General features: G+C 61.0%; 40 protein-coding genes and 1 pseudogene. 25 read left to right on the top strand and 16 right to left on the bottom strand.

Annotated features, from left to right (window positions below; all coding sequences use genetic code 11):
- Nucleotides 1-118: 118 nt before the first annotated feature.
- On the bottom strand, nt 119-316 hold the full coding sequence (locus tag XpopCFBP1817_RS04795; RefSeq protein ID WP_128416218.1) for a hypothetical protein: 198 nt from the start codon (nt 314-316) through the stop codon (nt 119-121).
- Between the two features lie 559 nt (nt 317-875).
- On the opposite strand from XpopCFBP1817_RS04795, the gene XpopCFBP1817_RS04790 reads away from it, so the two are divergent.
- Nucleotides 876-2,948, top strand: a complete 2,073-nt coding sequence (locus XpopCFBP1817_RS04790) for a hypothetical protein (RefSeq protein ID WP_208619540.1) — start codon at nt 876-878, stop codon at nt 2,946-2,948.
- Nucleotides 2,949-3,102: 154 nt separating this feature from the next.
- Nucleotides 3,103-3,695: pseudogene (locus XpopCFBP1817_RS04785) on the top strand (alpha/beta hydrolase); the annotation flags it as partial.
- 111 nt (nt 3,696-3,806) lie between these two features.
- Here the strand turns inward: XpopCFBP1817_RS04785 and XpopCFBP1817_RS04780 are convergent.
- Both XpopCFBP1817_RS04780 and XpopCFBP1817_RS04775 read right to left on the bottom strand, forming a co-directional pair.
- Nucleotides 3,807-4,199 (bottom strand): TfoX/Sxy family protein, encoded by a 393-nt coding sequence (locus tag XpopCFBP1817_RS04780; RefSeq protein WP_128416217.1) that lies wholly within the window; start codon nt 4,197-4,199, stop codon nt 3,807-3,809.
- Complete coding sequence (locus XpopCFBP1817_RS04775) at nt 4,196-4,678, bottom strand: GAF domain-containing protein (RefSeq protein WP_128416216.1); 483 nt, start codon at nt 4,676-4,678, stop codon at nt 4,196-4,198. Before XpopCFBP1817_RS04775 ends, XpopCFBP1817_RS04780 begins: the two co-directional genes overlap by 4 nt.
- A 118-nt stretch (nt 4,679-4,796) precedes the next feature.
- Here XpopCFBP1817_RS04775 and bioD point away from each other — a divergent pair, with 118 nt between their 5' ends.
- The gene (bioD, locus tag XpopCFBP1817_RS04770; RefSeq protein WP_128416215.1) at nt 4,797-5,471 is read left to right on the top strand and encodes a dethiobiotin synthase; all 675 of its coding nucleotides are present in this window, start codon (nt 4,797-4,799) and stop codon (nt 5,469-5,471) included.
- A 155-nt stretch (nt 5,472-5,626) separates the two neighbouring features.
- On the opposite strand, the gene XpopCFBP1817_RS04765 is transcribed toward bioD, so the two are convergent.
- From XpopCFBP1817_RS04765 to XpopCFBP1817_RS04755, 3 genes are all read right to left on the bottom strand, one after another.
- Entirely contained in the window at nt 5,627-5,989 is a 363-nt protein-coding gene (locus XpopCFBP1817_RS04765; RefSeq protein WP_128416223.1) for a phasin family protein, read from the bottom strand.
- A gap of 190 nt (nt 5,990-6,179) precedes the next feature.
- Nucleotides 6,180-6,533, bottom strand: coding sequence for a 6-carboxytetrahydropterin synthase QueD (queD, locus tag XpopCFBP1817_RS04760; protein ID WP_128416214.1), 354 nt, complete (start codon nt 6,531-6,533; stop codon nt 6,180-6,182).
- A gap of 490 nt (nt 6,534-7,023) precedes the next feature.
- On the bottom strand, nt 7,024-8,412 hold the full coding sequence (locus tag XpopCFBP1817_RS04755) for a DEAD/DEAH box helicase (RefSeq protein WP_128416213.1): 1,389 nt from the start codon (nt 8,410-8,412) through the stop codon (nt 7,024-7,026).
- A 308-nt stretch (nt 8,413-8,720) separates the two neighbouring features.
- Here XpopCFBP1817_RS04755 and XpopCFBP1817_RS04745 point away from each other — a divergent pair, with 308 nt between their 5' ends.
- Together XpopCFBP1817_RS04745 and maiA are read left to right on the top strand one after the other, a co-directional pair.
- Nucleotides 8,721-9,779: a fumarylacetoacetate hydrolase family protein gene (locus XpopCFBP1817_RS04745; protein WP_208619541.1), complete on the top strand. Its 1,059-nt coding sequence runs from the start codon at nt 8,721-8,723 to the stop codon at nt 9,777-9,779.
- Between the two features lie 55 nt (nt 9,780-9,834).
- The gene (maiA, locus tag XpopCFBP1817_RS04740) at nt 9,835-10,500 is read left to right on the top strand and encodes a maleylacetoacetate isomerase (protein ID WP_128416211.1); all 666 of its coding nucleotides are present in this window, start codon (nt 9,835-9,837) and stop codon (nt 10,498-10,500) included.
- Nucleotides 10,501-10,816: 316 nt separating this feature from the next.
- Here the strand turns inward: maiA and XpopCFBP1817_RS04735 are convergent, their stop codons facing one another.
- Nucleotides 10,817-11,950, bottom strand: a complete 1,134-nt coding sequence (locus XpopCFBP1817_RS04735) for a PilT/PilU family type 4a pilus ATPase (protein WP_167393830.1) — start codon at nt 11,948-11,950, stop codon at nt 10,817-10,819.
- A gap of 98 nt (nt 11,951-12,048) precedes the next feature.
- Between XpopCFBP1817_RS04735 and XpopCFBP1817_RS04730 the strand changes: the two genes are divergently transcribed.
- The 14 genes from XpopCFBP1817_RS04730 to XpopCFBP1817_RS04665 all read left to right on the top strand — a co-directional run bounded on the left by XpopCFBP1817_RS04730 (nt 12,049) and on the right by XpopCFBP1817_RS04665 (nt 28,290).
- Entirely contained in the window at nt 12,049-12,432 is a 384-nt protein-coding gene (locus tag XpopCFBP1817_RS04730; RefSeq protein WP_128416209.1) for a DUF4398 domain-containing protein, read from the top strand.
- A complete protein-coding gene (locus XpopCFBP1817_RS04725; RefSeq protein ID WP_128416208.1) occupies nt 12,429-13,319 on the top strand; it encodes an OmpA family protein in 891 nt (296 codons plus the stop codon). The genes XpopCFBP1817_RS04730 and XpopCFBP1817_RS04725 overlap by 4 nt, the downstream gene beginning before the upstream one ends.
- A 335-nt stretch (nt 13,320-13,654) precedes the next feature.
- Nucleotides 13,655-13,873 carry an HP1242/YdcH family protein gene (locus XpopCFBP1817_RS04720; RefSeq protein ID WP_128416207.1) on the top strand — a complete coding sequence of 73 codons (219 nt, stop codon included), beginning with the start codon at nt 13,655-13,657 and terminating at the stop codon, nt 13,871-13,873.
- Between the two features lie 220 nt (nt 13,874-14,093).
- The gene (locus tag XpopCFBP1817_RS04715) at nt 14,094-15,464 is read left to right on the top strand and encodes a pyridoxal-phosphate dependent enzyme (protein ID WP_128416206.1); all 1,371 of its coding nucleotides are present in this window, start codon (nt 14,094-14,096) and stop codon (nt 15,462-15,464) included.
- 89 nt (nt 15,465-15,553) lie between these two features.
- Nucleotides 15,554-16,753 carry a cystathionine gamma-synthase gene (locus XpopCFBP1817_RS04710; RefSeq protein ID WP_128416205.1) on the top strand — a complete coding sequence of 400 codons (1,200 nt, stop codon included), beginning with the start codon at nt 15,554-15,556 and terminating at the stop codon, nt 16,751-16,753.
- Nucleotides 16,750-18,132, top strand: a complete 1,383-nt coding sequence (locus XpopCFBP1817_RS04705) for a glycosyltransferase family 4 protein (RefSeq protein WP_128416204.1) — start codon at nt 16,750-16,752, stop codon at nt 18,130-18,132. Before XpopCFBP1817_RS04710 ends, XpopCFBP1817_RS04705 begins: the two co-directional genes overlap by 4 nt.
- A gap of 99 nt (nt 18,133-18,231) precedes the next feature.
- Entirely contained in the window at nt 18,232-19,017 is a 786-nt protein-coding gene (locus tag XpopCFBP1817_RS04700; RefSeq protein WP_167393829.1) for an ABC transporter permease, read from the top strand.
- Nucleotides 19,014-20,300, top strand: coding sequence for an ABC transporter ATP-binding protein (locus XpopCFBP1817_RS04695; RefSeq protein WP_128416202.1), 1,287 nt, complete (start codon nt 19,014-19,016; stop codon nt 20,298-20,300). The genes XpopCFBP1817_RS04700 and XpopCFBP1817_RS04695 overlap by 4 nt, the downstream gene beginning before the upstream one ends.
- 40 nt (nt 20,301-20,340) lie before the next feature.
- Nucleotides 20,341-22,734, top strand: a complete 2,394-nt coding sequence (locus XpopCFBP1817_RS04690; RefSeq protein ID WP_128416201.1) for a methyltransferase domain-containing protein — start codon at nt 20,341-20,343, stop codon at nt 22,732-22,734.
- Between the two features lie 51 nt (nt 22,735-22,785).
- A complete protein-coding gene (locus XpopCFBP1817_RS04685) occupies nt 22,786-23,847 on the top strand; it encodes a glycosyltransferase family 4 protein (protein ID WP_128416200.1) in 1,062 nt (353 codons plus the stop codon).
- Nucleotides 23,844-25,619: a glycosyltransferase gene (locus tag XpopCFBP1817_RS04680; RefSeq protein ID WP_244171057.1), complete on the top strand. Its 1,776-nt coding sequence runs from the start codon at nt 23,844-23,846 to the stop codon at nt 25,617-25,619. Before XpopCFBP1817_RS04685 ends, XpopCFBP1817_RS04680 begins: the two co-directional genes overlap by 4 nt.
- Before the next feature lie 33 nt (nt 25,620-25,652).
- Entirely contained in the window at nt 25,653-26,255 is a 603-nt protein-coding gene (locus XpopCFBP1817_RS04675; protein ID WP_244171056.1) for a glycosyltransferase, read from the top strand.
- A 75-nt stretch (nt 26,256-26,330) separates the two neighbouring features.
- Nucleotides 26,331-27,365, top strand: coding sequence for a GDP-mannose 4,6-dehydratase (gene gmd, locus XpopCFBP1817_RS04670; RefSeq protein WP_128416199.1), 1,035 nt, complete (start codon nt 26,331-26,333; stop codon nt 27,363-27,365).
- The gene (locus tag XpopCFBP1817_RS04665; RefSeq protein ID WP_167393828.1) at nt 27,349-28,290 is read left to right on the top strand and encodes a GDP-mannose 4,6-dehydratase; all 942 of its coding nucleotides are present in this window, start codon (nt 27,349-27,351) and stop codon (nt 28,288-28,290) included. The genes gmd and XpopCFBP1817_RS04665 overlap by 17 nt, the downstream gene beginning before the upstream one ends.
- A gap of 313 nt (nt 28,291-28,603) precedes the next feature.
- On the opposite strand, the gene XpopCFBP1817_RS04660 is transcribed toward XpopCFBP1817_RS04665, so the two are convergent.
- The 7 genes from XpopCFBP1817_RS04660 to XpopCFBP1817_RS04630 form a co-directional block, all read right to left on the bottom strand.
- Nucleotides 28,604-29,050, bottom strand: coding sequence for a hypothetical protein (locus XpopCFBP1817_RS04660; protein ID WP_128416198.1), 447 nt, complete (start codon nt 29,048-29,050; stop codon nt 28,604-28,606).
- Nucleotides 29,051-29,207: 157 nt separating this feature from the next.
- The gene (locus XpopCFBP1817_RS04655) at nt 29,208-31,391 is read right to left on the bottom strand and encodes a hypothetical protein (protein ID WP_128416197.1); all 2,184 of its coding nucleotides are present in this window, start codon (nt 31,389-31,391) and stop codon (nt 29,208-29,210) included.
- A gap of 40 nt (nt 31,392-31,431) precedes the next feature.
- A complete protein-coding gene (locus XpopCFBP1817_RS04650) occupies nt 31,432-31,848 on the bottom strand; it encodes a GtrA family protein (protein WP_023902509.1) in 417 nt (138 codons plus the stop codon).
- On the bottom strand, nt 31,845-32,795 hold the full coding sequence (locus tag XpopCFBP1817_RS04645; protein WP_128416195.1) for a glycosyltransferase family 2 protein: 951 nt from the start codon (nt 32,793-32,795) through the stop codon (nt 31,845-31,847). Before XpopCFBP1817_RS04645 ends, XpopCFBP1817_RS04650 begins: the two co-directional genes overlap by 4 nt.
- On the bottom strand, nt 32,785-33,483 hold the full coding sequence (locus XpopCFBP1817_RS04640) for an NAD-dependent epimerase/dehydratase family protein (RefSeq protein ID WP_128416194.1): 699 nt from the start codon (nt 33,481-33,483) through the stop codon (nt 32,785-32,787). The genes XpopCFBP1817_RS04645 and XpopCFBP1817_RS04640 overlap by 11 nt, the downstream gene beginning before the upstream one ends.
- Before the next feature lie 210 nt (nt 33,484-33,693).
- Nucleotides 33,694-34,638: an electron transfer flavoprotein subunit alpha/FixB family protein gene (locus tag XpopCFBP1817_RS04635; RefSeq protein ID WP_128416193.1), complete on the bottom strand. Its 945-nt coding sequence runs from the start codon at nt 34,636-34,638 to the stop codon at nt 33,694-33,696.
- 84 nt (nt 34,639-34,722) lie between these two features.
- On the bottom strand, nt 34,723-35,469 hold the full coding sequence (locus XpopCFBP1817_RS04630; RefSeq protein WP_128416192.1) for an electron transfer flavoprotein subunit beta/FixA family protein: 747 nt from the start codon (nt 35,467-35,469) through the stop codon (nt 34,723-34,725).
- Nucleotides 35,470-35,698: 229 nt separating this feature from the next.
- Here XpopCFBP1817_RS04630 and rfbB point away from each other — a divergent pair, with 229 nt between their 5' ends.
- Genes rfbB through rfbD form a run of 4 tightly spaced genes read left to right on the top strand, consistent with a single transcriptional unit; the run spans nt 35,699 to nt 39,155 of the window.
- Entirely contained in the window at nt 35,699-36,754 is a 1,056-nt protein-coding gene (rfbB, locus tag XpopCFBP1817_RS04625) for a dTDP-glucose 4,6-dehydratase (RefSeq protein ID WP_128416191.1), read from the top strand.
- A gap of 54 nt (nt 36,755-36,808) precedes the next feature.
- A complete protein-coding gene (rfbA, locus tag XpopCFBP1817_RS04620) occupies nt 36,809-37,696 on the top strand; it encodes a glucose-1-phosphate thymidylyltransferase RfbA (protein WP_128416190.1) in 888 nt (295 codons plus the stop codon).
- A complete protein-coding gene (rfbC, locus tag XpopCFBP1817_RS04615) occupies nt 37,693-38,250 on the top strand; it encodes a dTDP-4-dehydrorhamnose 3,5-epimerase (RefSeq protein ID WP_128416219.1) in 558 nt (185 codons plus the stop codon). The genes rfbA and rfbC overlap by 4 nt, the downstream gene beginning before the upstream one ends.
- Nucleotides 38,247-39,155, top strand: a complete 909-nt coding sequence (gene rfbD / locus XpopCFBP1817_RS04610; protein ID WP_128416189.1) for a dTDP-4-dehydrorhamnose reductase — start codon at nt 38,247-38,249, stop codon at nt 39,153-39,155. The genes rfbC and rfbD overlap by 4 nt, the downstream gene beginning before the upstream one ends.
- Nucleotides 39,156-39,274: 119 nt before the next feature.
- On the opposite strand, the gene XpopCFBP1817_RS04605 is transcribed toward rfbD, so the two are convergent.
- Complete coding sequence (locus XpopCFBP1817_RS04605; RefSeq protein WP_128416188.1) at nt 39,275-40,678, bottom strand: mannose-1-phosphate guanylyltransferase/mannose-6-phosphate isomerase; 1,404 nt, start codon at nt 40,676-40,678, stop codon at nt 39,275-39,277.
- Between the two features lie 43 nt (nt 40,679-40,721).
- Nucleotides 40,722-42,068, bottom strand: coding sequence for a phosphohexomutase domain-containing protein (locus tag XpopCFBP1817_RS04600; protein WP_128416187.1), 1,347 nt, complete (start codon nt 42,066-42,068; stop codon nt 40,722-40,724).
- 134 nt (nt 42,069-42,202) lie between these two features.
- Here XpopCFBP1817_RS04600 and XpopCFBP1817_RS04595 point away from each other — a divergent pair, with 134 nt between their 5' ends.
- On the top strand, nt 42,203-42,934 hold the full coding sequence (locus XpopCFBP1817_RS04595) for a CoA transferase subunit A (RefSeq protein WP_128416186.1): 732 nt from the start codon (nt 42,203-42,205) through the stop codon (nt 42,932-42,934).
- Nucleotides 42,934-43,572 carry a CoA transferase subunit B gene (locus tag XpopCFBP1817_RS04590; protein WP_128416185.1) on the top strand — a complete coding sequence of 213 codons (639 nt, stop codon included), beginning with the start codon at nt 42,934-42,936 and terminating at the stop codon, nt 43,570-43,572. Before XpopCFBP1817_RS04595 ends, XpopCFBP1817_RS04590 begins: the two co-directional genes overlap by 1 nt.
- Nucleotides 43,573-43,683: the final 111 nt, after the last annotated feature.

Raw genomic sequence — 43,683 nt, 5'->3', positions numbered from 1 at the left:
TTGTATCTCTCGACGGATCGCCTCAGTCGTGGTGGCGCTCCCCTGCAGAACCTGGCCCATCGTGCTTGCTTCCATTCGAGTGAAAAGAGTGCACCATCAAAGCCTGGGATCAAACATCTTAGGGATTTGCGTGCTTCGGCGTGCTGATGTTGATCGTCGGCACAGCGCCGCTATTTGCACAGCCGGATTTGACCCGTCGCTCGGCAGCACCGTCGCCGATCGTCCCAGCGCCTCGTATGTCTTCATCACTGTCATTAAAGAATTTCGTACAGATTCCCTGGCAACCTTCAAGAGGCTCAACGCCCAGCAGTTCCAATACGTGCCTGCGGAGGTCTGGCAACCGAAACCTGTCGTGAGCGATGCGTTCCGTATACGGGTCCAGCAAGGCTTGGATGCATTGGCTAAGACTTCAAAGCCGGCTTGCCGCGATCGGGGCAGGGCAGCAAGACCAATATTCACGAAAGGAATTTCCTGGAAGCGAAACGTTATTGGAATCGCTCCTCAAGTGAGCTGTAGCCTCAACGTAAAGGCGTCCAGATGCTGCCGTATATAGGCATAAACCAACAGAGAGATCATAGTACGAGGACATCGCTATGCCGAACAACGTACGGGCCACGAACTCCCCCCACACGATCACACCGACCGTCCGCGCACCCGAAGAGACCGGCGGCCTACCGTCGGTCTCCCGCAGCGCCCCGGACACGCCGGTCGGGTATAGCGGGCAGATGCTGCCTCTTTCTCGCAGCCCAGTGCGGCGCTCGCGCTCTGATGGAGGCACTCACGGCGTGGCGCCTCGCCAGCCTTTGCCTACACGCGCGAATTCCTACCTCGGGTTAGAGCGTGGTGCGGCGCCTTTGGCGTTGGAAGTACAGAGCGTGTCTGGCATATCCAGATCCGAGCAAACCAGCAGTGCTGAAGGTACGACGGCCGCCGCCAGGCGCGAGTTGCTGCTAACCGACTACCAAGCCGCGATCGCCCGACCGCTCGACCTTGATCGCGCGCTCGCAGCCGTGAAGTTACGCGCGGCTGCCGAGATTTATTGCGAGAAGAACAACTTGGCACGTTTCGCTCCACGGCCACCACGCACGAGCGCGGGAGATCAATGCCTCAAGGCTCTGGTCAATCGGCCCGTCGATGAATTGATCGCCGAAGTGCAGGCCACCCCACGCAAATTCAGCCGAACGCAGCTTACCGACGTAGCACAGCGGCACCTGCTTGCCGCATTGAATATCGACATAGCGCTTTACAAAAAGGGCGTACACAAGGCCGGCCTATACGAAGGGCTGCATTCGGTGGCGGGGCGCGCTTTCAGCGTAGCGGCTGCAGCAGTCAGTGCTGGGGTTTCCCAGGTCCAAGGCGTGAGCAAGGCCGTCACCAAGACCGTCAAAGTTCTTTCTCACCAACTGCCGGCCAGCATGGTCAATCCAGCCCTGACGGGCGGCCTTCGCTCCGTCACAGACGTCAAAGAATCGTTTAAGCGCGTAGGTGGACTCCCTGTCCTGGCGCCGCAGATCGACAAGAGCCTCGATATGGGCAAGATCGCGAAGGCCGCGAGGGAAATGCGCAGGCAACTCGACGAGGCTGTCGAAAATTTTGCGCATGCCCCTGAGAACGACTCCCCGGCGCTGGGACGATTGGTGGAGGCCTTTCTCGCGCTGCATGGCGTGGCCGACCGACAGTACCGGCGCCGCATTGGCCTGAATCGCACGCAAACCTACAGTAAAGGTTGGGGCATGGCTGTCAATGGCGTGGCCGCCGTAGGCACGGTTGTGAGCACTACAGTACCGTTGGTGGGTCAAGTCGCCGGTCCCGCTATTCTGGCCAGCACGATCCCGTTGCAATGGGGGGCGGGCTACCTGGACGAACGGCGCAACAAGCACCGCTACACCCTGCGCGCCAACACCAAGTGGGGGGACTTTCTGAAGGACGATGCTGCGAAGATCCATTTCAAGAACCTGACTACCGAGCATGTTTCCGAGTCCAAGCTGCGCCAGTCGTTCCTGACCCAGCCACAGGTGCAGATCGCCGCGATTCGCGAGGTCTACGAGGACGCGATTGGCCAGCTGATGCGGCGGCGTGCAGAACTGCAGAAGCATATCGACGTCCAATGCGAGGCGGGCACTCCGATGCGCGCCCTTGCGCTGCAGCAGCAGGAACTGGATACCGAGATCGACGTGGCCAAGATGCACGCCGACCAATTCGAGTCTTTCGACATGGACCGATGGCGCGCCATTCCTGAGGACAGCGTAATCGGGCGCTGCCTAGACGACCTCGACAATCTCGAGAAGGCCAATCGTCGCGCGCGTCTGCGCAAGCCAGGCGAAGGTGCACAGATCGTGCAGCGCTACGTGCAGGCATTCCACGGCGGCGTGTCGATGGGGACGGCGCTACCGGTGGTCGATGCCATCGCATCTACCGACAGCTTCTATGCGAATGACTCGCACGGGAACGACGATGGCTTACAGCCCGCGCCGCTCGGCGTGGCGGCGGGCACGGGTATGGCGGGTGGTGCCGTCTTCACCGGCGCAACAGGCGAGGTACGGATGAGTAAAGCTGACAATAAGAAGACCATGGCGCAACTGCGCGTTGACCCCGAGGTATACGCAGCCGATGCTGAGGACTGGCGATTCCGCGCCGGAGATCGCGATGTCGACCTGCGTACGTCCGCCGGATACCGGCAACACGCACAGACGCGCTGGGACGAGCTTATGCGGGTTGCACAGGCGCTCAAGCATGGGCTCACGAGCGGCCCGGTGGGACTGAAGAACTTAGCGGCCGCGAAGATGGAATTGCGCCAGGCACGGGCCAGCCTACAGTCGGCGCTCGATGCACTGGCCGCGTCAGGTCTGCAGCGCCAGACGCCCGATCCCGCCCGTGCTCCAACGATCTCGTCGATGAAGGACCGGCTCTATGACTATCAAGCAGTGCGACTGCACCTGATGGCTTAACACCATCGTCCATAAGGCCGCGCTCGCACTGGCCTGATCTAATGCTCGTGGGCACATCGATAGGGAGTGTCTGCAAGGAACCCGTGAGACTTATTTACTGACAGCGAGTCAGCTCAATTTTGGCTTTTTTTTGCACGAATCCCTGCCGACCCCCAGCCTGGTTTACACGCCTGCGCGCTACGGCGACGGTCGGGTGGAAACCGATCCGCTGAATCCGAAGCGCAGAACCGGCGGTGCGGCGGCGTTCGCGCAGCTGGGCGCAACACGCATTCGCCCACAGGTGGACGCGCGCGTGGCGGTGGATCGTCAGCGGCCGACGCTATGGGGCCTTTCGTATGGCGGGCTGTTCGTGCTGCAGGTGTTGTTGACGCAGCCGCAGCTTTTTCAGCACTACGTCGCGGTCGACCCGTCGCCGGGGTGGTGCGATGGGTTTCTCGTTCAGCAAGCGCGTCGCTTGGTGGATCATGAACAAGCAGGTTCTGCAGACCCGCAGCCATCAAAGCGTCGTCTGACGTTGATGGCAGGCGAGGGCGCACCAGTGGCACGCGATGCAACGCCGGATCGCCCCGGCCGGCCGCGTGCAGATCCACACGCTGCACAAAGCCTTGTAACGCTGTTGTCTTCTCTACCCGTACCCGTACCGTACCCGGCCTCACCGCCGAGTACCACCTGCTACCTGGCCTCAGCCATGGTCAAACGCTGGGCGCATCACTCGCGCCAACGTTACGGGACGCAGCGACGCGTTGAAGACGCTAGATCAAGCAAGCGATCGAAGATACATCGCTCTAGAAATCCACAATCACGCTGTTGCCGGTCGCAGCGTGCGCGCATGCAGCGGCGGCAACTCGGCGCAGGCGCTCAATCGTCGCGCGTCTCGCTCAGGTCCGCAGCGTCGTCGGCCGCCTCAATCATGTCGCCATGCGATTCGTCGTTATCGGCACGCGCATAGTGCACGGTCTCCACCGGTCCACTGACCGCGCGGCCACGCACCGGTAGCAGCGCGCTGGCCGCTTCGTATTCGGCCAGCAACGCATGCCGACGTGCTTCTGGTACCTCCTGCCAATGGCAGTCGACCAGCGCGCCTTCCAGCGAATACAGCAGATTGAGGCTGGGCTTGAAGCCGGCGCGGCGCACTTTGACGAACGCGCCCACCGCCCCCACTGCCTGCAGATCCTCCTGCGTGCGCAAGCCGACCTGACGTAGCCACGCTGCACTTTTCGGGCCGATATTGCGCAGCCGTTCGGTGGTCACGTCAGCGCGCCGACAAAGACCTGCGCGATGGCTTCCAGGCCGCGCTGATCGTCGGCGTCGAAGCGATCCAGCTCCGGGCTGTCCAGATCCAGCACGCCGATCAGCGCATCGGCCTTGACCAGCGCAATCACCAGCTCCGAGCGCGATGCCGAATCGCAAGCGATATGCCCGGGGTATGCCTCCACATCGGCGATACGCTGGCTCTGCCGGGTGCTGGCGGCCGCGCCGCACACGCCCTTGTCCAGCGGAATGCGCACGCAGGCCGGCAAGCCCTGAAACGGCCCCACCACCAGCTCGTGGCCATCGTAGAAATAGAAGCCGGCCCAATTGAGCGACGGCAACGAATGGAAGATCAGCGCGGCCAGGTTGGCGGCATTGGCGATCCGATCCGGCTCGCCATGCACCAGTGCCTGGGCCTGGGCGGTGAGCTGGGCGTATTGTTCCGGCTTGCTGCCGGTCAGCGAAGAGGTTGCGAGCATGGCCGAAGTCTAGCAGCGGCCATCCGCAGGGTCGTTGCGACTCAGCGTTCCGTTCGGATCCGCACGCTATGCTGCGCGCCCTCACTGCAAGCGCGGCGTGGCCGCAGGAACCAAACCCATGCCGTTTCCCGCGTTGTACGTCACCGGCACCGACACCGGTATCGGCAAGACCACGGCCAGCACCGCGTTGCTGCATGCGCTTCGCGCACGCGGGCATACCGCGGTGGGCATGAAGCCGGTCGCCAGTGGCTGCGAGGTAACCGCGCACGGCTGGCGCAACGAGGACGCACTGGCGCTGCAGGCCGCCAGCGACCCGCAACCCGACTACGCCACCCTCAATCCCTACGCTTTCCCCGCCCCACTGGCGCCGGAACTGGCCGCCGCCGACGTCGGCGTCACCCTGTCACTGGCGCCGATCGCCGGCGCCTTCGCGCAATTGCGCGCCCAGGCCGAGGTGGTGGTGGTCGAAGGCGTCGGCGGCTGGGCCGCCCCGTTGAGTGCCGATCTGGACCAGACCGATCTGGTCCGCGTGCTCAAGCTGCCCGTCGTGTTGGTGGTCGGCATACGGCTGGGCTGCATCAACCACGCGCGCCTGACCGCCGCGGCGATCGCCGCCGACGGACTGCACTGCATCGGCTGGATCGCCAACGAAATCGATCCGCAGATGGAGCGCATCGAAGAAAACATCGGCATGCTGCGCCAGCGCCTGGCGATGCCGTGCTGGGGCCGGATCGCATGGCGGCTGGGTGCCGATGCCGCGACCCAGGCGCAGGGGTTGCAGCTGCCTGCGTGAGTTCAAGGCAAAGGCGATTTCGATGCCGTGCGTAGAGTTGCTTAGGCACTACGCCAGCGATCAAAACAATAAAAAAGCCCGACAGAAGGAGGGATCTGTCGGGCCGGATTGCATGGGGGGAGGGACCCATGCAAAGACGCTGTGTTTGGTGTCCGTTACGTGCGCCGGGTCTTACCTTTGGTCGCTTGTTCGCTGCCTGCATCGAACTGCTGCTTGGCCAATTGGCGCAGCGCATCGGATGCCTTCAAGCCCAAACCGACGACTTCCTGATTCACCGAAGCCAGGCGTTCCAGGTTGTCGCGGGCCAGTTGCAGCCCCTTCGGCCAGAGCGTCTTGTAGGCACCCAGATCGCGTGCCTGGGTAAACTCACCGAAGAAGCTTGTGGTTGCGCTGACGTTTTGTCCCAAGGTCTTCAGCTGCAGACCAAACGCGTTTTCTGCGTGTTCCATCGCTAACTGGTTGACGCGTGCCGCTGCTGAAGCAAAGGTATTGAAGCTGTTTTCGGACTGCGCCGACATTGCGAACCCCTTGGGGGAAAGCTGTGACCGTTTGTTGCGTTGCAGCATACGCGGATCTTGTTGCGATGCAACACGTTTGCTTAAGATTTCCAAAATGGCCTCCAACGTCCTTTGGAATCAATGAACTATCCTGGCCGCACAAACGACAAGGCCGCCCAGCAGGCGGCCTTGTCGTTTGTGCGCCATGCAATCAGCCGCGATAACGGCATCCGGAGGTGCAGGTTTCATGCACCACGATCTCGCTCAGTGCCGACAGCGCCGGTTTGAGCTGCTGCCAGATCCAGATCGCCAGATGTTCGCTGGTCGGGTTCTCCAATCCCTCGATTTCGTTAAGGTAGTGGTGGTCCAGGCGCTCGTAGATCGGTTTGAAGGCGGCCTTGATGTCGCCGAAATCCATGATCCAGCCGGTCTCGGCACCCGGCTCGCCGCTGACATGCAGCTCGATCCGAAACGAATGCCCGTGCAGGCGAGCGCATTTGTGGCCGGGCGGCACATTGGGCAGCCGATGTGCGGCTTCGAGCGTGAAGACTTTGAAGATATCCATGCGCGACATTGTAAGTGCGCCAGTGCTCCTCGGGCTGTCCCAATCGCAGCGATACAGCGCATCAGAAGGTTGGCCGCACCGTGTGTGGCGCCTCGCCGAAGCACCGGTGTTGCCGCAGCGCTTCGGTGACTTTAAGAGCGCTCCGGTGCCGGAGCGTTACCAGACTCAGCGGCCACGTTCCGACAGCCATACATCACGAACGATCCGCAGGCCTGGATCGACAGACGATGGGGGAAGGTGGCACTGGGTTTCTGATGATGCCGCGTCGCACAGATGCGCCCACAAAAAAGCCGCTACGAAGGGCTGATACTGTTCACTCAAGCTGCTGGTCGAGGGTTGTTGCAACTGGGGGCATTCGCAACGCCCAATAAATAACGGCGCTTCCCCCGAGAGAGGGACGCGCCGTCTTTTCTTAAGTGAACAGTATTACCCGGAAGGGCGGCTTTTTATCGGTGCTAGCCGCAGCGCCAGCCAAACCGGCGCGCAGGATTCAGCGGGTACCGCTCGGACGCTGACCACCACGGCCACCATCGCGACGGCCTGCACCAGCACCGGCGGCAACACCAGCCTGACGCGGACCGCTGCTACGCTGACCACCCGGCTTTTTCGGGCCTGCGTGTGCATGCGCCTGACGCGGTGCATCGCCATGCGGACGACGGGCGTGGCTCTTGCGCGGCGCGCGATCGCCACCCGGCTGCTCGGCACGGCCCGGGGCGCTATTGCCCCAACGGATCGGGGTCTGCGGCTCGTACCCCGGCACGTCGCGGATTTCCACATCGCGGCCCAGCATGCGCACGATCTGACGCAGCAGCTTGGCTTCGTCCTGCGCCACCAGCGAAATCGCTTCGCCGGTCGAGCCGTTACGCCCGGTGCGGCCGATGCGGTGCACGTAATCTTCGGCCACCATCGGCAGGTCATAGTTGATGACCTTCGGCAGCTCGTTGATGTCGATACCGCGCGCGGCGATATCGGTGGCCACCAGCACAGTCACACGGCCGGCCTTGAAGTCGCTCAGGGCACGCATGCGCTGACCCTGGCTCTTGTTGCCGTGGATCGCCGCGGTCTTGATGCCGGACTTTTCCAGGAACAGCGCCAGTTTGTCGCTGCCATGCTTGGTCCGCGCGAAGACCAGGGTTTGCTCGCGGCTGTCCTGCGCCAACAGGTGCAGCAGCAGATCGCGCTTGCGCGCGCCATCGACCGGGTGCACGCGGTGGGTGATGCTCTCGGCCACGGTGTTGCTCGGGGTGACCTGGATCTGCATCGGGTTGCGCATGAATTCCAGCGCCAGCTGCTTGATGTTCTCTTCGAACGTGGCCGAGAACAGCAGGGTCTGGCGGTCCTGGCGCGGCAGCTTGGTCAGGATGCGCTTGATCGACGGCAAAAAGCCCATGTCGAGCATGCGGTCGGCTTCGTCCAGGATCAGCACTTCGATGCCGGACAGGTCCACGCTGCGACGCTCGATATGGTCGATCAGCCGGCCCGGGCAGGCGATCAGCAGATCTACGCCACGACGCAGAGTGTCGAGCTGGTTGCCCATGCCCACGCCGCCGTAGATCACCGCGCTGGGAATACGCAGGTACTTGCTGTAGCCGCGCAGGCTGTCATGCACCTGGGTGGCCAGCTCACGGGTGGGGGTCAGGATCAGCGCGCGCGGCTTGCGCGGGCCGTTGACCGGCTGCGGCGTCGTGCCCAGGTGCTGCAGCAGCGGCAGGCCGAACGCGGCGGTCTTGCCGGTACCGGTCTGTGCGCCGGCCAGCAGGTCGTGACCTGCCAGCACCAGCGGGATCGCCTGCTGCTGGATCGCGGTGGGGGTTTCATAGCCCTGCTCGGCCAACGCGCGCAGCAGGAAGGGCGCAAGGCCCAGGGATTCAAAATACATCAGGAAGCTCCAAGTAAAGCGTCGCCACCAGGCAAAGCCCGGAGCGCAGACGCATTGCAAATGCAAAAAGTGAGGCTCGGAGCGTTCCCGTGAACCGCGCTGCGAGATGGTGGAACAACCCGATCAAAAGAGCGATGGGTTTGTCGGCACCACGAAAGGCGTCGGGTGGGGCGGGCGAGCGGATCGATCGATCCTGGCCTCGCCGGCTGTCCCTAAGGGAAACGGACGGCCGCATGCAGACCAGAAAAGTGTACGCGCGTTTGGCGCGCTGCACAAAAAGCGAGTTCATCGGTTGGGCTACGGGTCAGTTGTTTCAGATGAAACCAGTGTTGCGGCAGGCCGTACAATCGGCCGATCAGCCACAGCACAGGATGGTCATGAAGCTAGGTTCCCTGAAGGAAGGCGGCCGCGATGGCAGCCTGATCGTGGTCGCGCGCGATCTGCGCACGGCGGTGCGCGCCACCGGTATCGCGCCCACGCTACAGCGTGCGCTGGAAGACTGGAGCAATGTCGCGCCGCGCCTGAACGCCTTGTCGGCCTCGCTCAACGACGGCAGTGCCGATGGTGTGTTCGATCTGGATCTGCAGGCGCTGGCTGCACCGCTGCCGCGCGCCTACGAGTTCGTCGATGGCAGCGCCTACCTGCCGCATGTGGAGCGGGTGCGTCGTGCGCGCAATGCCGAGGTGCCGGAAAGCTTCTACACCGAGCCGTTGATGTACCAGGCCACCAGCGCCGGGTTCTACGGCCCGCGCGATGCCATCAAGGTGATCAGCGAGGAGCACGGCATCGATCTGGAAGCCGAGCTGGTGGTGATCACCGACGATGTGCCGATGGGCGCCTCGCCCGAGCAGGCCGCCGCGCACATCCAGTTGGTCGGCCTGGTCAACGACGTCTCGCTGCGCAATCTGATTCCGGCCGAGCTCGCCAAGGGCTTTGGCTTTGTGCAATCCAAGCCGCGCTCGGCGCTGTCGCCGGTGTTCGTCACCGTGGATGAATTGGACGAGGCATGGCGCGACAACAAGGTGCATCTGCCGCTGGTCACCCACGTCAATGGTGCCTGGTTCGGCGCGCCCGAAGCCGGCAACGACATGCAGTTCGACTTCGCTCAACTGATCGCCCACGCCGCCAAAACGCGGCCGCTCTCGGCCGGCACCATCCTCGGCTCAGGTACGATCGCCAATCAGGACACCACGCTGGGGGCCTCGTGTTTTGCCGAACAGCGCGTGGTGGAAACCCTGCGCGACGGCACGCCGAGCACGCCGTTCATGTCATTCGGCGATGTGGTGCGGATCGAGATGTTTGATGCCGATGGCGCCAGCATCTTCGGTGCGATCGAACAGCGCGTCGAACGTCAGCCGCTACCATGACATCGGCGAAGGCGTCTGCGAAGGGAGTGACGAAGACCTGCATGCGAGGCCGGGTATGAGTTCCCAACTGGAATTGTTTTCATACTGGCGCTCCAGCGCCGCGTATCGCGTGCGCATCGGCCTGCAGCTGAAGGCGCTCGCCTACATCGCGCACCCGGTGCATCTGGTGCGCGATGTAGGCGAGCACCATGCACCCGCCTATGCGCAGCTCAACGCGCAGGAACTGGTACCCACGTTGCGGCATGGCGCGGTGGTGATTCCGCAGTCGCTGGCGATCCTGGAGTATCTGGACGACGCGTTCCCGGACAGTGCGCGGCTGCTGCCTGTGGCGCCGGCCGAGCGCGCCCGCGTGCGCGCATTGGCGCAGGTCATCGCCTGCGATGTGCATCCGCTCAACAATCTGCGCGTCACCCAGTTTTTCGAACGCGAATGGCAACTGGATGCCGCACAACGCGAGCACTGGACGCATCACTGGATGCAAAGCGGTTTTGCTGCATTGGAAGCGCAGTTGGCCAACGATCCGCACACCCGCACGTTCTGCCACGGCAACACGCCGGGGCTGACTGATTGCGTGCTGATTCCGCAGCTCTACAACGCGCGCCGCTTCAAATTTGATCTGATGCCGTATCCAACCCTGCAACGCATCGAACAGGCGTGCCTGGCACTGCCTGCATTCGATGCGGCGCGGCCGGAAATACAGGTGGATGCAGTGGTTGCCTGATCGGCACCAACAGATACGCGACGTAGAGCGCTCATCCACGATTTGAATCGTGTTCCTGAGCCCGACTGAGAGTGCCGGGCGATCAGTCGGCAGAGGAGTGGCCGGCGCGCAGTAACGGCAGCACACGCGTGCTGCATGCCGACCGGAAACACCGGTTGCGCACGCCTGGCAGCTGCGCCGGTATCGCTGGCTGGTTGTCGCCGGCCGCATGAAACGCACGCAATGCGCGTCGATGACGGCAACCATGGGCCGCTCTCCCGCGGCCGCCCATGGCAAGCGCGTGCGTCAACACGCCTGCGCTTGCTCATTCAGTCAGTCAAGTGAACCCGTGGCTGATCTTCGGTGCTGCCGCCGTTTCGTAATCCGCGTACGGATCGTGCTCGCCGGAGCCGCCTTCGGACAGGCGGAACTTCAGTGCCAGACCATCGCGCGAGTCGGCAGCGCGCAGCGCTTCCTCCTGCTCGATCTCACCGGATTTAACCATGCGGAACAGGCATTGGTCGAAGGTCTGCATGCCTTTTTCCAGCGACTCTTCCATCGCCGCCTTGACCTCGTGCACCTGCCCGCGCCGCAGCAGGTCGCGAATCATCGGCGTGTTGAGCAGCACTTCGGTGGCGGGGCGGCGGCGTCCGTCCTGACCCTTGACCAAGCGCTGCGACACCACCGCACGCAGGTTCAGCGCCAGATTCATCAGCACATTCTTGTGCGCGCTTTCCGGGAAGAAATTGAGGATGCGTTCGATGGTCTGATCGGCATTGTTGGAATGCAGCGTCGCCAGGCACAGGTGGCCTGTCTCGGCGAAGGCGATCGCCGCCTCCATGGTGTCGGCATCCAGGATTTCGCCGATCAGGATCACGTCCGGCGCTTCGCGCATTGCGTTCTTCAGCGCGCTCTGGAACGTATGCGTGTCCAGGCCGACCTCGCGCTGATTCACGATCGACATCTTGTGCTTGTGCAGGTATTCGATCGGGTCCTCGATGGTGAGGATGTGCCCGGTGGTGGTGCTGTTGCGGTGGTCGATCATCGACGCCAGCGAGGTCGACTTGCCCGAGCCGGTCGAGCCAACCAGCAACACCAGACCGCGCGGCGTCATGATGACGTCCTTGAGCACCTGTGGCAGGTTGAGCTCTTCGATACTCGGGATCCGGCTGCGAATGGCGCGGATCACCATCCCCGCCTCGCCGCGCTGCTTGAACACGTTCACACGGAAGCGTCCGGCGTCGGGCAGCGAGATGGCCATGTTGAGTTCTAGGTCGCGCTCGAACTGCGGCACCTGGCCCTCGTCCATCAACGAGTAAGCGATTTTCTTGACCATCCCCGGCGGCAACCCCGTATTGCCGAGCGGGTAGAGCTTGCCTTCGATCTTGATGTACACCGGCGCGCCGGTGGTCAAAAACATGTCCGAGGCATTCTTTTCGGTCATCAGCTTCAAGAAGTAGCCGATATCCATGCGCAATGGTTCCCCAACAAACAGCAGCGTCTCGTTGCAAGTACGCCGCAGGCTTCCGACAATGGCCGTGCTCGAGACTTCTCGCTACGGCTCCCCTAATGACGGCTAGCTTCGCATACTTGCGGCGATCCCTGTATGGCATCGCCTGTTTCATGGTTCTTTCCTCTCCCGCCGCCGCCCAGGTGGCGCCGGAGCTCACCGTTGCCGAACAGGCCGTGCAACGCGCCACCCAGGCAGATGCCGACCAATACGCCCCTGATCTGGTCAATCTGGCCCGACAAGAATTGATGCAGGCCCAGCAGGCGCAGCTGGACAAGCGCCAGCGCAAGCAGGTGCCGCAGATCGCCTTGCGCGCAGCCGCCAATGCCGATCTGGCTAAGGCACGCAGCGAACAAGGTGTGGTCACTGCCCAGCTTGAACAGCGCCGGAAGGAAGTGGCGCAGCTGCAGAACAGCCTCAATACCGGGGAGGCTGGCCGATGAAACTGCGTCCGCTTCTCTATCTCGGTGTCATGAGCATGGCCGCACTGCCGCCGCTGGCAATGGCCGCCAAGGACGACCCGCAGGCCGACGCGCTCACCCTGCGCCTGGCCGCGCTGCAGAACGACCCGCAGACCAATGAGTTGGCTCGCTTCGAGCGATTGCAGGCGCAGCAGATCGTGGCCTCGCTGGCCGACGCCAAGCGTCGCGACCGCGACGAACTGGTGTTTCTGGCCGACCGCCGGGTCGAAATTGCCGAACTCACCGCCCGCACCGCACTGGCGCGGCGCGAGCTGGATCGGCTGGAAGGCACCCGCAACGATCTGCTGATCGAAGCCAGCCGCCGTGACGCTTCACGTGCGCGCCAGGAGGCCGAGCGTCTGCGCGTGCAAGCGCAGATCCAGGCCGAAGAGGCCGAGCGCATGCGTCAGGCGGCCGAACAGGAAACCCTGGCCCGCCAGGATGCCGAGCTGGCACTGACCAGCGTGGCCGGCAAGCAGACCGCCAAGCTCAATGCGGCCCAGCAGAAAGCCGTGCAATTGGCACACGAAGAAGCCGAACTGGTGTCCGGTGCCAAGTTGCCGTCCGCCAAGTTCGACACGCGCGGCGAAGTGTTTTCGCTGGGCAGCGGCGCGTTCGGTGGCAAGGCCGCCCTGTCTGGCGATGCCGCACGACAAGCCAAGGCGCTAGCCGAATATCTGAACATCGGCAAGAAGGGCCGGGTGAGCATCGTTGGTTTCGACAGCGATGCAGCCATGGCTGAGAAGCGGGCCGAAGCGGTGCGTGATTCCCTGGTCGCCGCTGGTGTGGCCAGTGCACGCTTGCAGGTCAGCGGGACCAAGGCTGCCGCCAGCAAGACGCGTGCTGAAGAGGTGATCGTCTCGCCGTAATGCAAGTGGTTGGAAGTTAAGGTCTTTTAACCCGGGAATGACGCCCGGTTGAACCGCGGTCACCGATTGACGCAGGGAACGCCAAAAGCAGCCGTTCTGGCCTTGAACCCCCTCCGCGACCGGCGTAGGGTCGTAGTCCTGGGTAGCACTCCGCTGCCTGGAAGTACGGAGGGCCGGCCAGTGACGCAAGGGCACGCATCAACGCAATTCGGTGGCAAGGTTGTTGGTTCCGCCAGTGCGCTTGCCGTTGTGATCCGGGAGTCTTCCATCCCCAAGCAGCGCCCCGTGCCGCCAGCGGCCGGGGCGTTCTTTTTTCAAGTGAAGGAGGTAACGCCATGTTCGAAGGGCAACCGCAGACTGAAATCGACGCATTGGTCAAGTCTGATCCCGAGTTCAAGCAGCTGTACCAACGCCACAAGCTCTTGAACAAGAAATGCATGGATGCCGAACTCGGGGTGCTCCCGATCGACGACGTGACCTTGGGCCAGATGAAACGCGAGAAATTGCAGGCCAAAGAGAAGCTCACCCGGATGTACGACCAGCTCACCTACTGATCCTTCCCCACATCTAGAACAAGTTCACCGTCGCGGGCGGTGGCAGCCTCCTCGTCGGCTCGCCACCGTCCGCGTCTTTACTTTGTGCGGCGGTCTGAGAACGGCTGTTGAGCACGCTCGTTCATACGTCGGTGCGATCGTTTCAACTCTGAATGAGCATTCCCCAGCGGTTCGTCGGATAATGGGCGGCCTAGCCCAAGCGGCGCAGCGACGATATCCGATGGCGATCCATTCCTCCGTACTCGAACTGATTGGCAACACGCCGATCGTCAAGGCACAGCACCTGGACACCGGCGTCTGCGAGCTGTTCTTCAAGCTGGAGGCGGCAAACCCTGGTGGATCGATCAAGGACCGTATCGGCTTGTCGATGATTGAAGCAGCCGAACGGCGCGGTGACTTGATCCCAGGCGCCACGCTGGTCGAAGGCACCGCCGGCAACACCGGTCTGGGTCTGGCATTGGTCGCGCAGCAGAAGGGCTACCGGTTGATCCTGGTGGTGCCGGACAAAATGAGTCGCGAGAAGATCTTCAATCTCAAGGCCATGGGCGCACAGGTGGTGCTGACGCGTTCGGACGTGGCCAAGGGCCACCCGGAGTATTACCAGGACCTGGCCGCCAAGATCGCGTCCGAGACGCCCGGCGCCTACTTCATCAACCAGTTCGGCAACCCGGACAACCCGGCCGCGCACGAGTTCGGCACCGGCCCGGAAATCCTGGCGCAGATGGACGGCGATCTGGACGCGATCGTGTTCGGTTGCGGCAGCTCCGGCACCATGACCGGCCTGTCGCGCGCGTTCGCCACCGCCTCGCCGCACACCGAGCTGGTGCTGGCCGACCCGGTCGGCTCAATCCTGACCCAGTACATCGAAGAAGGCACCGTCAGCGAAAAATCCGGCAGCTGGCTGGTCGAAGGCATCGGCGAGGACTTCCTGCCGGATATCTCCGACTTTTCGCGGGTCAAGAAGGCCTATTCGATCAGCGACGCGGAAAGCTTCCACACCGCGCGCGAGTTGCTGGCCAAGGAAGGCATCCTCGGCGGCTCGTCCACGGGCACGCTGCTGGCCACCGCGTTGAAGTACTGCCGCGAGCAGACCACGCCCAAGCGCGTGCTGGTGTTCGTCTGCGATACCGGCAACAAGTACCTGTCCAAGATGTACAACGACTACTGGATGCTGGACAACGGCTTTCTGGAGCGCCCGCAGCACGGCGATCTGCGCGACCTGATCCTGCGCCCGTACAACAAGCGCGACACCGTGGTGGTTGGCCCGAAGGACCTGCTGACGACCGCTTATCAGCGTATGAAGCTTTACGACGTCTCGCAGCTGCCGGTCATCGACGAGGGTGAGCTGGTCGGCATCGTCGACGAAAGTGACGTGCTGCTGCATGTCTACGGCGACGAGGCGCGCTTCCGTGACCCGATTTCCACCGCCATGGTCAGCAAGCTCGATCGCCTGGATGTCGTCTCCCCGATCGAAGCGCTGCTGCCGGTGTTCGACCGCGGCCAGGTTGCCATTGTCATGGACGGCAACCAGTTCCTCGGCCTGATCACCCGTATCGACCTGCTCAACTACCTGCGTCGCCGCGTGCAGTGATCGCGCAGTGCCGCGCGCCCGGCTGAGACGCGCGGCGCCGGCCATTAAGACCTGCTTGGTACAATCCACCACTTTTTTCGGGAACCTCCATGTCCAATCGCACCACTAGCAGCCACGCTGGCGAGCGTGAACTCTCGCTTGCCACGCTGGCGATTCATGGAGGGCAGTCGCCGGACCCCAGCACCGGGGCGGTGATGCCGCCGATCTACGCGACGTCCACGTATGCGCAGTCCAGCCCGGGCGAGCATCAGGGCTTCGAGTACTCGCGCACCCACAACCCCACGCGCTTTGCCTATGAGCGCTGCGTCGCGTCGCTGGAAGGCGGTACCCGCGCGTTCGCGTTCGCCTCCGGCATGGCCGCCACCTCCACGGTGATGGAACTGCTGGACGCCGGCAGCCATGTGGTAGCGATGGACGACCTGTATGGCGGCACGTTCCGCCTGTTCGAGCGCGTGCGTCGCCGCACCGCCGGTCTGGACTTCAGCTTCGTCGACCTGACCGACCCGGCTGCCTTCGAAGCGGCGATCCGCTCCGACACCAAGATGGTGTGGATCGAGACCCCGACCAACCCGATGCTCAAGCTGGTCGATCTCGCGGCAATCGCCACGATCGCGCGCAAGCGCGGCCTGCTGATCGTGGTCGACAACACCTTCGCCTCGCCCATGCTGCAACGCCCGCTCAGCCTGGGCGCCGACATCGTCGTGCACTCGGCGACCAAGTACCTCAACGGCCACTCGGACATGGTTGGCGGCATCGCGGTGGTCGGCGACAACGCAGAACTGGCCGAACAACTAGCCTTCCTGCAGAATTCTATCGGCGGCGTCCAAGGCCCGTTCGATAGCTTCCTTGCCTTGCGCGGCCTCAAAACCCTGCCGCTGCGCATGCGCGCGCACTGCGAGAACGCATTGGCGCTGGCGCAGTGGCTGGAAACCCACCCCGCGATCGAGAAGGTGATCTACCCCGGCCTGCGCTCGCACCCGCAGCACGCATTGGCCAAAACGCAGATGTCCGGCTTCGGCGGCATCGTCTCGATTGTCCTCAAGGGCGGCTTTGATGCGGCCAAGCGCTTTTGCGAACGTACCGAGCTGTTCACCCTGGCCGAATCCTTGGGTGGCGTTGAAAGTTTGGTGAATCATCCCGCCGTCATGACGCATGCCTCTATTCCGGTAGAGCGCCGCGCCCAGCTTGGCATCAGCGATGCGCTGGTGCGGCTGAGTGTGGGGGTTGAGGATGCGGGAGATTTGCGGGTGGATTTGGAGCGGGCGCTTGAGGCTGTCCGTTCTCCATGACGGCGTCTCCGCAACGTCAGGGCATCTCTGATTCCTGGCGAACCGGGCTGGCAGGACTTCACCTGCAGTCATGGGTACGTCAGCAGCCCTGGCTGCAGCGCATCTATCGGTTGTTTCCGCGTAGTCTGCGCGATCGCGTATCAGCAGCGCTGTCCGCCCGCTCCATCGTCCAGACGCGCTTCCAGCGCACGGATGCCTGGGAGCAAGCCCCAACCGGCAACGACGCGTCTTTGCGGGTCGAGAAAGAGAGCGTCCCGTCCACGTTCGATGCGTCAGCGGGAATCAATATCCTTGGGTATATCCGCGGCGAATTCGGGTTGGCAGAGAGTGCCAGGATGTATGCGCGCGCGCTCATCAATGCAGGGGTTCCAGTGTCGTTGTATGACCTGGAGATCGGGCAGCCACACTCCTGCCAGGATCGGAGCATGGATGGCTTCATTGATCAGCGCATGCCGCACCTGGCTACCGTCGTGTTCGTGAATCCGGACTACCTGGAAGCTGCGTTCGAGCACGTCGGTCGCGCGCGAATGAAGGGGCACTACGTGATCGCCTGCTGGTTCTGGGAGCTTGAAGTGATCCCCAGCAGCTGGCTGGACGCCATCGCGCTCGTGGACGAGATCATGGTTGCCTCACAGTTCATCGAGAATGCCTTCCGTCGTATTACCGACAAGCCGATCATGCGGCTGCCTCTGCCGTTGTCCGACTGCCGCGATAGTGGCCTGCAGAGGCATGACTTCGGGCTGGAAGTCGACAAGTTCGTCTTTCTTTTCACTTTCGACTTCCATTCTTTTATCACCAGAAAGAATCCCCAAGCCGTTGTGCATGCATTTCAACAAGCATTCCCACGCGACCGTGACGACGTTCGTCTCGTTTTGAAGTCAAGCAACGGCCATATGTACCTCGAGCAGATGCGTGAGCTCATCACACTTGTGATGGGAGATTCACGGATTCTGCTACGTGACGAGGTGATCGACAAAATGCATGTGCGTGCACTTCAGCGATGCTGCGACGTCTATGTTTCGTTGCATCGTGCGGAAGGTTTCGGACTGGGGCTTGCCGAGTGCATGTCGCTGGGTAAGCCGGTCATCGCTACAGGATGGTCAGGCAATATGGAATTCATGACCGAGAGCAACTCGTGTCTTGTAGAGTACGATTTGGTCTCCGTTGCCGGGCAGTATCCCGATTCGAACGGCGCGCGCTGGGCCGAGCCGCGGATTGAAAGTGCGGCTGATGCCATGCGTCGCCTTGCCGACGATCCCGCGCGCGCGCGCGCGCTGGGCGTGGTGGCAAGAGACGATATCTGCTTGCGACTTTCACCAGACAATGCGGCGCGACATCTGTTGGCAAGGGTCGCGGAAGTAACCGAATCAATGGACTGACCGCACAGGCAACATTGTGGCCTTAACCAGGCATGCAGCGATTTGCGTGCACCTGCTTCAACAAAGTGCTGAACAATTTCTGAGGTAGCAACGTTGGATATGATCCGGTCCGTATGGGCCTTCCGTTACTTCATCCTGTCATCGATCAGGAACGATCTGCGTCTGCGTTTTGTGCAGAGCAAGCTGGGCGCATTGTGGATGATCATCCATCCGCTCATGCAGGTACTGATCTTTGCGACGATCCTGTCTGAGGTTCTTGCGGCGAAGCTGCCTGGTGTCAACAACAAGTTTGCTTACGCGCTGTACCTGATGGCCGGAACGCTTTGCTGGACCCTGTTTGCCGAATGCATCGGTAAATGTGCTTCATTGTTTGTGGATAACGGCAATCTCATGAAGAAGCAGGCGTTCCCCCGGATCTGTCTTCCACTCATTGCCGGTGGCACCGTTATGGTGAACAACCTTCTGCTGTTCCTGGCGATCTTCATCGTTTTCGCTATTTTGGGTCACACGTTGGGGCCGCAAGCAACCTGGCTGCCGCTGCTGATGCTGCTGACGCTGGCTTTCGCGATGTCGATCGGACTGCTACTTGGCGTCTTCAATGTCTTCGTGCGCGACATTGGGCAGGTTGTACCGGTCGTTCTGCAGGCGATGTTCTGGGTGACACCTATCGTCTACACCATCGATATCCTTCCAGAGCAGACGCAGCAATTGTTCAAGCTCAACCCGCTGTTTCCGCTCGTTAGCGCATATCAGCAGGTCCTACTTTACGGGCGCTCTCCCGAGTGGATGGACCTTGTCCCGTTGATGGCGGCGACAGTGGTGCTGGGCGCTTTGTCTCTGGTGGTTTTCCGCCGCGCAAGCGCGGAAATGGTGGATGCACTATGAGCGCAATGTTGACGGTTGAAGGACTGGGGAAATCCTATCGAGTCTGGGGCAGCGAATGGCTGCGTGCTGCCAGCTGGTTCGGTCTGCAGGTCAAGCCACGGGAGGAGCACTGGGTTCTGAGAGATGTCGGTTTTTCGATTGCTGCCGGCGAGTCGATCGGGATCATGGGACGCAATGGTGCCGGCAAAAGCACGCTGCTCAAGCTGATCACGGGAACTTCCCAGCCTACCGAGGGGCGAATCGTGCGTCGCGGGCGTATTGCCGCGATCCTGGAACTTGGCATGGGGTTCAATCCTGAGCTCAGTGGGCGGGAGAACGCGCGCCACTCCGCAGGCCTGATGGGATATGCGCGCGATCAGATCGATGCAGTATTGCCACAGATCCAGGATTTCGCTGAGATCGGAGAGTACTTTGATGAACCGGTGCGTACCTATTCCAGCGGCATGCAGGTGCGTGTTGCCTTCGCCGTTGCTACTGCTTTTCGTCCCGACATCCTGATTGTCGACGAGGCATTGTCGGTGGGCGATGCTTACTTCCAGGCTAAATGTTTTAAACGCATCAAGTCATTTAAGGACGAAGGCACGACCCTCATTCTCGTTAGCCACTCGGCTGGGGATATCGTCAAGCATTGCGATCGGGCAATCCTGATCAAGGAAGGCCGGGTTTACGCCGACGGGCCCTCCCGTGATGTATCCAATCTTTATCTGGACGAGCTGTTTGGTCAGAAGCCTGTCTCACTCCAGGCCGATACCAAAGACGCGCCGCAGGCGATGGCCGGCGGCAGCGAAGATGTGTTTCATACCCGGCCCTACTACAACGCAAATGAGCACCGTTGGGGACATGGCGGCGCAAGAATCCTCGATTACGTGGTTGTCAGCCAAGGGCAGGAGTTCCCACCGCGGCTGGAGAGCGGCTCAAGGACGGCGTTCTATGTGAAGATCGCGTTTGACCGCGATTTCGACAATGTTGTTCCAGGCTTTCTCGTAAAAACGCTCGAAGGATTATTCCTGTACGGGACCAACTCCTTCCTGTCCAGTGAGGGAAGAGTAGGCATGGCCGTCAAGGCTGGCGATGTAATCGTCTGCAAGTTCACCATGCCGTTGGACCTGAATGAAGCGAACTATCTGGTGTCGCTGGGCGTGTCCAGTGGCGACCCGCTGACCGAATTGGTGCCATTGGACAGACGGTATGACTCCATCGTGCTCGATGTCGCCAGAGCCATGTTGTTCTGGGGAATGATGGACCTCAAGGCAGATTTCGAGATCGTGGAGGCATCTGCATGAGCCTCTGGCGTTTTCATATCAACTCAAAGGCCAAAGAGTCATGACCGGATCAGAAAGTATCAGCGCGCTGGTAACGGCGCTGCCGGAAAAGTACCAGCCGATCTTCGGGCACCCGGAACTTTCGGAGGGAAGCTCGAGGGGGTGCGAAGACAGACTCGTGCTGATTGCCGAATGCGCGAAGCGAATGCAGGACGCGCTTGGACGCCCACTGCGCGTGCTCGACTTTGGCTGTGCGCAGGGCTTTTTCTCCCTGAGCCTGGCCGCCAAAGGCCACCGGGTGCATGGTGTGGATTTCCTCGACCGGAACATTGCGCTGTGCCAGGCGCTTGCTAGCGACAACCCTGCACTTGAAGCCAGCTTCGAACATGCAACGGTCGAGGAAGTGATCGAGCGGCTCGAAGACAGGGAATACGACCTGGTGCTGGGCCTAAGCGTGTTCCACCACCTGGTGCATGCCCAGGGCGTTGAGCGCGTCCGCAGGTTGTGTCAAAAGCTTGCCGATTCCACCGAAGCAGGCATCTTCGAGATGGCCTTGCGCGAGGAGCCGCTCTATTGGGCCGCCTCTTTGCCGAGCGATCCAGCGGAACTGCTGGCAGGCTATTCCTTTACCCGGTTGTTGTCACGGCAGACGACTCACCTGTCGGCGATCGCGCGGCCGCTGTATTTTGCGAGCAGCAGGCTGTGGTATGCGGACGGGGTCGTTGGGAAATTCAATTCCTGGTCGGGCGAATCGCACGCCCATGGCAGGGGCACCCACCAATACAGCAGGCGCTATTACTTCGGCGACTGCGTGTTTGTGAAGAAAATGACGCTCGGCATAGGCGACCGTGCGCAGATCAATCTCAAGGAGTTCCAAAATGAAGTCGATTTTCTTCGAAACCCTCCCGACGGTTATCGTGCTCCCCGCCTGATCGCAGCGCTGGAAGACCGCTCCGACCTTTTCCTTGCCAGGGAGATGATGAAGGGTCGCTTGCTGTCGGAGCTGATTGACGACGAGACGCTCTACGATGCCGACCGGGTCGTATCGGAACTGTTGGATCAGCTCGTGGCGCTTGAACGCGCGGGTCTGTATCACAACGATGTGCGCTGCTGGAACGTGCTCATGACCCGGGACGGGCATGCTGTCCTGATTGATTACGGTGCCATTTCTTCCGAGGCGACGGATAGTTCCTGGCTGGACGATCCGCTGCTGGCTTTCCTGATTACAGTGAAGGAGATTCTCGAGCGTCACATCGTGCCTACTAGCCCGAGCCGAGAGCCGGCGCTGGATCTGATGTCACTGCCTTTCCGGTATCGGAATGCATTCATTCGCTTGTTCGGGCGAGCACAGACGCACTGGACCTTCAAGGAGCTACAGGACAATCTGGCATTGCCGGAGTCGGTATCCGATGAAGTGCCGGAGTGGATGTCGATCTATCAGTACCTTCAGCGATCCCTACGCACCTACAGCGGATATGTGCGTGCACTGTCTACACATAGCGAACACGAACACGCCGCATTGATGGCAAGCGAGTCTTCGCTGGCGCGCGTCCTCGACGATGCGCAACAGGGACAGGAGAAGCTTGTCGCGCTTCAGACCGAGATCGAGATGGCGGCTGACCGTTATCACGACCTGGAGGAAAACAGCCTGCGCATGGCCAAGTGGTCCAAGGAACTCGAAGAGCACGCGAAAGAGCTCGAAGAGCGTGCAAACGCGCTGGGAAAAAGCACTGGCCAGCTAAGTGAGCAGGCAGCGGTACTGGAGAGTCGGGCCCTTGAGGCTGAGGCGGGCAGGGACAGGTTCCGCGAACAGGCCGCCGAACTCCAGGCGCGCGCTGCAACGTTCGAGGCCAACAACCTGGAGCTCTCCCATCGCATCACCGAGCTTGAGGTTGAGCTGGAAGAACGGCAGCGCGCTCGCGAGCTCGCGGAGTTGTTGGCGGCCGATCTCGGCAGACTGACTGCAGAACGAGACCAGTTGCAGGAAGAAGTAGCTGAAAAGCAGCTGTCCAACGAACGCCTGGAAGCCAAGGTTGTGGAGCTTCACTCCAATGTGGATTCCCTCCTGCAGCGGATCGAGCGCTCCGAAACATCGGGCGAACACGATCGGCGTCGGCTGAAGGAGCTGCAGGCCAATCTGTCGCAGCGCAATCAGGACGTGGAAACCTCGCGTGCTCGGGTTCGCGAACTTGAGTACATTGTTGGTGGATTAGAGGGGCTCATTGCCGACTTCCATACCAGTCGTTCGTGGCGCGTTACCGCGCCGCTGAGATGGGTGACCACCAAGGTGCTCAGGCGTGATGAACCTCTGGCACAGATAGTGCCCAGAAAGACGGAACCGACCAATGCCATCGCTTATGGCCAGGACCTGCCAACTCCAGCGGATGCGGCGCTGGAGAAGCGGCTGGCCGCGCTCGACCAAATCGGGCGCCGAGTAAGGAAACCCGAGCAGTAATTCACGGAAGTCATCGCAGTGGCAAGGGCAATATCGAAAGGGGACTCGGTTTTGAAAAGAATTATCGTACTTGGCGCGCAGGTGCCGTTTGTTCGCGGAGGCGCCGAGCTCCTCAACGAAGAGTTGGTGCGTCAGATCAATTTGTGGGGCAAGCAGCGCCACGTCGTCGCTGAGCTGGTGCAACTCCCCTACAAGTGGTATCCGGAAACCGAGATCCTCTCTGCGATGCTTTCCTGGCGACTGCTGGACCTCAGCGAGGCCAACGGGCAGAAGATTGACTTGTGCATCTGCACCAAGTTTCCGACCTACGCAGCGTCGCATGCCAACAAGACGCTGTGGCTTGTGCACCAGCATAGGGTGCTCTACGACCTCGCGCATACGCGCTTCGATCAGCCCCATTTGAGCAGCAGGGATTCTGCGGTGCGCGATGCATTGCGTGTGTCGGACGAGGAGATGCTGTCCGACATCGATTCGCGGTTTACAATTTCCCAGACGGTTACTGACCGGCTGACGCAGTATTGCGGCCTGTCTTCGGAAGTGCTGTATCCGCCGTCCAAGCTGGCGCCGCACATCAAGTCGGGCGAATACGGGGATTTCGTATTGTGTATCGGTCGTCTTGAATCGATGAAGCGGCCGGACCTGTTGATCCGGGCAGCCCAGCACGTACCGCATGCAAAGGTCGTCATCGCCGGAACTGGTGCAAGCGACTACGCACGCGCATTGGCTCCGCTGGTGCGCGAGCTGGGCCTGGAAAACAGGGTCGAACTGGCCGGCTTTATCGAAGATGTCCGCTTGCTTGAGCTGATCGCCAGTTGCCGCGCGGTGTTCTATTCGCCAGTCGACGAGGACTATGGTTTCGCGACTCTCGAAAGTTTCGCCGCGCATAAGCCGGTCATCACCGTTGATGACAGCGGCGAAGTGTGCCGTATCGTGCGGTCCACCGGCAGCGGCTGGGTGACCGCTCCGACCCCGGAGGCCATCGCCGAGAGCCTGCTGGACTGCTATGCCAGGACACCGGCCCAGCTTCGCGTGCTGGCTGAGGAAGGACATCGCCTCAGCGAGACCATCACCTGGGACCGCGTGATCCGTCAACTCGTGGAGAGCAGGCTTTGAGTGCTCCGTTCCGAGTCGCACTGGTCGGGCCCCAGCCGCCTGATCGGTCCGGCATTGCCGAGTACGCGGCCGGCCTGGTCGACATGTTGCGTGATTGCGGTTTGTCGGTTGAGACGGTCACCGTTGCGGATGTCGAGCAGAAAGGCGCGTCACAGATCTTTGCCAGTCTGCGCGCAGCAGACGCCGTCGTGTATCAGATGGGAAACCACCCGACGTTCCACGGCTGGATGCTTCCCCTCATGGCGGCCGTGCCCGGAATCGTGCATTTGCATGACCTGGTGCTTCACCATATGGCGGCTGGCGTATTGAGCGATGCGGGTCGACTGGACAGCGCCAGTTACGGTGGCTTGTTGGAAAAGTGGCATTCAACATCACAGGTCAGAGCCGCAACGGTGGCTCTTCGTCTCGGCACGCCGATATGGGGCCGCGCCCAGGTGGTTGATTATCCGCTGCATCATGTCGCAACACAGTATGCGACCGAAATGGTCGTGCATTCTCGATACTCAGCGGACCGGATCGCAAAGGATTTTCCCTGGCTCCCCATCACGGTGGTGCCGCAGCTCTATCCGATAGTGGCACCCCACCGCGTCCGCAGCCGGCTGAATACCATCGCGCTTCTTGGCGGAGGTCAGGTAAACCGTCGCTTTGATTGGGTTGTGCAGGCACTGGCCATGATCGACGAGGCGCTGGACGAGCCGCTCGCGCTGGAGATCGCAGGAGACGTCGAGCCTGCGGTGGCGAGCCAGCTTGAGGCGTTGACAGGGCTGCGTAACGTTCGATTGATCAACCACGGCCGTGTCGACGACGAAAATTTCTGGAAGGTCTTCGAACGAGCCGACATGATGATCGCCTTGCGGCAGCCCACCATGGGCGAAGCGTCTGCTGTGGTCTCCAAGGCCATGCAGGCCGGGCTTCCGACAATCGTGTCCGACCATGGCTGGTATGCCGAGCTTCCCGGCTGTGTAAAAAAGATCGTTCCCGACAATGACTGTGCGATCGCGCTGGCGGAACTGTTGCTGCATCTAGCGCAATATCCCGAGTCGTATGCCCGCTGGGCAGAGGAATGTGCCGATTCGGCAGGACGACCTTCGTTAGCCCCCATTGCTGCGGCGGAGCAGTATGCGCGGCTATTGCGCACCCATCGCGTCTTCTCCGATTTCCGCGACAGGGTGGCAGACGCGATAGCGAGCATGAGGGTGGACGCCGACTCCCCGCTCGGCAGCGAGCTGCAGCGGATCGACGTTCGCGCCGGCCTGAAGGGGGATCGCTGGGTGGATGCGGCGCTGGCAGTTCTTGACGACCAGAAGCTGGACTCGCATGCCCGGATCACCGGCGAGACGGTAGGGCCGTATCCTTATACAGAGCCACTGCCTGACACGGCATTCCAGGGTTCCGCGGCCGTGGTTGACGCTGATCTCAGCGTTGTGGAGGCCTCGAACGTGATTCCCTTGCGCGTTCAGCTTACCAATGAGGGGGATTTCCCCTGGCTCAGCCCGTCTGACCACACTATCAAGCCCTTTGGAATATATCTGGGCTATTTCTGGCATTCGTCCGACCCTTCGCTGGAGCGGGTCGAGCAGGCTCGTCATTTTCTGGAGGATGTAGTACGCCCGTCGTCATCCGGTATCCATGAGATCATTATCCGTGCGCCTGACGTTCCCGGGGAGTATGAGCTGGAAATTGATCTGGTCCAAGAATCCGTTTGCTGGTTCAAACACAGGGGCTTTATGCCTGCGCGTGCCAGCGTGCACGTAGAGGCGGCCTCGCCATGAAAAAACTTATCCATTCATAAAAAGTCCTTAATCATGAAAAAAATGAACAAATCCCGTCGTGTCGTTGGTGCAGCCATCGCGCTGGCTGCGGCGATCGTTGTCACTGGCTGCTCCAAATCCCCGAACAACAACGCCCAGCAGTCAGCCGACGCGCAGCAGTCTGCGGCGGCGGCTCCGGAAGTTGAAGGCATCTCGGCCCCAATCCCGCAGGACCAGGTGGGTGCTCGATACGCTGTGTCGGCTGAGCCTGTGCTGTTTAAAAAAGGTGAGATCCTGAAAGTTGTGGTCAAGGTCACCAATACCGGAAAAGTCGCGGTTAACTCGAAAGGCAAGATGCCGGTCAACCTCGCCGTTTCGCTGGTTGATGGTGCCGGTGCGATGGTAAAAAAGGAGTTCGTGCGCGTTCCGCTGCCGCCGCAGGGTATCCCTGCTGGCGGATCTGCTGACGTCGTCGCTGAGGTCCCGGCCCAGGCCGTGGTAGGCAACACGCTGCGCTTCGGTCTCGTACAGGAGGCGGTCGCATGGTACAGCGACTACCAGATTCAGCCGTTGGACGACGGCCCGTTTAAGAGCTGTGAAGATCAGGGCAAGCCGACCCTTTGCGGCAAGGATGGAAAGCCGCTCACTAGGCAGTGACGGTAACGCCATCGACGCGAGCCTGCTGCGCCAGGCTTGGAATTGGAACTGTTTCGTAAATAAGAGAATGTGTTAATGAAGACTGCGTTGATTACTGGAATCTCTGGTCAGGACGGGGCTTACCTGGCCCAATTGCTCCTGGATAAGGGATATCGTGTGTTCGGCACCTATCGCCGAACGAGTTCCGTCAATTTCTGGCGGATCGAGGAGCTGGGGATCGCAGCCCACCCGAACCTTCATCTGATCGAATACGATCTGACCGATCTGGGTTCAAGCATCCGCATGCTTGAAAGCGCTGGCGCCACAGAGGTCTACAATCTGGCTGCTCAGAGTTTCGTCGGTGTGTCGTTCGACCAGCCGACGACCACCGCGCAGATTACCGGTATCGGTCCGGTTCACCTGCTCGAAGCGATCCGCCAGGTTAATCGGGATATTCGTTTTTACCAGGCGTCGACTTCGGAAATGTTCGGCAAGGTGCAGGCGGTCCCGCAGATCGAGACCACGCCGTTCTACCCGCGTAGTCCTTATGGTGTGGCCAAGCTTTATGCGCACTGGATGACCGTTAATTACCGTGAAAGCTACGACATCTTCGGTTCGAGCGGCATCTTGTTCAATCACGAAAGCCCACTGCGTGGACGCGAATTCGTGACGCGCAAGATCACCGACTCCGTCGCGAAGATCAAGCTCGGCCTGCTGGACTGCATAGAGCTGGGTAATCTCGACGCGAAGCGGGATTGGGGTTTTGCACGGGAATATGTCGAAGGAATGTGGCGGATGCTTCAGGCAGACGAGCCGGACACCTTTGTGCTTGCGACCAACCGCACCGAGACCGTCCGTGATTTCGTCAGCATGGCGTTCAAGGGCGCCGGGATCGACGTTGAGTTCCGCAACAGTGATGTTGACGAGATTGCTGTGGATGTGCAGACCGGTAAGACGGTGATGAAAATCAATCCGAAGTTCCATCGTCCTGCCGAAGTGGAATTACTCATCGGCAATCCAGAAAAGGCCGAACGCGTACTGGGCTGGCGTCCTGAGACGAGCCTGGAGTCGCTTTGCCAAATGATGGTGGAAGCAGATCTGAAAAGGAACGAACGTGGTGCTTCCTTCTGATATTGCTGGAAAGCGGGTATTGGTCACTGGCGCGTCCGGTTTTACCGGCCGCTATGTGGCCGATGAACTAAAAAACCTGGGTTGCGAAGTGCTGGGGCTCGGCGGTTCTGATCAGCCCGCACCGCGCTGGGCCAGCGCCCTGGCGCCGGTCGACCGTCATTATCAGGCCGACCTGCGTGATCAGGATGCTTTGCGTGAGGTGCTGAAAACGACTTCTCCGGACATCATCATTCACCTGGCCGCGCTTGCGTTTGTGGGGCATGGTAGTGCGGATGATTTCTACAATGTAAATCTTGTTGGTACGCGCCACTTGCTGCAGGCAGTGGACGAGGCTGCAATCTCTCCTGGGCGCCTGCTTATCGCCAGCAGTGCCAACGTTTATGGCAACTCCTCGGAGGGACGCTTGGACGAGTCGGTCGCCGCGGCGCCGGCAAACGATTACGCCATCAGCAAACTGAGCATGGAGTACGTGATTCGGCTTTGGCAGAGTCGGTTGCCTGTCATCGTGGTCCGGCCGTTCAACTACACCGGCAGGGGGCAGTCGGAAAACTTCCTGATCCCCAAGATCGTCTCGCATTTTGTCAGGCGCGAGCTGCGGATCGAGTTGGGAAATCTGGATGTATCGCGCGATTTCGGCGATGTCAGGGCGGTGGCATCCGCCTACGGCAAGCTGTTGCAGTTATCCGACGCCATCGGTCGTACGGTCAATGTGTGCTCCGGAACGGCTTATTCCCTTCGGGAAGTGATCGACTTGTGCACACAGATCACTGGCCATTCGTTGGAAGTTTCGGTGAACCCGAAGTTCGTCCGTAGCAATGAAGTCAAGATGCTGTGCGGCGATAACCGGTTGCTGCAGGAACTTGCGGGAAGCTGGACGTCTCCGCCGCTGCGGAAAACCCTGGAATGGATGCTGGAAGAAGGCTGAGCGATGCTCGGCCGAACGGAATGCCGGCAGCTAGCTGGGCTTGGTGATCTATCTGCGCGTATGCACGGCGCCGACGCAGAGAAGCCTGAAGTACGAGATTGATGCGGCCAGACAGCCTGTGTCACGTTGCGTCTGACGTGACGCGGGCTGTTGGTTGGTCGGCAGGCATACGATCAAGTGGCTGACCTGGAGATCTGAATGACTCCACCCTGCGCGTGCTGTCAACCACGTTCAGAGGCGCCCAACAAATACAGGTCGAGTGAAGTCAGGTGCAAGTCCACTTGCTGGCTTGCCCAACCATGGCCAGCGGCTGCTAGGGGGTGCGGCCTGACAGCTGCAAAGACCTGAGTGAGATGCCCAGAGCACGCGTGTCCGAAGACAGTCCAAGTTCAACTGGGGAGGCGGGGTGATCGTAGTGGAGTTCGACCCTGACCTCATCGCCAGCCGCCAACGTTGGCAGGGCAACGCTGATGTGCTGCTGTTCTGGCGCGGCTGCTGTCAGCGTTTGATGTTGCCAGTTTCCGCCATTGACGCGAGCACTGACCTCCATGGATTGGCGTTGCGGAGCCCATAGGCCGCCAGCCTGCAAGAAAAGCTGGTTGCCCGCTGTCGCCGATTTCTCGATTCGCACCAAAAGCCCCGAATCCTCGCCGATGGACCATACGCCGAACGGTTCATCGCTGGACCAGCCATTTGTCAGAAAGGGCCGCAAATCTGCAGGGCCTACTGTCTTACCTGCCGAAAGCATGGCGGGTTTCATCGAAGCAGCATCCAGGGAAGAATCGGTCTCTCTCGCCGTACAGCCAGGAAGTAACACGCATAAGACGGCAGCCAGCACGGCAACCCTAATACCGTGGTTTGCGGTAATCATCTTGAATCCTGGCCGTTAATGGTGTGGGAAGGAATGCGCATGTCTTTTAGTTAGCCGAGTCGATCGGCGCGACCTTGATCCAATCGAAGGCCATACCGATCCCGTAAGAGTGATTATCGACGGGGAGCAGGAAAGTGGCCCGATTGTCGTCCTTCTTCAGGAAGGACGAGGGCAATTCTCCATAAAACTCACTGGCATTAAGCCAACGTAGCGGGACCACATGCCCGTTTACTGAAACGGCGAGCTGCTCAGGGTGTATGCCGGGCGCAATGGCCCTGACCTTTCCACGAACCAGATACGTCCCGCCAGCGGGTTTGAGGCGGAATTGAAGCCACGGATTCTCCACCACGTTCCACGAAAACGAAGCACGTTCTGCGGAACCTTCGGGTTGCCACTGGGCATCCTGCCATCCTCGACCGGGTGCAGGCACGTCCAAGTTCCACCAGCGGCCGAAATCCCACCTGAAGCTAGCCTCTTGGTCCCTGTGGCGGAACTGATCGAACGCCAGCAGCCAGGGGGGCGGAGCGAGCATGGCGCGATAGCGCCGCGAAACGGTGTCGTTGCGCAACGAAAGCTCGTCTTTGCGCGCACCGAGCAGCGGCACGATGCCGTTTTCGGGAATGCGTACGACCTGCGTCGTGCTCTTGTCTGCGCGATATAGAACGCTTTGCGGCGGCGACGTATAGCCGGGCCCATCGACCGTTGCGCCTGAGCTGAACTCCCAGTGGTCAGGGTACTCGGCACATTGGCCGGTGCGGCCTCTTTCATCCGTGCGTTGCCAGTCGTTCTCAGGCTGATTGCAGATCTGCACCCGGTTGATCGGCTTCCCGTACAAGTATGTCAGCGCGTTCATCATGTTTTCCCGGAGCATCCACACGCTGTTGATCCGATGGGAGCCATCGAGAATGAGGAGATCGCGTTCGTTGGCAATGTCCGGCAGGCTTACGGCCACGTTCTTGAGGACCTCGCGCTCTGTATCGGAGATCTGTTCGTAATGATGGAACTGGAACATCTGCGCCGCCATGCCCAATACGATCAGCACAGTTCCCAACAATACCGCCAAGGTTCGACGCGCTCCAGAGAGGAGCATGACCAGAGCCACCGTTTCCAGTGCCCCGCCCGGCGTCGCGAAAAGAAAGGTGCGTTGACTGATGCTGGTATGCGCTGGCGACGCAAGAAAGGGGAGATAACCGACGGCAGCAAACACCACACCAGTGAAGAGCACCCGCAGCGACCAGAGTGCGCCGATGTGCTTTCCCGACGTTGGCGTGGACACAGGTTCGCGTACGTAGCGGAGCAGAACCACTGCCATCAGCGCAATGGCTGACAGATACCAGAAGCTGCGGTACTCGACGAAGATAATCCGTGCGGCGTCGATCCAGCCGCCCACCACGCTTCGCCCGATGCCCGTGTAGAACATTACGTGGGCGCGGTCCTTAAGCAGGGCAATACCACCCGCCTGGCCCTTCAATACGTCCCCCTGGTAGGTCGAACCGTGTTTGGCGACGTAGTAGATGTAAGCCGCACAAGCCAAGACGCCGACGCACCAGACCAGCGAAACGTGCCAGCGGCGTAGCGGCACCCGGATCGTTTCCACCAACCCCAACCGACACCACAGCAACAGCAGAGGCAAGATTGCGTATGCCAACGCCAACTCGTAGATCAGCGTGGCGACGACGAACATGGCGGTGGACAGCAGCGACAACAGGATCGCTCTGGTCCTGCTGGCCATCCGTTCACTTTCATATGCGTGCACAATCCCGATCACGCCGGCCAAGGCCAACCCGACAGACCAGTTGATATGGAAGGAACGGAACGACAGCTGCATCGTATCGGCGGGATAGATGACCACCAGCAGCGCCAACAACACGGCATAGAGCCGCGAGCGCAGCAGCCACCACCCTATGATTCCGCCGCAAACGCCCTTCAACACCAAGGCCAGCATCTGCAGTAGATGCATGGCGAAAAAGGAATTGGGCGATAGTTGGTACGCGATCGCATTCGGCAACAGCATGAGAGGCCGCATGCGGTGGGTAGGAAGTGGCCCTCCCTCGCCAACAAAGTAGAACACGCCGTGGCGAGTGAACAGGCTCAGAAGATCCCATTCCTCGATATGCCCCATCATGTTGAAGCCGAAGGGAAGCCAAAGCAGCATGACGATCGCTATGGAGCAAGCGATGAACAGCATGGTGCGTTGGGAAGCGTCGTTGCGGGTAAGGAGGTTGGACATTCGATAACTTGTTTGGTTGCAGTTGAGGCGTAGGTTGGATTTAGACGTGATCGCGACGTCGGTCCCGGTTGAAGACCCAGAAATTCATCACGAGAAATACCACGACAGGCACGACAACGGCCGAGAACGCAATGCCCCACGCGTAATGCAAGTGCAGACTGTTCACAGCCACGCCCATTCCGATGATGGACAAGGCGAGGTTGAAGCTGTGCAGCAAAATGAAGCGCAAGCCTTCCGAACTCAGATGACCAGAGGACACGAACGTAAAGCTGCGGTGCGCGACGAAATTGATTGGCACCAACACCAGGTAGCAGAGCGCTGTCGCCATGGTCGGCTGCATGCCGAGCTTTGAGACAGCCAACCAGGTGAGCGCACTGAAGGCGACGGTACTGGCGCCGCCAACGATGCAAAAGCGCAGAAAGCGTGCGGCTAGGGCGCGATGGCGCTGCGGTATCACTGCACGTTCTCTTGCTCTTGGCCTACGTTGAGCTGTTGGCCCTTTATGTATTGGGGACGATTGCTGACGTTCAGCAGCACGCGCCCTACATACTCGCCCACCACGCCCAGCGCGAGTAGCTGGATGCCGCCCATGATCAATACCGCGACGATTAATGAGGTCCAGCCGATGACGGTGTGTGGCCAAAGCAGCTTTTGCAAGATCAGAACGATGGCGCACAGGAAGCCCAGCCCGGAAGAGACGATTCCTGTCAGCGACGCTACCCGTAATGGCGTGATCGAGAAGCTTGTGGCCATCTGCATCCACAGCGAGATGGATTTGCGCAGGCTGTATCCAGACTTGCCGTCGCTTCGAGCGTGGTGCTCCGCTTCTATGGTGGTGATATTGCTGGTGCTCTGGACGATAAGGCCATCGACATAGACGAAGGGGCCACCGTAGCGCAATATCTCGTCACGTACTTCGCTGATCAAGCCACGAAACGGCGAAAGATACAGCCCGCGAGGTTTGGCGAGCAGCCACGAAGCCATGCGGTCATTGAACTGGCTGCCGAGGCGCTTCCAGAGAGCGTGTCGCCGGCTTTTGAACTGCGCGTAGCACACATCCGCTCCGCTGCGCAGCTCTGCCACAATGCGCCCGATGTCGGACGGCGAATGCTGCAGATCGTCATCCATGGTGACGATGTAACGGCCGCGTGCCACACCGAATCCAGCCATTAACGCATTGTGCTGCCCCGCGTTCTTGCGCAGCCGGACTCCCTTCAACCAGGGCCGGGAGGCGCACAGCGCTGTGATGACCTGCCAGGAATTATCCGGGCTGCAGTCGTACACCAGTACAACTTCGAACTTGTCGGTGAGCGCAGTCAGCGACTCCTCGAGTTTCTCTGCAAGCGTGGGCAGAATGCTGGCGCTGCCATAGACCGGGATGACGACGGAAATATCAGGTTGCATCGCTTGTTCCGTAGTATTTGCGGATCAGCCTGGCGATGTATCCGGGAGAGGAGTCAATGCCGGTGGCAGTTGCATAACGAACAAATGGTGCCGAATCGGGCGTGGCACCGCCGCCTCGGTCCACAAAGTCGATGGTTGCCTTCTTGCCCAACGTGGCCTCGAGCACCGAGACCAGCTCGAGCATGGTGACGTTTTCTGGCGGAGCCAGATCGAGCACAGCATTGGTCTCTAGGCGGTTCTCAACCAGATGAAGGGTCAATCGGGCAACATCTTCCACGTCGATCAGGCAGCGCACTGCCTTGACCCAGAGGCGTAACGGCTCCGCGTTGCGGATGCCACTGGCAAGGTAGTTGGACAGGGTGTGTGGGTTGTCGGTGCGGCCTACGACTTGAGGCAGGCGCAGAATCAGAGACTCGTCCCGTTCCGCGATCAGCCGTTCCATTTTCAGCTTGTGGCGGACGTAATGAGTTTCGGCGCGGTCGGGGTCTGTCACGCTGCACGTGCTGAAGTAGACGAAACGGCCCCGCGCGTCGTCCAGGGCCTTGACCAGCAGGCGTGCTTCCCTTTCGAATGCCGCAGGATCGGTCTCGGATGAATTGGACACCCCGGAGGCGAATACCGTGGCGTTGAGCTCAGCGAGCTTATCTGCTGCGAAGGATCTGGCCAACAGGCCATTGCCGATGATCACTTAATTACCAATTCCCATTTATCGACTTTCTCCTTACACAGCGGCGGACAACGACAAGGTCGCCGGCGCTATACGATCGTCACTGGCCAACACCCGCTCCGGCCGTAGCGTGCCCCCATCAGGCATTAAAACGTCAGGCGGTGCAACCGCCACGCCGACGGCGCAGTATACCGTTCGCTGTGGCGGCCGTCGTAACCCTGCGCGTAGCCGTTAGCCCAACGCCTTTTCCAGCTCCGGCAGCAACACAAACAAATCCCCCACCAACCCAATATCCGCAATCTCGAAGATCGGCGATTCCGGGTCTTTGTTGATCGCCACGATCGTGCCCGCGTCCTTGATGCCGGTCAGATGCTGGATCGCGCCGCTGATGCCGATGGCCACATACAGTTCCGGGGCGATGATCTTGCCGGTCTGGCCCACCTGCAGTTCGTTGGGCACGTAGCCGGCATCCACCGCAGCGCGCGAGGCACCGACGGCGGCGCCGAGTTTGTCGGCCAGGTTGTAGATGTGCTTGAAGTTCTCGGCCGAGCCGACGCCGCGGCCACCGGAGACCACTCGCTTGGCGCTCTGCAGGTCGGGGCGATCGGATTTACCTGCGGCCAGCTCGATAAAGCGCGTGTGGGTCGGGAGCGTGGCATCGACCGTGACCGACTCGACAGGGGCGCTTCCACCGGTCGCGGCTTCCGGCCACGAGGCGCTGCGCACGGTTGCAACCACGATCTGGTCTGACGGCGCTTTCACGGTGATGATCGCGTTGCCGGCGTAGATCGGGCGCTTGAAGGTGTAGGCATCTTCGACCGCCATGAGGTCGGAAACCTGATTGACGCCAAGCAATGCGGCCACGACCGGCATCAGATCCTTGCCGAAGGTCGTGGAGGGGCCGAATACATGGCTGTAACCCTGGCCGGCGAGTTGGGCAATTTGTGGCCCCAGCACCTGCGCGATGGCATGCTCGTTGGCGGCGTTTGCCACAGTCAGCACGCGTGCGACGCCTGCTAACTGCGCGGCCTGCGCGGCAACGGCGCCAGGATCGGCAGCCAGTACGACGATATCGATGGACTCGGCCGATACTGCCAGCGCGGCGCTGAGGGTCTTGGCGGTGGCCGCATTGAGCTGACCATTGATGTGTTCGGCGACAACGAGAATTTTAGACATCGGAACTTCCTTCAAGGTTGGCGCACACGTCTTCGTATATTGAGAAGCCTGGCCATGGATGGCCAGACTCTTGATCAGAAACGATCACAAGAGTCCCTTCTGCTTGAGTGCGGCCACCAGCTCGGCGGCGTCCTTGACGATCACGCCGCGGCTGCGCTTGGACGGCGCGGCGTAGTGGGTGGTGCTGAGACTGTCGTGCGCATCGACTCCCAGGTCGGCAAATGCCAGCGTCTCCATCGGTTTGCTCTTGGCCTTCATGATGTCCGGCAGCTTGATGAAGCGCGGCTCGTTCAGGCGCAGATCGGTGGTGATCACGGCCGGCAGGTCGACTTCCAACGTTTCCAGGCCGGCGTCGACCTCGCGCGTCACCGTGGCCTTGCCATCGGCGACGACCAGTTTGCCGGCGAAGGTCGCCTGCGGGCGGCCCCACAACGTGGCGAGCATCTGGCCGGTCTGGTTGGCGTCGTCGTCGATCGCCTGCTTGCCTAGGATGACCAGGTCCGGCTGCTCCTTCTCGACCAGCTTGAGCAGGGTACGTGCGGCGGTCAGCGGCTGGATGGCGGAATCGGTCACCACGTGGATGGCGCGATTGGCGCCCATGGCCAGGCCGTTGCGCAGGTGCGCGGCAGCATCGGCCGGCGCCAGGGTGGCGACCACCACTTCGGTGGCGATGCCGGCATCGCGCAGGCGCAGCGCCTCTTCCAGGGCGATTTCGTCGAACGGGTTCGGCGAGAGCTTGACGCCGTCGGTCACCACACCGGATCCATCCGGTTTGACCTGAATGCGGACGTTGTAGTCCACCACGCGCTTGTAGGCGACGAGGATTTTCATCGTGTACGAGATCCTTCAGCTATTGCGGGAAGGCCCGGCCGCGGCGGCAGGCTCGGGAGTGCCGCCATTCTAACCGGGGAGGGTGCACCATGCGATGGCGTATGGATGGCGCGGTGCAGCAGTCAAGCATGCCCGTTCGGGCGTTTCTTACGCTCGGTATCGCCTTGACCGTATATCCTGCGTGGTTTGAAAACGCAGCGCGGTTCGCGCGCGATCAGGAGGATAGACAGTGACGACTTGGCTAGTAACGGGGGGTGCCGGCTTCATCGGCGGCAACTTTGTTCTGGAAGCGGTATCTTGCGGAATCGGCGTGGTCAATCTGGACGCGTTGACCTATGCGGGAAATCTGAACACGTTGGCCTCGCTGGATGGCAATCCTGAGCATGTTTTCGTTAATGGCGACATCGGCGATGGCGCCCTTGTCACCCGCCTGCTGCAAGAGCATCAGCCGGATGCCGTGCTGAATTTCGCTGCCGAAAGCCATGTCGATCGCTCCATCGAAGGCCCTGGCGCCTTTATCCAGACCAATGTCGTCGGCACTCTGGCCTTGCTTGAGGCAGTGCGCGATTACTGGAAAGCGCTGCCTTCCGCGCGTCGCGATGCCTTCCGCTTCCTGCACGTGTCCACCGATGAGGTCTACGGCACGCTTGGCGAAACCGGCAAGTTCACCGAAACCACGCCCTACGCCCCGAACTCGCCGTATTCGGCATCCAAGGCGGCATCGGATCACTTGGTGCGCGCGTTTCACCACACCTACGGGCTGCCGGTGCTGACCACCAATTGTTCGAACAATTACGGTCCGTATCACTTTCCCGAAAAACTCATTCCGCTGGTGATCGCCAAGGCGCTGGCCGGTGAGCCCTTGCCGGTGTATGGCGACGGCAAGCAGGTGCGCGACTGGCTGTTCGTCAGCGATCACTGCGAGGCGATCCGCACGGTGTTGGCTAAGGGTAATGTCGGCGAGACCTATAACGTGGGTGGCAACTCCGAGCGCCAGAACATCGAGGTCGTGCAGGCGATCTGTGCGCTGCTGGATCAGCATCGTCCGCGCGAAGACGGCAAGCCGCGCGCAAGCCAGATCACCTATGTCACCGACCGCCCCGGGCACGACCGTCGTTACGCGATCGATGCCTCCAAGTTGAAGAACGAGCTGGGTTGGGAGCCGGCGTATACCTTCGAGCAGGGGATTGCGCAGACGGTGGAGTGGTATCTGACCAACCAGGCGTGGGTGCAGGGTGTACTGGATGGCAGCTATCGCCTGGAACGCATCGGCGCCGCGGCATAACGCGAGTCTCTCGCAAGAGCCCGCCGATGTGCGGGCCTCCATAGGAAATGGCTCATGACGCAACGTAAAGGCATCATTCTGGCGGGCGGGTCCGGGACGCGCTTGTATCCGATCACCAAAGGCGTCAGCAAGCAGCTGTTGCCGGTGTACGACAAGCCGATGATTTATTACCCGCTGAGCGTGCTGATGCTCGCGGGTATTCGCGACATTCTGATTATCAATACGCCGCATGAGCAGGCGTTGTTCCAGTCATTGCTGGGCGACGGCTCGCAGTGGGGAATCAACATCCACTACGCCGTGCAACCCAGTCCGGATGGATTGGCGCAGGCCTATCTGATCGGCCGCGATTTCGTCGATGGCAAGCCGAGTTGCCTGGTGCTGGGCGACAATATTTTCCACGGTCATGGCTTGACCGACACCTTGCGCCGCGCGGATGCGCGCGAGCCGGGTGCAACGGTGTTCGGTTACTGGGTCAATGACCCGGAGCGCTATGGTGTTGCCGAATTCGATCAGCATGGCAAGGTCATCGACATTGCCGAAAAGCCGGCGCAGCCACGCTCCAACTATGCGGTCACCGGCCTGTACTTCTACGATGGCAAGGCCAGCGATTACGCGGCTGCCCTGAAGCCATCGCCACGCGGCGAACTGGAAATCACCGATCTCAACCGGTGTTATCTCGATGCTGGCGACTTGCATCTCGAGCCGTTGGGGCGCGGATACGCGTGGCTGGATACCGGTACGCATCAGTCCTTGCACGAAGCGGCAAATTTCATCGAGACCATCCAGATGCGGCAGGGTTTGCAGGTGTGCTGTCCGGAAGAAATTGCATTTGGGAAGAGCTGGATCGATGCGGCGCAGCTAGAGCGCTTGGCCGCGCCGCTGCTGAAAAATGGCTACGGAAAATATTTGAACGCATTAGCCAAGCGCGGGGTTGTCCCTTGAAAGTGATCGAAACGACCTTGCCCGGCTGTGTCGTCATCGAGCCTGCCGTCTTTGGCGATGAGCGCGGTTATTTTTTCGAAACATGGAATGCGGAGCGTTTCGGACAGCAGGGCTTACCGACAAATTTTGTGCAAAGTAACGTCTCCACTTCCGCCAGGGGCGTGCTACGCGGTCTGCACTATCAGTGGCCTCGCCCGCAGGGCAAATTGGTGAGCGTGCTTGAAGGCGAGGTCTACGACGTGGCGGTGGACATCCGCAGCGGATCTCCTCACTTTGGGCGTTGGACCGCAGTCTTGCTAAATGCAGAAAACCGACGCCAAGTCTGGATTCCTGAAGGCTTTGCGCATGGTTTCGCGGTACTCTCGGAGAAAGCATTGTTCAGCTATCTGTGCACCGACGTGTACGTCAAGGAAGCCGATGCTGGCGTGCGTTGGGATGATGCTGCAATCGGTATCGATTGGCCGATCAGCGATCCATTGCTGTCCGCCAAGGATGCCAACGCGCCGTTCCTCGGCGATGTGTCGATCGACCGTTTGCCGGTGTTTACGCCGTGACCACGTTGGTCTTTGGGGCGAACGGGCAGGTCGGTACACAATTGCTACGCGCACTGGCAGTGGATGGTGCCGTGCAGGCAACAACACGCAGTGGTCAGTTGCCTGATGGCACCGCTTGCGAGACGGCAGACTTCGACTCGCCGAACACACTGACTGCCTTGCTGGATCGCATCAGCCCTTCGCGTGTCGTCAACGCCGCCGCCTATACCGCAGTGGATCGCGCCGAACAGGACCGCGATAGTGCAATGCGCGCAAATGCCGAGGCACCCGCCGTTATCGCACACTGGTGTGCTGCCCATAACGTCCCGCTGGTGCACTATTCGACCGATTACGTCTTCGACGGGCAGGGTGAAGCACCGTATCCCGAAGAGGCGCCAACCTCACCGCTAGGCGTCTACGGCGAAACCAAACTTGCTGGCGAGGACGCCGTTCGTGCAACCGGTGCGCAGCATCTGATCCTGCGCACGGCATGGGTGTACGCATCGCATGGTGCGAATTTCCTGCGCACCATGCTGCGTGTGGGTGCAGAGCGCGACGAGCTGCGCGTGGTGGCCGATCAGATCGGAACCCCGACGCCGGCTGCCTTGATCGCCGATGTCACCTCGCAGTTGCTGCGTCAACGCAGTGCCAACACATCAGGTACCTGGCATCTCACCGCAGCAGGGCAGACGAGCTGGCATGGTTTTGCCGAAGCGATCTTCGAAGAAGCGGTCAGCAAAGGCCTGTTGTCGCGTGCGCCGCGCGTGGTGCCCATCACCACCGCCGACTACCCGACGCCGGCAAAGCGGCCGGCGTATTCGCGGTTGTCGATCGAAAAACTGCAGCGCGAATTCGACATCGTGTTGCCGGACTGGCAGCTTGGCCTGCAGCGCGTGATTGCCGAAGTCGCCGCTGCCAAACACTAAAGTCGCGGCTCAGATCGGTGGCAACCACGATACCTGCCGACGAATGAAAGCCGCAAAAACAAACAGCCGGGAATCCCCGGCTGTTTGCTGATATGTAGCAGAGTCCCGCAAACGACCGATCAGGTGCGCCCGTAAGTATCTTCAAAGCGCACGATATCGTCTTCGCCCAGATAGCTGCCAGACTGCACTTCGATCAGTTCCAGCGGCAATTTGCCCGGGTTTTTCAGGCGATGGGTCACGCCCAGGGGGATGTAGGTACTCTGGTTTTCAGTCAGCAGCAGCACTTCTTCGCCACGGGTGACTTCGGCAGTGCCGCTCACCACTGTCCAATGTTCGGCGCGGTGGTGGTGCATCTGCAGGCTGAGCGTGGCGCCCGGCTTGACGGTGATGCGCTTGACCTGGAAGCGCTGGCCCATGTCGATCGAATCGTAGGCACCCCACGGACGATAGACCTTACGATGCCAGGTCGCCTCGGAACGGCCGGCCGATTTGATCTGGCTGACCACTTCCTTGACCTCCTGGATACGATCGCGGTGGCCAACCAACACTGCGTCGTCGGTTTCCACCACCACCACATTCTCCAGACCGACCATGGCGATCAGGCGCGAGCCATATGCATAGGTGTTCTTGCAATCGAGCTGTATGACATCGCCATGATGCGCATTGCCCTGACCATCCTGCTCGGAGACGTCCAGCAGCGACGACCATGAGCCAACGTCGTTCCAACCGGCATCCAGCGGCACCACGACCGCATCTGCGGTCTTTTCCATCACCGCATAGTCGATCGAATCCGATGGGCTGGACGCAAATGCATCCTTGTCCAGGCGAGTGAAGTCGGTGTCACGTTTGCCGCCTTCCCATGCCTTCTGGCACGCATCGGCGATGGCGGGCTGGAACTTGCGCAGCTCTTCCAGGTAGCGCGACGCGCGGAACAGGAACATGCCGCTGTTCCAGTAGTACTCACCACTGGCCAGGTAGCCTTGCGCGGTTGCCATATCGGGCTTCTCGACGAAGCGCTCGACCGCCGTGGCGCCGGTGCCTGCGCCGGCCTTGATGTAGCCATAGCCGGTTTCAGGTGCGGTTGGCTTGATGCCGAAGGTGACCAGCTTGCCTTGTTCGGCAGCGGCAGCTGCGATGGTCACCGCAGCCTGAAAAGCGGCTTCGTCACGAATCACATGATCGGACGGCAGCACCAGCAGGAGCGGATCGCCGCCATGGCGGGTGGCTTCCAGTGCGGCCACGGCAATGGCCGGGGCGGTGTTACGGCCCTTGGGTTCGAGCAGGATGGCCGACGGCTTCACGCCCAACTGCTGCAACTGCTCGGCTGCCATGAAGCGGTGTTCTTCGTTGGCCACCACGATGGCTGCGTGTGCCGCCACCGGAGCAGAACGCAGCCAGGTGGCCTGCAGCATGCTATGTTCGCCGACCAGCGGCAGGAACTGCTTCGGGTAGGATTCGCGCGACAACGGCCACAGGCGCGTGCCGGAGCCGCCGGACAGGATAATCGGAAGGACGTCGCTCATGAGCGGGGGAAACTCCAGTGAGTCAAAGTAGGGGGATGGTAAATCAGCCGCGTAGCAGGTTGGAAATCTCTTGGGTACGCGTTTCCAGCAGTGCGGCATCGCCGCGCGTTTCCACGTTCAGACGCAGCAGCGGCTCGGTGTTGGAGCTACGCAGGTTGAAACGCCATTGGCCGAAATCCGCGCTGATGCCATCGGTGTAATCCAGCTCGGGTGACAGCGACGCGTAATGCTCCATCACGCGCGCAACCGCGGCTTTGGCATCGTCGACCTTGAAGTTGATCTCGCCGCTGCAAGGGAACTTTTGCATACGTGCTTCGACCAGGTCCGCCAGCGAACGACCGGACTGCGACACCAGCTCGGCAATCAACAACCAAGGAATCATGCCGGAGTCGGCATAGGCGAACTCGCGGAAGTAATGGTGCGCGCTCATTTCGCCGCCATACACGGCGTTTTCGCTGCGCATCTTTTCCTTGATGAAGGCATGGCCGCTCTTGCACAGCACTGGGATGCCGCCGGCGTCTTCGACCATCTCGACCGTGTTCCAGGTCAGGCGCGGGTCGTGCACAACCTTGCCGCCCGGCTGCTTGGCGAGAATCGCCTGCGCGAGCAGGCCGACCAGGTAATAGCCTTCGATGAAGCGGCCGCTGTGGTCGAAGAAGAAGCAACGATCGAAGTCGCCATCCCATGCAATCCCGAAATCGGCGCCGTGTTCCTGGACTGCCTTGGCGGTGGCAGCGCGGTTCTCCGGCAGCAACGGGTTGGGAATACCGTTAGGGAAGTTGCCGTCGGGCTCATGGAAAACGCGCACGAAGTCGAACGGTAGATGCGGCGCGAGCAGATCGACGATCAAGCCGGCGCCACCGTTGCCGGCATTGACCACCAGCTTGAGCGGCTTGAGCGTGCTGCGGTCCACGTAGTTGAGCAGATGCTCCAGATACGCGGTCTTGTCGGTGCGGCTCTGCTCGCTTGCCGTGGGCTCGCCGGGTGCGGCGGTATCGGCTGCGACCGCGTCGCGGATGGCGAACAGGCCGGTGTCGGAGCTGATCGGTCGCGCCTGCTCGCGGACCAGCTTCATGCCGTTGTAGTCCATCGGGTTATGGCTGGCGGTGACCATCACGCCGCCAGCGGCCTTGAGGTGATCGGTCTGGAAATAGACCTCCTCGGTGCCGCACAAGCCGATATCGATCACCTCGCGGCCGCTGGCGCGCAGGCCGGCCGAGAGCGCTTCCTGCAGGCCTGGACTGGCCAGGCGCACGTCATGGCCCAGGACCACAGGCCCTTGATCCAGCTGCGCCGCCAGCGCCACGCCGATGCGCCGCGCCAAGTCCTCGTTGAGTTCATCCGGCACGCGGCCGCGAATGTCGTAGGCCTTGAAGGCGGGTAGCGTCATGGGCAATTCCTGGGTTGGGGGGCCCCCGAGTTTAGCGGCTGCGCCGTGTCTTGGGTGTGGCGGAATTGCGACCAAGGGCAGGGAACAACCAGCGGCTAGAATGGCTGCTTCACATCAGCGAGGCGAGGGCGGTGATGCGCAAGGGTAGACGTGGTACGGCAAGCGGCAAACGCTATGCCGAGGCCAAGGCGGCGCTGGACGGGGTGCTGGCAGATGGCCAGACGCTGGCGGTCGGCGGCTTTGGTTTGTGCGGCATCCCGGAGGCGCTGATCGCATCTGTGCGCGACAGCGGGGTCAGCGGATTGACGGTGATCTCCAACAACGCCGGGGTCGATGGGTTTTGGCTTGGCCAATTATTAGCCACTCGGAAAATCCGCAAGATGATTTCGTCCTACGTGGGCGAGAACAAGGAATTCGAGCGCCAATATCTGGCCGGCGAACTGGAGCTGGAGTTCAATCCGCAAGGCACACTGGCCGAGCGCCTGCGCGCTGGTGGCGCGGGAATCCCGGCGTTCTACACGGCAACTGGTTACGGCACCCTCGTTGCCGAGGGCAAGGAGACTCGCGCATTCGACGGCAAACATTACGTGCTGGAGACCGCGCTGCATGCCGATGTGGCGCTGGTCAAGGCATGGCGTGCTGATACGGCCGGCAACCTGATGTTTCGCAAGACCGCGCGCAATTTCAATCCGGCCTGTGCCATGGCCGGTCGCGTCTGCATCGCCGAGGTGGAGGAAATCGTGGAGTTGGGCGCGATCGATCCGGATCATGTGCATCTGCCGGGTATCTATGTCGACCGCCTGGTACTCAACGCCACGCCGGAAAAACGCATCGAACAGCGCACCGTGCGCGAAGGACCGCAGTGATGGCCTGGACCAGAGATCAGATGGCCGCACGCGCGGCGCGCGAATTGACTGACGGCGCCTACGTCAACTTGGGGATTGGCCTGCCGACGCTGGTGGCCAATCACATTCCCGCTAGCGTGGACGTGTGGCTGCAATCGGAGAACGGCCTGCTCGGCATCGGCCCGTTTCCCACCGAAGACGACGTCGATGCGGACCTGATCAATGCCGGCAAGCAGACCGTGACAGCGCGCGCTGGCGCCAGTTATTTCGGTAGCCACGACTCGTTCGCGATGATCCGCGGCGGTCACATCGATCTGGCGATTCTCGGCGCGATGCAGGTCACCGAACGCGGCGACCTGGCCAACTGGATGGTGCCCGGCAAGATGGTCAAGGGCATGGGCGGAGCGATGGATCTGGTGGCCGGCGTCAAGCGCGTGGTGGTGCTGATGGAACACGTCGCCAAGGACGGCAGCCACAAGATCCTGACCGAATGCGATCTACCGCTGACCGGTGTCGGTGTGGTCGATCGCATCATCACCGACCTGGCGGTGTTCGATGTCACCGATAGTGGGTTGGTGTTGGTGGAGTTGGCGGACGGGGTGGGGCTGGAGGAGTTGCGTCAGAAGACTGGTGTGGCGATTCGGACGCCTCAATCGTGAGGCGAGGCCGGATGGCCGCTAGGTCATCCGGCCGGCGAATTCAACTCTGAATCGCAACGCTGTTGAGGATCTCCTCGGAGAAGACGTCGAGGGGCGTTTTGAATCCAAGTA

The organism is Xanthomonas populi (genome assembly GCF_002940065.1).
GTDB classification, from domain to species: domain Bacteria; phylum Pseudomonadota; class Gammaproteobacteria; order Xanthomonadales; family Xanthomonadaceae; genus Xanthomonas; species Xanthomonas populi.
The sequence above is the reverse complement of the archived record's forward strand: the minus strand, read 5'-3'. Positions and strand labels throughout refer to the sequence as shown.

Excerpts from the sequence above, each read along its gene's own strand:
- XpopCFBP1817_RS04765 (WP_128416223.1), bottom strand. The coding sequence starts at position 5,989 with ATGTCGGCGCAGTCCGAAAACAGCTTCAATACCTTTGCTTCAGCAGCG.
- XpopCFBP1817_RS04705 (WP_128416204.1), top strand. The coding sequence starts at position 16,750 with ATGACGGCGTCTCCGCAACGTCAGGGCATCTCTGATTCCTGGCGAACC.
- XpopCFBP1817_RS04595 (WP_128416186.1), top strand. The coding sequence starts at position 42,203 with ATGCGCAAGGGTAGACGTGGTACGGCAAGCGGCAAACGCTATGCCGAG.
- bioD (WP_128416215.1), top strand. The coding sequence starts at position 4,797 with ATGCCGTTTCCCGCGTTGTACGTCACCGGCACCGACACCGGTATCGGC.
- XpopCFBP1817_RS04645 (WP_128416195.1), bottom strand. The coding sequence starts at position 32,795 with ATGCAACCTGATATTTCCGTCGTCATCCCGGTCTATGGCAGCGCCAGC.
- XpopCFBP1817_RS04600 (WP_128416187.1), bottom strand. The coding sequence starts at position 42,068 with ATGACGCTACCCGCCTTCAAGGCCTACGACATTCGCGGCCGCGTGCCG.
- rfbA (WP_128416190.1), top strand. The coding sequence starts at position 36,809 with ATGACGCAACGTAAAGGCATCATTCTGGCGGGCGGGTCCGGGACGCGC.
- XpopCFBP1817_RS04775 (WP_128416216.1), bottom strand. The coding sequence starts at position 4,678 with ATGCTCGCAACCTCTTCGCTGACCGGCAGCAAGCCGGAACAATACGCC.
- XpopCFBP1817_RS04660 (WP_128416198.1), bottom strand. The coding sequence starts at position 29,050 with ATGAAACCCGCCATGCTTTCGGCAGGTAAGACAGTAGGCCCTGCAGAT.
- XpopCFBP1817_RS04735 (WP_167393830.1), bottom strand. The coding sequence starts at position 11,950 with ATGGATATCGGCTACTTCTTGAAGCTGATGACCGAAAAGAATGCCTCG.
- XpopCFBP1817_RS04700 (WP_167393829.1), top strand. The coding sequence starts at position 18,232 with ATGATCCGGTCCGTATGGGCCTTCCGTTACTTCATCCTGTCATCGATC.
- XpopCFBP1817_RS04715 (WP_128416206.1), top strand. The coding sequence starts at position 14,094 with ATGGCGATCCATTCCTCCGTACTCGAACTGATTGGCAACACGCCGATC.
- XpopCFBP1817_RS04710 (WP_128416205.1), top strand. The coding sequence starts at position 15,554 with ATGTCCAATCGCACCACTAGCAGCCACGCTGGCGAGCGTGAACTCTCG.
- XpopCFBP1817_RS04725 (WP_128416208.1), top strand. The coding sequence starts at position 12,429 with ATGAAACTGCGTCCGCTTCTCTATCTCGGTGTCATGAGCATGGCCGCA.
- XpopCFBP1817_RS04675 (WP_244171056.1), top strand. The coding sequence starts at position 25,653 with ATGAAAAAAATGAACAAATCCCGTCGTGTCGTTGGTGCAGCCATCGCG.
- XpopCFBP1817_RS04755 (WP_128416213.1), bottom strand. The coding sequence starts at position 8,412 with ATGTATTTTGAATCCCTGGGCCTTGCGCCCTTCCTGCTGCGCGCGTTG.
- XpopCFBP1817_RS04720 (WP_128416207.1), top strand. The coding sequence starts at position 13,655 with ATGTTCGAAGGGCAACCGCAGACTGAAATCGACGCATTGGTCAAGTCT.
- XpopCFBP1817_RS04695 (WP_128416202.1), top strand. The coding sequence starts at position 19,014 with ATGAGCGCAATGTTGACGGTTGAAGGACTGGGGAAATCCTATCGAGTC.
- XpopCFBP1817_RS04730 (WP_128416209.1), top strand. The coding sequence starts at position 12,049 with ATGACGGCTAGCTTCGCATACTTGCGGCGATCCCTGTATGGCATCGCC.
- queD (WP_128416214.1), bottom strand. The coding sequence starts at position 6,533 with ATGGATATCTTCAAAGTCTTCACGCTCGAAGCCGCACATCGGCTGCCC.
- XpopCFBP1817_RS04630 (WP_128416192.1), bottom strand. The coding sequence starts at position 35,469 with ATGAAAATCCTCGTCGCCTACAAGCGCGTGGTGGACTACAACGTCCGC.
- XpopCFBP1817_RS04590 (WP_128416185.1), top strand. The coding sequence starts at position 42,934 with ATGGCCTGGACCAGAGATCAGATGGCCGCACGCGCGGCGCGCGAATTG.
- XpopCFBP1817_RS04635 (WP_128416193.1), bottom strand. The coding sequence starts at position 34,638 with ATGTCTAAAATTCTCGTTGTCGCCGAACACATCAATGGTCAGCTCAAT.
- gmd (WP_128416199.1), top strand. The coding sequence starts at position 26,331 with ATGAAGACTGCGTTGATTACTGGAATCTCTGGTCAGGACGGGGCTTAC.
- XpopCFBP1817_RS04690 (WP_128416201.1), top strand. The coding sequence starts at position 20,341 with ATGACCGGATCAGAAAGTATCAGCGCGCTGGTAACGGCGCTGCCGGAA.
- XpopCFBP1817_RS04605 (WP_128416188.1), bottom strand. The coding sequence starts at position 40,678 with ATGAGCGACGTCCTTCCGATTATCCTGTCCGGCGGCTCCGGCACGCGC.
- XpopCFBP1817_RS04655 (WP_128416197.1), bottom strand. The coding sequence starts at position 31,391 with ATGTCCAACCTCCTTACCCGCAACGACGCTTCCCAACGCACCATGCTG.
- maiA (WP_128416211.1), top strand. The coding sequence starts at position 9,835 with ATGAGTTCCCAACTGGAATTGTTTTCATACTGGCGCTCCAGCGCCGCG.